Below are 57,671 nucleotides of genomic sequence, written 5' to 3' on the forward strand. Positions count from 1 at the left end.
TTATTATTCTTTTGAACTTGCAAGTTTTTCTCCCTTAACTCAAATTAATACTTTTTAAAAGCAATTCAGTAGCCTTTTCCAAAGGAAAAGACTCTTGTTCTTCTGACCCTAAATTTCTCACTGACACAGTTCTATTGATGATCTCATTTTTACCTATAACCCATAATATAGGTACCTTATTTGAACTATGCAAGCGTATCTTATAACTAATTTTTTCATTGGTCAAATCGGTCTTAATTCTAACACCTTGTTCTTTTAAAATATTGCTGATTTCAGTAGCATAACCATCAGCTTCATTTATAATGGTCAGAATAGCAAGTTGCGTTGGAGCAAGCCAAATTGGAAATTTTCCTGCATAATTTTCTATCAAAATCCCAATAAAACGTTCAAAAGTTCCAAGAATTGCTCTATGTAGCATAACAGGGTGGTGCTTTTGTCCGTCTGCTCCTATATAAAAAGCTCCAAGCCGCTCCGGTAAAATAAAATCAACTTGCAACGTTCCACATTGCCAATTTCTACCTATTGCATCTTTCAAAACAAACTCTAACTTTGGACCATAAAATGCACCTTCACCAGGATTAAGTTCATAACTAAGCCCTGCTTCTTTAACTGCTTCAAGCAGTGCTCTTTCAGCTCTATCCCACACTTCATCATTACCTGATCTAGTATCTGGACGGTCTGAAAATTTCACAGAAATTTCATTGAACCCAAGTTCTGAATATACTTCTTTTAAAAGGTCACAAAACTTTACAGTTTCAGAATTCACTTGTTTTTCCATACAAAAAATATGTGCATCGTCTTGCGTAAAACCACGCACTCGCATCATTCCATGCAATGAGCCTGAGCTTTCATTTCTATGGCATGTGCCAAACTCTGCCATACGTATCGGTAAATCACGATAGCTTCTGGTGTGAGAATTAAAAATCTGCACATGACAAGGGCAATTCATGGGTTTTATTGCTAGCTTTTTACTTTCAGATTCATCAATAATGAACATATTTTCACGAAACTTATCCCAATGTCCCGATTTTTCCCACAGCTCTTTGCTTACTAAAATAGGTGTTTTTACCTCAAAGTAGCCATTGTTCATTAACTTTTTTCTGATGTAAGACTCAAGAACATTATATAAAGTATATCCCTGTTCATGCCAAAAAATCTGCCCAACAGCTTCCTCTTGAATGTGAAATAAGTCCATATCCTTAGCAATTTTGCGGTGGTCGCGTTTTTCTGCTTCCTCCAGACGTTTAAGATAAGTATTTAATTCATCCTTATTTCTCCACGCGGTGCCATATATTCTTTGCAACATTGGGCCCTTAGAATCGCCACGCCAGTATGCACCTGCTACTTTCATAAGTTTAAACGCTTTAACTCTGCCAGTTGATGGTGAGTGCGGACCACGACATAGGTCTACAAAGTTGCCTTGTTTATAAACAGTTAGGTTTTCGTTTTCTGGTATTGATGAGACAATATCAACCTTGTATCTTTCACCTATATCACTAAAGAAATCAATTGCCTGCTTACGAGTCCAAACTTCTCGGACGAATCTGTGGTTACTTTTTATAATTTCCTTCATTTTTTTTTCTATTGCAGTAAGATCGTCCGTGGTAAAGGCACGATCTGTAGCAAAATCATAGTAGAAACCATCTTGAATTGTTGGCCCGATAGTAATCTGAGTATTAGGAAAGAGCTCTTTTACTGCCTGCGCCATTATATGAGCAGCATCATGCCTTATTATATCTAAACCCGCTTCGTCACTCAGTTGTATTACCTCTATCTCTGTATCAGATTCAATTTCACGTGAGAGATCATACAACTCACCATTTACCTTAAAGGCAATTGCTTCTCTCAAAGCATCCGGTTGTAATATATCAAAGCCAGTGACTCTACCACTGTATTCTTTTACTTTTTGTTCGGATAAAAAGGTAACTTTTATCATTCATTAGACCTTTTGTCATCCCAGTGCTTGACACTGGGATCCATGTTTCTTTCTTTTCTAGATTCCAGCGTCACGCGCTGGAATGACACCAAAAGGTGAGCTACTGATCTTTCAGTTAAATAACAGTTGTACAAGAGATCTATTACATACTTGCTGTAAGAAATTTTAATTGTTGACATACCTAGTTAATAATACGGCCTGTTCTTTTTTAACCTGAGTGCAATTGCTTCTTCCCAAACTTCACCATTACGCAATAGCTTTTCTTTATTGTACATTAGCTCCTCTCTTGTTTCAGTAGCAAATTCAAAGTTAGGACCCTCCACAATTGCGTCAACTGGACATGCTTCTTGGCAAAGTCCGCAATATATGCATTTTGTCATGTCAATATCATAGCGTGTGGTGCGGCGACTACCGTCTTCTCTTTCCTCTACTTCAATAACTATTGATTGAGCAGGGCAGATAACTTCGCATAACTTACAAGCTATGCATCGTTCTTCACCATTTGGATACCTACGCAACGCATGCTCACCACGAAACCTTGGACTTAAAGGGCCCTTCTCTATAGGATACCTCAAAGTAACCTTTGGCTTAAACATATATTTTAATGTAATAACAAACCCTTTAATTAACTCTACAAAAGACCAGTACCAAGCTAATTTCTTGAGCATAAAGTATTTAAAACTTGTGTCAGTCATTATAAATCATATTATCAGTTTTCAAAATAAATATTTTCACCTGGGTGACTTTTTAGGTATTTTGGTTTCTTAAGTGTAATATTGCTAAGTAGTTTATATCAATAATGACAAACACAAATGAAACTATTTTCGCTTTATCGACCGTATTTGGTAAGTCAGGAGTTGCAGTAGTCAGAATTTCAGGCAACTACGCGCTTAAAGCTTTAAATCATTTTCATATTAAGAAAGAAATTAAACCAAGATTTGCTACTTTAGTTGATCTATATGATGATTCCAATCAATTGATAGATAATGGAATAATCATCTATTTCCCTGCTCCAAACAGTTTTACTGGCGAGGATGTTATAGAGTTTCAAGTGCATGGAAGCAAGGCCGTCATAAAAATCATCTTGGAGGAATTATCAAAAATTTTCGTTATGGCCAGGCCTGGAGAATTCTCACTTAGGGCTTTTCTAAATGGTAAATTTGACTTAACGCAAATAGAAGGGATTGCAGACTTAATTGACGCTGAGACGAAAATGCAAGCTAAACAAGCGATTAAGCAGATATCAGGAGAATTGGAGAGACTATACAGCAATTGGAGGCAAAGATTAATAACGATACAATCCAAAATCGAAGCATATATAGACTTTCCAGAGAACATTTGGGCAGAAAAAAGTGAATTGGAAAAAATTAATAATGAAGTGCAATCTCTCGTGCAGTTGATACAAGAGCATTTAAATGATAATAGACGGGGCGAAAGGTTGCGTGAGGGTTTACATATTGTAATAACTGGTGAACCAAATGTCGGTAAATCAACTCTGTTTAATTTCTTAGCCAAGCGTGATATTGCTATTGTTTCTGAATATGCAGGCACAACAAGAGATATACTTGAAGCTCATATTGACATTGGTGGATACCCAATCATTCTCTCTGATACTGCTGGAATTCGTGAGAGTTCAGATCCAATAGAATCAGAAGGTATAAGTCGAGCGAAAAAAAGGTCTTTTGAAGCTGATTTAAGAATAGAACTATTTCCTTTTGAACAGCGTCATAATATCAATTGCAACGTTGTAAATAGCGATACTATTTATGTATTGAGCAAAGCTGACGATGTTATCAATAATCACAATATAAAAATTAATGGCATAGATCTTTTACCCATTTCTATTCTAAAGGGAATAGGTACAAACAAATTGATCTCTCTCATAAAAGAGAAGGCAAAGGAAAAATTTGGGCATGATAGAGACACTCCTGTGATTACTCGGCAAAGACATAGGAATCACATGCAGAAAGCACTGGAACATTTACAGCGTTTTAATATCTATAATCCAATTGAGTTGATATCTGAAGACTTGAGGCTTGCTGCATTTGAACTTGGTGCAGTAATTGGAATTATTAATGTTGAGGAAATATTGGATAGTGTGTTTAGTAGCTTTTGTGTAGGCAAGTAAGATTTTTATAGATTGCTTGAAATTAAATATTGTGGTAAAAAAGAGGTGGACGGATGGCCGAGCGGTTTAAGGCACCAGTCTTGAAAACTGACGTACGGAAACGTACCATGGGTTCGAATCCCATTCCGTCCGCACTTACTTCTCAGATTTAAAATGTTAGTTAATTTTTAGAGCTTATTTAGATGGTTCGTAACGCTGTAAATCTTATCTAATCTAGCCACATCTTTTAAAAATAAATCCCTTTGTAAATTGACCTTGTTAGCAAAGAAAGCTAATATCTATAAATAGATCACCATCTGAATATGGAAACCGATATCGTAATAATAGGTGCAGGGCCTGTTGGAATATTTACTGCTTTTCAAGCGGGAATGTTTGATATGAGATGTCATGTAATAGATGTTTTGGATCAAGCAGGAGGACAATGCACAGCTCTTTACTCAGAAAAGCCAATATATGATATACCTGGTTATCCTGTAATTACTGCCCAAAAATTAATTGAGCGACTAATGGAGCAAGCTTCACCGTTTGAGCCTGTTTACCATTTAAGTCAAAAAGTGGAAAAGATTTCAAATAACGAAGGTGAAAACTTTACTATCATAACGAACATAGGTACAGAGGTAAAATGCAAAGCCGTTATCATTGCTGCAGGTAACGGAATGTTTGAACCTAACCGTCCACCCTTAAGTGGTATATTAGAATATGAAAATAAATCTGTATTTTATAATGTAAATAAAATTTCTGATTTTCAGGACAAAACTATAGTCATTGCAGGGGGGGGGGATTCTGCGGCTGATTGGACTGTAGAACTTTCTAAAGTTGCAAAGAAAATTTATGTGATACATAGGAGAAAGGAATTTCGCTGCACTCCTGAAACTAGAAATAAATTAGAATCACTTGAAAATAATGGAAAGATAGAACTGGTAGTGCCATATCAATTACACGAACTAGCAGGAGGTAATGGGCAGTTGAGCGCAGTGATAGTAAAAAACATTGCCTCTAAGGAAGAAAAAGAAATATCCGCTGATTTTCTGCTGCCATTTTTTGGATTGTCAATGAATCTTGGGCCAATAAACAGTTGGGGTATAGAGTTAGAACATGGCCGCATAACTGTCGACCCAGCTACACTTAGAACCAGTAGAGATAGAATATATGCAATCGGAGATATAGCTGCTTATCCAGGCAAACTAAAATTGATACTAAATGGCTTTGCTGAGAGCGCCATGGCTTGTTATCACATATACGAAGTAATTCACAATTCTCCAGTTAATTTTCAATATTCAACTTCAAAGGGAATTCATCGAAATTAAAGAGTAAAGAGATCCATGAACCTGCATGCAGTTATCTCAAGCATAAGGGAATACAAATGAAAAAGATTACTTTACAAATTCCCCCAACTCCCTTGCCATGATAATAAGAGTATTTATCCTTATTTTTGACCTGCAGGCTCAATCAAAAAATCAGTAAAAAACTCAAATATTTATTGGCAAATTACATAAAAATTATAGCGGCTTTTTAAATTTTTTCTACATTAAGCCAAATCACGCTTGTTAGCACATTATCAATTTAAATTATTAAAACTCGTCACACGGGGATTCTTTTGCCTTTTTTCTTCGTTTTGTAAATTTCTTAATATTTGTAACTAAAGTAATTTTCGAGAGGTGTTATGTAAGTAGCTGACACACAGCTGTACGAGCATTCATTTTTGAAAGTAAATTGCGTAGCAAATGGTGTCATTCTAGCGCGTGACGCTGGAATCTAGACTTTAACTGATATGATTACAGAAAGAGAATTTATTAGGTAGTTATAGACAGTGAAAGTGGCCATTTTAGCCACTTTCAAGTGAAGGGAATCTCAACAAAGGTTTATGATATAATGTAAAAGTATCGCCCCTCTTAAGCACTATTTTTACTATCTGTCTCAAATCATCAACTACATTGTCCTGATGCATTACGTCTTTTGTTTCCAGCACATTTTGCAACACATGTACCATTGATCATTTCCTGATTACTAGGGCAACTTATGCAAGCTTCTGCTACACCTGGTGCTATCACGCTCACAATTTTAGGTGCACCAAAAAACACAGCAGTAAATGCACCGAGTGCAAAAAGTGCTGGCCATGGCATTCTGCCAAATATTGCAAGCAAGGCTGCACCAATTATCACTACTGTAATCATCGGTCCACCTATGCTGTGAGTATAGTCTACTATCTTACATATTACTGCTGATGTTTCATCAGCGCTTGCATCAAACGCAAAAGAGAGAATTAAAGCTACAAGTAGAAGAAAATTTTTCATTATGCCTCCGTATTTAACGCTGGATTATCTATCATTTTGATTAAATTTAAGTAAACGGTGAGGATTTTTTACTTAAAAGTATGCTTTATTTCATTTAGAATACTTTTCTTAGTTTATTTATATTACAAGTGCTACAGAAATTTTATAGTATCGTTTATTGCCTTTATCGTGCTTTAATTGACACAATTTATAATGATGGAGTGGAGCATGCAGGGTATCTATCATTTTTAATCCTGTTATCAATATTTCCTTTTCTTATTGTTTTAATAGCCATGGCATCAACGTTCGCAAATTTCTTAGATCAATACAATGTCGGCTGGGCATTTATTATTGATAACATGCCACAGGATATTTTATCATCTTTGATGCCACGTATTAGGGAGATAATATCAGGCCCTCCGCAAAGCTTATTAACCTTGGCAATTGTAGGCGCTGTTTGGACTGCCTCATCGACAATTGAAGGATTTAGAACGATATTGAATAAGGCCTATAAAGTTCCGGTTTCATCGCCTTATATATGGAGAAGGGTGCTCAGTATATTACAATTTTTAGTAATTACGCTTGTTACAACTCTGACTATAGTATTTTTTACATTAGTGCCAATGTTAATTGATTTTTCTTACCAAGGGCTAAGTTATACTAGATATTTACTTATTGAGTTTGTGCTTTTTACTATAGTATCTTGGCTATATTTTACATTGCCAAACATAAAGCAAAACTTATCAGACGTATTTCCCGGATCTTGTGTGGCTGTTATTCTTTGGACGATCTCTGCTTCAGCTTTCAAGCAATATTTAAAAGCTTCCTTTGATCAACTGAATTTGATATATGGAAGTTTAGGTGGTGTGGTAGTATCGTTACTATTTTTTTATGTGCTAAGTTTGATTTTTATATATGGAGCAAAATTTAATTTTCAGCTAAAATATTTCAATGGATCTTGCTAAGGAGAAAGAAATGGGTAAGTTAGAAGGTAAAGTAGCTTTAATTACCGGGGCTTCAGGTGGAATAGGCTCTGCTGTTGCAAAAAGGTTTGTAAGAGAAGGTGCATGTGTGATTCTGATTTCAAGGTTTATCGATCACCTCAAGCCACTGTATAATGAAATTGAAGAGCTTAAAGAAGGCTATGTGAAACTAATTCAGCTTGATCTTTTAGACTTTGAAAACGTAGAAAAACTGGCAAATATGATAGAAAGCCCAAAATTATCAGAATCTGGCACACTTGATATACTGATTACATGCACTGAAATTTTATGTAAGTTGAGCCCTGTTCACGATTGTGAGCTTGAAGATCTACAGAAGGTAATGAATACAAATTTTACTGCCAGTTGGTACTTGCTAAAAAATTTGGGTCCGATACTAAAAAAGTCTAATGCTGGAAGAGCGATATTCATGACCTCAAAGATAACACTTTCTCCTTCCTCTTATCCATATTGGATGCCATATGCTGCAAGTAAAGTTGCACTAGAAGCAATGGTGAAGATATATGCATCTGAGACAAAACATACGAATTTGTGCATAAATGCCGTGTATTCGGAAGAGCCTATCGATAGTGAAATGTATAAGCAAGCATTTCCGGGAAAAGATATATCTGAATTGGTGCCACCTGATAAACTGACAGACAAATTTGTGGAACTTGCTTCTGAAGATTGTAGCATATCAGGACAAATCTTACCACTTAGCAAATCTCCCGAGTAAATTACCATAGTATCTGCAAAGATACCGTTAAGCCCACAACTGTATGAACATTGTGATTTGAGTCCACTAGGAAGGATGTCATCCCAGTGCCTCTATGGTGTCATTCCAGTGTTTGACACTGGAATCTAGTCTTTATTGTGCGGCCACTTATTTAAAGTTAAGTTTTCTGGATCCCAGACTGGGATGACACCTCTGGGCACTGCCGTCATAAAGGAACCAGTGTCAGCTACTTGAATGACATCATTTGCTGTGCAATTTACCTTCAAAAATGAATGTTTGTACAGCTGTGTGTCAAGCACTGAAATCTGCCACGCAAATTGCAATGTTCGTACAGTTATGCGTCAAGCCTAAAAGTAGTTAGCTAATAGGTTTAATAAAAATTCACATATACAGGAAAGATTGGTAACATTACTTGAATAGAGATCGTTATTGTAATTATGCCAAAACGCACAGATATAGAATCTATATTAGTAATAGGAGCAGGCCCAATAGTTATAGGTCAGGCATGCGAGTTTGATTATTCTGGAACGCAAAGCTGTAAAGTATTAAAAAGTGAAGGTTATAAAGTCATTTTGGTTAACTCCAACCCCGCAACTATAATGACAGATCCTGAATTCTCTGATGCAACTTATATTGAGCCGGTACTACCTGAAATCATAGAAAAAATTATAATTAAGGAGAGGCCAGACGCAATATTACCAACAATGGGAGGGCAAACAGCACTTAATTGTGCAATAAAACTTGCAGATGATGGAGTGTTAGACAAATACAACGTAGAATTAATAGGGGTAAATAGAGAAGCAATAAAAAAAGCGGAAGATAGAGAATTATTTCGCCAATCCATGGATAAAATAGGGCTAAAATACCCCAAAAGTATCATTATAAAAAATCAAGAACAAATAAAAAAGGCTTTGGATTACATTGGATTACCAGCAATCATCCGTTCATCATTCACTCTTGGTGGCGCAGGTAGTGGCATAGCATACAATAAAGAGGAGTTTTTCAATATCACAGAAAGTGCTCTAAAAATTTCACCAATAAATGAAGTTCAGATAGATGAATCAATTATCGGCTGGAAGGAATATGAAATGGAAGTTATCCGTGACTGCAAGGATAACTGTATAATAGTGTGTTCAATAGAAAATGTTGATCCAATGGGAGTGCACACCGGAGATAGTATCACAGTTGCTCCTGCTTTGACTCTGCGTGATGCTGAATATCAACAAATGAGAAATGCATCTATAGCAGTGCTGAGGGAAATTGATGTTAGTGCCGGTGGTGCAAATGTTCAGTTTGCAGTGAATCCTAAAGAAGATGGAAGCCTCGTTGTAATTGAAATGAATCCAAGGGTTTCTCGCTCTTCTGCACTTGCCTCAAAAGCAACAGGCTATCCTATTGCAAAAGTTGTCACTAAACTTGCTATTGGCTATTCGCTCGATGAAATACGTAACGACTGTGCTCCAATAATACCAGCAGCATTCGAACCAGTGATTGATTATATCGTCACTAAAATTCCTCGATTTGAGTTTGAGAAATTTAAGGGGACAAATTGTGAATTATCAACCTCCATGAAATCAGTGGGAGAAGTGATGTCAATCGGCCGTACTTTTAATGAGTCACTGCAGAAAGCTTTTCGCTCACTTGAAACAGGGCTCACGGGACTTGATGAAGTGTTTTCTGAAGACACAGATATTAAATCTCAGTTAGCAAAATTGCTGCCAAACAGATTACTGATTGCTGCTGACGCAATGCGCCACGGAATTAGCATAGAAGAAATAAATTCGATTACAGGTTATGATTTATGGTTTTTGCAAAATATACAGCAAATTATATTAGCTGAACAAAAAATCAAGGAAAACGGCCTTCCTGAAACTGCATATGAAATATTAGAGCTGAAAAAAATGGGCTTCTCAGATGCAAGGCTCGCAAAGTTAAGTAATAGACCTACCTCTGTCATCCCAGCTGGGATCCAAGAAAAAAATAGGTGGATTCCAGTGTCACGCACTGGAATGACATCAGAGCAAATTGAAGCAATGAGGAAAAAATTTGGTGTTAATCCAGTTTATAAACGTGTAGATACCTGTGCAGCTGAATTTGAATCGAGCACTGCTTATATGTATGGATGTTATGAGGGAGACATTACAAACAGGACAGAATGCGAAGCGGACATTTCTGACCGAGAAAAGGTTGTCATTTTAGGAAGTGGTCCAAATCGCATTGGTCAAGGTATTGAGTTTGATTATGCATGCGTTCATGCAGTTTCTGCCACCAAAGAAATGGGATACGAAACAATAATGATTAACTGCAATCCCGAAACCGTTTCAACTGATTATGATACCGCTGATCGTTTATATTTTGCACCACTCATTGCAGAGGATGTGCTTGAAATACTAAGTAAAGAGCAAGAAAATGGCACACTAGTTGGTGTAATAGTTCAAATAGGTGGTCAAACGCCTTTAAAATTAGCCAAAGTGCTGAACGAAAGAGGTTTTAATATCTTGGGTACATCTTTTGATTCTATTGACCTTGCAGAAGATCGCATGAGATTTAAAAATCTTGCTTTGCAACTTAATTTAAAACAACCTGAAAATTCTATCTGTCATTCAGTGGAAGAAGCGTTAATCAACGCAGAAAAGGTGGGGTTTCCATTAGTAGTGAGGCCATCCTATGTCCTTGGTGGTCAGTCTATGTCAATTTTGCATGATATTGATAGCTTCAAAGAGTACGTCCTGAATCACACTAAAATCTTTGAGCATGGTTCGCTGCTTCTTGATAAATTTTTAGTCAATGCAGTTGAGGTTGACGTTGATGCTGTATGTGATAGGGAAAGAGTTTTCATTGCAGCGGTTATGGAGCATATTGAAGAAGCTGGTATCCACTCTGGCGATTCAACATGTTCAATACCGACAAATACATTGAGTGACGAAGTAATAAAAGAGATCGAGCTCCAAACTGAGAGAATAGCATTAGCATTAAAAGTGAAAGGTCTGATAAACATTCAGTTTGCTGTTCAAGAGAGTGATGTATACATACTTGAAGTGAATTTAAGGGCTAGCCGTACAGTTCCTTTTATTTCCAAAGTAATCAATATTCCTATTGCAAAGCTTGCCACTCAGGTTATTTTGGGTAAAAAATTGAATCAGGAAAACAAGCCTTTCAATCATTTTGCAGTTAAAGCTGCTGTTTTTCCATTTACGCGTTTTTCGGGAATTGACACTTTACTTGGTCCTGAAATGAAATCAACAGGAGAAGTGATGGGAATTGACTTATCTTTCGGAGCTGCACTTGCAAAAGTGCACATGGCTGCAGGATACAAGTTACCAACAGAAGGAACAGCTCTGGTTTCAGTAAAAGATGATGATAAAGAGTATATATTGCCTGTTGTACGAATGTTGAAAGAACTGAGTTTTGAAATATATGCCACCAAAGGCACAGCTTTGCATCTGAACAATAACGGCATTGCTGCAAAAGCTGTAAATAAAGTGAGAGAAGGCAGACCCCACATAGTTGATATGCTCAAAGATGGAAAAATAAATCTAGTAATCAATACTTCAAAAGGTGTGAAATCAGTCTCAGATAGCAAAGATATCAGGAGAACTGCTATTTTGCAAAATATAGCTTATAGCACCACAGCTTCTGGGAGTAAAGCGTTAGCGCTTGCAATTCAATATGTAAAGAATAGCAAATTGGAAGTGAAATCATTACAGCAGATACAAAATATTTAAATATCAAGACTATAATAAATTATTACTTATTTCAAAATGAGGATCGTGTAAGCTAAGGAGAGAGAAATTTAATTAAAGGATTTTTGTGTCAGTATCAATATATAACTGCCTTGAGCGTTTGTTGAAAGGCTTTGTACTAATTTTCTTGATTCAAACAATATGCTAGACTTTAACTTAAAAATCTTTGTAAGTGATCACGACTGAAAGGTGTTTTCATGCATTTTTTACCTGAGTGCAATAAGTGTAATTCATTGAGTTTCCAAAATTGATAATGAAGAAAAGCATTACTCGTCTAATAAAAGCAATTCAATACTCCTGTGAAGGAATAAAATCAGCTTTTGTATCAGAAGTTGCGTTCAGACAGGAGTTACTGCTTTTTATAATATGTGTTTCAACTTTGTTTGTTTTAGATGTAAGTAATTTAGAACGTGCAGTAATGGTAAGTAGCCTATTTTTGGTGTTAATTGTAGAAATTATTAACACTGCTTTTGAAACAATAATTGAGCGTATTTCCAGTGAACAACATATACTTTCAAAAAAAGTGAAAGATCTAGGTAGTGCAGCAGTTTTTCTCTCATTAATTAACTTCTTGATAACATGGATGATAATATTGATATGAATGTTGTTAAGATATATTTTCAAATTCACCGATTAAGACTTGCATGTCTTGTGGTAAATCAGAAACAAATTCTATATATTCTTTACTTTTTGGATGATATAAGCCTAGCGTGTGAGCATGTAGTGCCTGTCTATTGAAATTACGGATAAAGTCAGAGTTTTTAGCATGTTTTTCACTTTTACTACTATTTTTTCCGTAAACTTGATCACCAACTACAGAATGTCCTATGTGGCTCATGTGTACTCGAATTTGGTGTGTTCTGCCTGTCTCTAAAGTACATTTAACCAGGCTTGCTTGCCCTATAATTTTCTTCACTGAATAATGAGTGATTGCTAATTTACCTGCTGTTTTTGTGACACACATCATTTCTTTATTACTGCGTTTTGGAGCAATATGGGTTTTTACTGTTCCTTGCAGATTAGGTAATGCTCCCCAAATTACTGCTAAGTATTCCCGTTTTATTTTACGATTTGATAGCAGTTCAGACAAGAAGCTGTGGGATTGTTCATTTTTTGCAATTACCATGAGTCCACTAGTATCTTTATCAAGCCTGTGAACAATTCCTGGTCTTGTATTTATATATGGAATTTTGCCAAGGTGAGCGATCACTGCATTCAGGAGTGTATCATTGTTTGTTCCAGCACCTGGGTGTACTGTTAATCTACTTTGTTTACTCAGAACTATAATGTCCCCATCTTCGTAGATGATATCAAGCTTTATATTATAGTTAGGTCCAATTGATGTGGATATGTCAGGTTGAACGAGATGTACTATATACTCTTCACCTGGTTTTACTATGTGGTCATTATTAATTATCGGCGTGCCAAGTAATGTTACCCGCTCATCTTGTATCAATCTTTGTGCTTTACTGCGTGATATGTTACACTTTTTAGCTATGTAAGTATCTAGCCTTAATTTTTTTTCGTCACTATTAACATTTAAGGTTATATCTATGGTCACTACCCTGCGCAAGCTACTTTGAATGCTGCATGAACATCTGGATTCACAAAATCAACTTTTGTACTAGGTTGAATTTGAAGGCCGTCTTGTTTTTTAATATGGCAAATTGTTTGAGAGCCATCTTTCCAGTAAATTATTATTTTATTATCAAAATCCCGTAGCGTTAACTCCCTCTTTTCTTCTTTTTTATCTTTTTCTTCTAGCTTAATAGACTCTAATAAATAATATAGAAAGTCACTTGCTTTACCGTTAACTTTTTTTCTCCATTCATCCATTTTTTCTTGTTCAGATAATTCTTTTTCCAATTTTGCATTTTCTTGCTCCAGCTCTTTCATCCTTTTTTTTGATTTTAATAATCTATGTTTTTCTATTGCTTTTTTCTCTTCATCTCGCTGTTTTTCAAGAGAAGTAGCAGTAATACTGCCTTCACTGCTATTAGGTTCATTTGATTGAGTCTGTTTATTCTTTAATTCTGCTAGCTCATCTTTTACTTTTTTTAGTTCTTCTTCTAATTCGTTCTTTATCTTTTCCGCTTCTTCTTTTTGTTTTTCCAATGTATCTATGAACTCACGATCATCGCTAATTGTTCTTTCTCCAGATTGAAAAAAGCCAACTAATCTGCTTGGTTCAAATCGCTCAACCTTATCTTCAGCGATTTTAATAGTATTCTCTAAACTAGAAAAAATGCTTTCAATTTTTAGTGAATTTGTTCTTTTTGCCAGCTCTTTAGCTTCGCTTAAAATGACCATCATTTCCTTACGCAACTTATCTAAATCTTTTTTGATGTCTCCTCTAATTCCTTGTAGATGAACAAGTGTTTCTTGAATTTCATCATTTGCAGGTTTTAGAAGTTTGCTATCAAGTAGATCTTTAGCTTCATCTAAGCGCTTATCAAATGAGTCAACAATTTTATCTGTAAAATTAGTCAAGTGCTTATCTAGTAATTTTATTAATCGAGATATTGGATCATTTTCTTCCTCATCTTTTGTCTTTTTTTCCATTACCGATACAAAACCACCTCTTCTGCATGGAAAGAGAATATCTAAATTATTAAATTTTTTAACAATATTATGATTATTGTTTATCTCATTGGTTTTTAGCTTGCTGAATGTTATACATATTCCAACGATAGCAATGATACTAGCCAGTACAACTGGAACCCATTCCAAAGCCTGAATATTGGCAAAGCTCAATCTATTTTGTATTAACGCACCAACTATAATTACAGCACTAATTACATATGGTATGGTAAGAAAAATGGCCTTATTTTTATTCTCTTGTATTTGATTATCTAATATTTTTTTCTGATTTTCAGAAATTGGCAAAACTATTGAAAAGTTTGCTTTTTTGGAATCTATAAGACTTAAATTTGGTTTTATCTCTATTTTCAGAGCATTTTCAGCGATTTCACTCATCTCGTTGTCTTTGCCACCTCTAATTTTATTATTTATTAATTCCTCTATCAACTTTTCTCCTTCTTTTATCTCCTGCTTATGCATATATCTCATAGCAGAAGAGGCTACAAAAGTTGTTAAAAGAATAATAGAAACCAAAGTGTAAATTGGCATGAATGTTGGGTTAAAAATATCTGTAATAAACCTTAGATCATTATGGGTTATTATTATTGCAGCTACATAAGCCAAAGAAAATTGAAGCCAAATATTTACAATCGCTATGGGTAGAGTGTTACTTACAGAATATTTCTTTGTTGCACGCCATAACCTAGGAAAAAAACCAATAGCATCATCTATTTTGGCAAAATTATGATCTACTTTAACATTGAAAGGATTTGTTGTATCTAAAGGCATAAATTTCCTTGCATCCTAATTAAGTAATTATATATAAATGATACTTTAAAAACAAGTTTTTGGCTTATGCCAAGGACGATTAGAACGGACTTTGCTAACCTTTATGCCACTATTTGCTAGCCAAACAGAGTGTGTGCCATATGCCTCTAAGTCAGAGTATTTGATGATTTTAGTATTGCAAGCTGGATAGTTAAACTTGCTTAACTGAATTACTAGATCGACATTGTTACAATTTTCTAAAATATCTTCTCTTTTATGAGCTAGCAACACTGACTTATTATTTCCTTTATTATATGTACAGTCATAATCATTACATTTTAGCCTTTTGTTTGAATTACTGAATTTAGTATGATTCACAATTTGATTCTGCCCGTTTTGCTTTGCCCACGTTTTGACAACAAAATTTCTGTTTTTTCTAGTAAGGGAATATAGTAAATTGTCATCTTCTTTTACAGCAAGATTATCAGCACTGACTAGAATGTCAGGAGTTGTATACATAGCGCTAGAGAAAATACCTAGCACAATAAAGAAAATTCCAAAGAAACGCCAATTCCTTTCCCACAAGCATAACCATAATAGCCCAAGCGTTATTATAATAATTAATGAGGCAGGAAAAGTGCGAATAGGAATAACCAAATACTGAAGACTGGCAATTGCGTTTGTTATATATAAAACGCTGTCAATTGGGCGTTCCATGAGAGGCGTTATAATCCACTGAGTACCTAAAGGAATCAATAAAACATAGATTATTCCAAGTGGAATAATAATGAGTGTAACTATTGGTATAGCAATCAAATTTGTGATAATGCCACTGATTGAAAAATAGTTAAAATTGTATATTGTGTACGGAACAGTTGCTAAACTTGCTATTATTGAGCTGATCATTATCGACACAAAATATTTTATTATTTTTATTTTGAATAACTTATTAGCATTGATCTGATAGCTGGCAACTAGTGCCAAAACAGCAGAAAATGACATTTGAAAACCTGGCTTTAAGATTGCTTCTGGCTCCACTATGAGTATCACCGAAGCAGCAAACGCAATTGCTATTAATCCTCGATATTTCCTTTCTATGATTATTGCAACAAGTACCAAGATCACCATGATGTAGGCACGCTGAGCAGAAATTTGCATACCGGTAATCAACAAATAAAAGGTAGTTGGCAAGATAGTAAAGAATGCAGATATTTTTTTAGTGTTATATTTAAGAGTCAAAGTTTCAGATATTGCAAATAAATTACGGAATACTATAAAAAATAGACCAGCAACAAACGATAAATGTAAACCAGATATAGCGAATAAATGTGCTATACCTGAATCTCGTATCGCATTCATAGTTTTTTGATCTATCCCGTCTTTTTTGCCAATTAATAATGCAGAGATTATGTCCGCGTGTGGCTTTTTGGTATTTTGCTGTAGGTTTTCATAGATATATTGACGGAAAGATTCTATATACTCTTGAAATTTTCTTGCTTCAGCCTTTTTGTACAGGACTATTTTGCTTGTTGCAAAGCCTGTTGCACTTATTTTCTGATAATATGCTATTCTTGCAAAATCATATGCATATTCCGAAGGCGCAATTTTTGGAGGAAAGAGTTTTGCTGATAATTTTACTTGATCCCCTATTTTAATGCCTTCTTCCGCTTTGGTTTTAACTGATATTCTGATGTTATCCAGCTTGAACTTCGTGTTTTTTATTTCATAAAGCAAAAATTGTTTATATGAGCTCCTATCGTTAATATCCTTCACTGTAGCAACAATATCTTTCACATACCTTTCCTTATCAAGAATGTGAGTATTAACTGAATCTGTTCTGAATTTGCTGGCTGTAAATCCTATGAGCACTGCAATTAAAGAAATGCATAATATTGCGTATTTCCTGTATAATATTGCAATCAGAATTAGTATAGGTGAAAGCAAGAGAAAAATAGATATAGTGAAAGCACAGCTTGGTTCAAAATTTAATGAGAAATAGGTTAAAATTCCTGCACACTGAAAAACAGGGAACCACAATATCAAGTTATATTTTTCATTGCACAGATTGTTATGTATATAATTTACTATCATGTTAAGAAAGGTTAATAGATATATAAATATATGTAATAGTGTGATTTTATTCTTTTATTTATTATTATTACGCATATAATAATAAATAAGCAACGACGCGGGATGGAGCAGCTCGGTAGCTCGTCAGGCTCATAACCTGAAGGTCGTAGGTTCAAATCCTACTCCCGCAACCATCTTTCAATTGTACAAACATCGCGATTTCTCTTATTATAATAGCAATGGTATTTCTGACTCAAAGCTTGTTTTTGACCTGTAGGCTCAATCGCAACATTCAGTAAAAAACTTAAGGTATTTATTGGTGAATTACATTAAATTATAGTGGCTGCATGTCTTTTTTATTTTTTCTACATTTAGCCAAATCACGCTTGTTAGTACATTATCAATTTAAATTATTAAAACTCGCTATTCGGGACTTCTTTTGCCTTTTTTCTATTTGGTTGGATGATTTTATAAATTAATTAAAATATTCATAATGTTGATTTCTTATCACAACAATGCTATTATTAAGCTAATATTACTTTTAGTGAGGTATGAGCAATGGTTGATGTGGCTTTTATTGGCGTAAATACGGTTATTGATAACGGATACAGAAGAAAAATAAAACTCGTTATGTCAGGGTTATTTTTAGCTGTATCAGCAGCAACTGCTATCTGGTTTATCTTTCCTGGATCGCAAAATGTACTTGCTCCATTCTTGCTTCCAGCTATATTCCTTCTCTTGACTCTGTCTATGGGATATTATACGTTTCTTTTTGGTTGTGAGAAAAAATCTGTAATAGAAAATGTTCTAGGTATCTGCTGAGTCAGTTAAGAGAGTGCGTTGCCAAGACGAGATCGAATCTTTGCTAGCAAAAACAAGAGATATCACAAAAAATAAGTTTTGTAACATACTGATTAATCTTTGTTTTGAGGATCGTATCAAAGCGCACAAACTTGCTTTATATGTAAGAGAAATTGATAGCGTTGCATCCTCGATAAAAGACGAGGATCTGTTAAATCACTTTGATCAATTTTTTACCATAACTGAAGTAAGCAATAAGAATAGTAGAAATGAGCTAATTAATCGCGCAAGAATATATAGAACAATAAGTGAAAAACCTAAAAATGAAATACAAAGTTTTTTAGCTAATCAAAAAGAGAGTCTTTCGTATGAAATAACGTCACCTAAAATTGATAATTTTTTACCACAGGTTAATGCAGTAACTGTTTAGGTTAGCAAAAGTTCAATACGTATAGCTAAGTCTTTGCAATATCAATAATTTCATTGTGTACATGATTATCACTTTTTTTTTCAATTCCAGTAATAACATTACATCTATTAGATTCTTTTATAGCTATTTCTTGAAATCCTTTTCGAATTTTATGATAGAAATCAATGCTCATTTCTTCATACTTATTTTTATCCTTTGCTCTGCTGAGTCCAACTTGAACATCAATATCTAAAATAAATGTGATATCTGGATATTTAATTTCCACTAATTTGTGTAAGTCTCTTATTAGACTCAAGTCAACACCTAGTCCATACCCTTGATACGCAATAGTTGAATCGATAAATCGATCACAAATAACTGTCTTTCCCTCTTTAAGAGCTGGCAATATTAATTTTTTCATATGTTCGTGCCTCATCGAGATAAGCAGCAAGAGTTCAGAAATAGGATCAATATTATCCTTAAGTAGTAATCCTCTTATTTTTTCTGCAAAATCAGTACCACCTGGTTCTCTAGTCAATACGACATTATTTTCACCGTGAATTTGCTTGAAATAATTTGCAAGTAACTCAGACTGTGTTGTTTTACCAGAACCATCTATTCCTTCGAAGGTTATGAACATAAATTTTATAATTACAATGCTAAATGCAAGCAGTGTACATAGAAACCATTTGACATTTAAGCAATAAGATCATAAATTATGGTATACAATTCTCTATGAGCTATGGTTACGCTAGACACTCCTAAGATAGATTTAGACTTTACTGCAAAGAATTTCAATCTCCTGGGAGTGGATAACAAATATTATACATTAAGTGACTGCTATGGGGAAAATGGTCTCATTGTAATGTTTATATGCAATCACTGTCCTTACGTTCAATCAATTATTAGCAATCTAGTAAGCGATGTTAATTTGTTGAAAAAAGATTATCAGGTAAACACCGTTGCAATCATGCCAAATGATGTAAATGAGTACCCAGAAGACTCCTTTGAAAACATGATTAATTTTGCCAAGGAAAATCAGTTTACATTTCCATATTTGATTGACAATAACCAAGAAGTAGCTAAAGAGTATGGTGCTGTTTGTACCCCTGATTTTTTTGGCTTTAATTCCAAACTAGCCCTCTGCTATCGCGGGCGTTTTAACAACACAAAAAAAGAGAAAGTTCAAAATTACGAAGTAGGAAGTAGTGATTTATTTCAAGCCATGAAATTTATTGCAGAAACTAGCAATCCTCCAGTTGACCAAAAATCAAGCATTGGTTGTTCAATAAAATGGTCTAATTCTACAGGTTAAATATTATGCACAGCGGCTCTCAGCATTTGTTTGATATTATAATTTTACTCTCTGCTGCTGTGTTTATAGTCATAGCGTTTTGGAAAATGAATATTAGCCCAGTACTTGGTTACTTTGTTGCAGGTGCATTGATTGGTTCTCATGGATTTAATCTGATACATTCAGTTGAAGTAATGGATAACTTTGCAGAGTTTGGCGTAGTTTTCCTATTGTTCATTATAGGTCTTGAATTGACATTTGAACGCCTTATCGCTATGCGTAGGCATGTGTTTGGGTTTGGTTCCCTTCAAGTTATAGTTACCATGATAGCAATATGGTGCATTGCTCTTGCCTTTGGAGTAAATACAAACATGGCAGCAGTTATTGGTGGTGGACTTGCACTATCCTCAACAGCAATAGTGTTGCAGGTTCTGCAAGAAAAGGGTTCTCAAGCAAGCCAAGTTGGTAGATTGTCAATAGCAGTGCTACTAATGCAGGACTTTGCAGTGGTACCTCTAATAGTACTAGTGCCCCTGCTTACTGGCAATTCTGAACACAGCTTAATAAGCTCGTTGGCAGGCTCATTAGTGCAAGCAGCTATTGCATTGGTGTTGATATTTGTAACTGGTAGGTTATTACTGAGGCCATTGTTTTCGGTTATTGCCAAAATGGAGAGTAATGAAATCTTTATATCAACAACACTTCTGATAATATTAGGATCAGCATTTATTACTGAACAATTTCATTTATCAATGGCATTAGGCGCATTTGTTGCTGGGTTACTAGTTGCAGAAACAGAACACAGGAATTCGGTAGAACATGCAGTATTGCCATTTAAAGACTTATTTCTTGGTTTATTCTTTATGACTGTTGGCATGTCTATTGATATTGACCTTTTACTCAATAAGTTACCACTCGTTACTTTATTATCAATTATCCTTATCGTTTTAAAGACGTCCATTATATATACATTGTGTAGATTTTTTGGATTTAGAAGTGCACCTGCAATACAAGCTGGATTACTGCTTGCACAAGGCGGTGAATTTGCATTTATTTTATTCCGTTTAGCAGATGAATTAGATGTACTATCAAGTGAAATCGCTCAAGTGCTTATGATGGTAACTACAGTAACTATGGCTTTTACTCCTCTTTTATCGGGAATTGGAGACTGGATAGCAAATTCATTTAGCACTGAAAAAATAATACTAGACGATGAAGCAATCGGAACAGACACACAAGACCTTTATAATCACGTAATAGTTGCTGGATTTGGTAGAGTGGGATATATGGTAACAAAAATGCTTACTGCAGAGCATTTAAGTTATGTTATTGTAGATATTCAATCAAAAATAGTAAAAGAAGGAAAAAATGACAGTTTTCCTATATATCTTGGAGATGCTACAAGATATGAAATTTTAAAATCAGTAGGAATAGAAAGAGCTCAAGCTCTTGTGGTTTCGATAAAGAACGAAGTTACTATAAAGAAAATAGTTTCTCTAGTTGCAGCAAATTTTCCGCATGTAAATATTATAATACGTTTGCCAGATTTGAATAATGTGGAGGTTTATAAAGATCTAGGGGCTAGTAAAATTATTCCCGAAACATCTGAAATTGGATTGCAGCTAGGTGGAGCAGCATTAAGTTTAAGTGGAATTAGCGAAAGTGGAGTTACATCTTTAAAAGGTAAATTTAGAAAAGGCAACTACAGTATGTTAAAAGAACTTGGTAATGATAAAGATGAATAGCCCTATATCACTTTAATTAGTGACCAGAAAAAACACATTTAATTAAACAACTGTACTCTCTAGAAAGGTGAAAAATTGACCTTATTGTAACTATGAACAAAATAATCATAAAAAAATTTGGTGGGACTTCACTAACTGACTTAAATCGAGTTGCAAACCTGATAAAAAATGATATTGAGAAAGGTTGTAATGTAATCGCTGTTGTATCTGCTGCTGCAGGATTCACTGACCAAATGGCTTTTCAAGCTAGGCAAATTTCAAATTTAAATTGTAGACAAGAGTTATCAGAGTATGATGTTCTCCTTTCAGCAGGAGAACAGATCTCTTGCGCATTATTAGCTATCACTCTTCAATCTATCGGAGTTAATGCTAAATCATGGCTCGCCTGGCAGTTACCAATTGTAACGGATAATTTTTATTCTGAGTCTAAAATAAAAAAGATAAAAATTGACCATGTAAAAAGATCTTTTGCTGAGGGTTATACTGCTGCAATCATTGCTGGTTTTCAGGGTATACACGATGATAGAATCACTACTTTTGGTAGAGGAGGATCTGATATCTCAGCAATTGCCTTTGCTGTAGTCTTTGGTATTAGGACTTGTGAAATTTTTACTGATATTGACGGAATATATACAGCAGACCCAAAAATTGTTCCAAGGGCACGCAAGCTTAAATCTATCTCTTACAATGAAATATTGGAGATGTCGTCATCTGGTGCTAAAATATTGCATAATCGTTCAGTACAACTTGCAATGAAGCATAATATTAAGGTGCAGGTGTTATCCACTTTTGAGGAAGTAGAAGGCACTACAGTACTACACGAAAAAGATGTACTGGAAAGATACTTAATTACTGGAATAACTTATAGCACTCACGAAGCTCTTGTAACTTTTACTAACTTTGCAAATACTCTGGATACTTTAAGAGATATAGCAGGAGCAAACGTTAAAATTGACATGATACATGGGTCAAGCTTTTTGATTTCTAAATTTGATGTTGATTTAATGAAAAAGTTATTGAACAAAAATGAAAATTATGTCGTAAACAATAATATAGCTAAAATTTCAATAATTGGTATTGGTGTTATGTCTAACACTGAAGTGATGTACCGCACACTCAAGGTTTTAAGCGAAAAAAAGATAGAAATACTTGCTGTCACAATGTCCGAAATCAAGATCAGTATAGTTGTTCAAAAAAAACACGCTGAGGCTTTAATTAGAGATTTACATACCGAATATGAGCTTGATGTATGACAGCACGCTTGAAATTTATTTACTTGATAATTCAAAAAACTTGAAAGAGCAAAGATAGTTATTGAAATTATCTTGATTTACATCGGTTATCCAAGTTTGACATTGAATGCTTAACACCTCCTCCATTAACACCTTTCTGTAATCTTTATCCAGATGCGACATTATATCGTCAAGCAGAAGAAGAGGTGCTTTATTGTAATGAATACACCTTGCTTTTACACTAGATAAGATGATAGAAAGCAGTAATAGCTTTTGCTCTCCAGTAGAACAAAGATTTATTGGCATGTCCCCTTTTTGGCAAAAAACCCAAAAATTATCATTATGTACAGAAAAGGTTACTCTACCAGTTAATGAGTCTTTTTCTCTGTTTTCCTTTAGACGATTCTGAAAATATTCTGCAGTATCGTCCAAAGTTAGCTGGCTGCTGAATTTCAAACTTGCCTTCGGAAAAAGCTTACAGGAATGGTTATCAATTGTGTCTTGTAATATCTTTAAAACAGATGATCGCATACGTAAAATATCAATTGCATTGGTAGCCATGACGTTTTCAAGACTAGAGAGCCAACTTTCGTCCAAAATATTCTCTCTAAGCAATTTACTTCGCTCATGCTTAGCTTTTCTATATTTCATGTAGCAATAGGTGTAATTTTCTTCAAATAGTGAAACTATACGGTCTAAAAATTTTAACCTGTCACTTGGAGAATTAAGAAGAATATAGTCCATTTGTGGAATTAGCCATATTACATTAGATATTCTATACAAAGATGAGTAGCTTGACTGCGTTTTCCCATCAATTTGTATTAATTTCTTATTAAGATTCTTTCCTATACCAATTGAGTTAAGCTCTGCTCCATTGAAAAAATCATAATACACTACCCAACTTTCATTACTGCGCCTATTTTGCATCTCATTGATTTTTGCTTTTTTCATTCCGTTGCTTTTAGCAAGCAATGAGATTGCTTCAAGTATATTAGTTTTTCCAATACCATTTTTGCCAGTTACTACAACTGGTCTATCATCTAAATCCAGTTCAAAGTTTGAATGACTACGAAAGTTATATAATTTCAGTTTTTTTATATAGCAATGGGTAGTCATTCTTTAATTTATATTCTCCTTACTTCTTCTAGAACCTCATCAACATGTCCACTAACTTTTACGTTTTTCCAGATCTTCACTACTTTACCTTTTTTATCTATTAAAAAAGTAGTGCGCTCTATTCCCATATACTTTTTGCCAAACATGCTTTTTTCTACCCAAACACCATATTTTTCCAACATTTCAGCATTTTCATCAGAAACTAAAGAAAATGGCAAAGAATATTTTGCTTTGAAGTTAGCGTGGCACTTAACGCTATCTTTTGATACACCAATTATCACTGTGTCAAGAGAAGAGAAATTTTCTATTTTGTCTCTAAAGCCTTTTGCCTCCATTGTACAGCCCGGAGTATCGTCTTTAGGATAAAAATAAAGGACTACATTTTTTTTATCAAAAAATTCACTCAGCGATAAAATTTCGCCAGAATCTGTTGGCAAACTAAAATCAGGTGCATTATTTCCTACTGTTAATTCCATACTTTGCTCCATTATTAACACTTTTATGGTACTATAGTATATTGTAATAGGAAGGGAGGATAAATGAAAGTAGCTTTTCAAATGGATGAAAATATAAATTTTGAAACTGATACTACATTTGCATTAATAAAAGAAGCGCAGAGGAGAAAGCACGAAATTTTTGTCTATGTTCCTAATAATCTAGCACTCAAGTTAAATCAGTCAATTGCTCTTGCTCAGAAAGTCAGCGTTGATGATTTTGGTTTTACTTCTAAAGAAGATGTAACTATAGATTTGAATGAAATGGATATCATACTTATCAGGCAGGACCCACCTTTTGATATGCGGTACATTACAACAACCTATATCTTAGAAAAGACTACTGCGTTAGTAATAAATAATCCAACAGAAATAAGAAACTGTCCTGAAAAATTAATTACTTCACTATTTCCAGAGCTAATTCCTCCAACTTTGATCACTGAAAATATATCGATGATTAGAAATTTTTGTCACGACTATCAGGATATCATCTTGAAACCACTATATAGCTATGGAGGAAATGACGTAATAAGAATACAAGACCAAAATAGCATTCAAGTGGTAGTCGATCTCATGATTGCAAAATATGAATGTCCTGTAATTGCACAAGCATTTTGTAAAAAGATAAATACAGATAAAAGAATACTGCTACTGGATGGAAAGCCAATAGGAGTAATGAAGCGAGTTCCAAAGTCTAGCGGAGAAATCAGAACAAATATGAGGCTTGGAGCAAGTTTTGAATCTATTGAAATGAATGATAGAGACACTGAAATATGTAATAAAATCGGTCCTGAGCTAAAGAAAAGAGGGCTAATATTTGTTGGTATTGATATTATAGATGACTTCCTTCTTGAAATTAACACAACTTCGCCTACGGGAGTAGTTTATATCAATAAGTTGTATAGTAAATCACTAGAAAAAGAACTATGGGATGCATTTGAAGAAAAAGCAATTCGTCAACTAAGTTCTTGAGCTATTGCCTTAATAAATTCAGTAACTCCATTCCTTATTCTTGTTTTCTTAGTATTATTAGCCATATCACGCAATTTTTGACAATTTTGCAATAAATCAACTAGCAACTCTCCTAGATTCTTTTTCGCGTTACTATTTTGCTCAACCATTACAGCTGCTCCCGAATCTTCAATATGTTTTGCATTATAAAATTGATGGTTATCTTTTGAGTGAGGATAAGGAATATATACAGCAGGACGCTCAGCAAGAGTAATCTCTGCTATTGAAGTTGCCCCCGCTCTGCTAATTACCAAATGAGCATTGGCCAGTTTATTTTCCATATCATCGAAAAACTCACTTAACTCACAATCAATTCCTTCACTTTTGTATAGACTCTTGACCTTGTTTATATTTTTCTTTGTACATTGCTGCGTTACTCTAATCCTCTCTTTTACTTCAACAGGTAGATCACAAATTACACTGCTCACTACATCATCAAAAAAATTTGCACCCTGACTGCCTGCTATTATTAACACGTTTAAAACTGTTTCAGCTCTAGAATAGCCTTGTGCTTCTATATCGACAAAATTTCCTGTAAAAACGCATTTACTACCTTCTGCATACTTAGTCTCTGGAAAGCTAGTTGCAATTAATTTTGCACTCTTGAAAAAGAATCTATTTACTCTCCCTAAAACTGTGTTTTGTTCATGTAAAACTATAGGTATAGAAAGAATCTTTGCTGCAAGAAGAGTTGGAAAAGAAGCGTAGCTACCAAAACCAATGATTAGCTTTGGTTTTAATTTTCTCGTTTGATACAGTGCTAATACACAACTATACATTAACAAAAAGAGAAACTTCAATTTGTTGCCACTTGGCTTGCACAATGGTAAAATATAACTTTCTATATTGATGGTTTTTTGATCATTGAATAATATACAATTGTGCCCTTGTACCTTTAGTGCTTTTGCTAAGGTTATAGCTGGAAAAACATGCCCACCTGTACCGCCTGTTGCTAGAATAATAGTCATCTGTAAGTAGTAATTTGATAATAGATTGTTAATTATTTTTTAATACTTTGCATGTAAAATTTTATCAAGCTTTATGATAGTTGAGTTAAAAATGCCTAAAAATAGTGACAGTAAAAAAGAATCTAACGTAAAAAATAAGCCTCAAGAGCAAAGCAGAAGCGGAGGTTTATTAAAAAACATAATAAAAGCTCTTTTTAACTCAGTTGTTGATCTACCTCAGCAAGAACAACTCAATAAAAATATTGATAGACAACAAGGTTTAGACAGTAAAAGAAAAAGCCCAGAGGATCTTAATCAGGAAAAAAAGCTTGAAGTGAAAGAAGCAGCTGAAGGGTTAAAAGAAAAGTTAGAAAAATCTGATATTGGTAATCAATCTATTAGAATTGAATCGCCTAATCAGGATACTTGTAGCTCCAAAACGATAGAACGTTAGTTCAACTATTCAGCGATTCACCATCTGCAGCAAGTACTGACTCATGTATCATCTCTGAAATGGTTGGATGAGGAAAAATCGTAGATTTTATGTCGAAGTCTGTTCCTTCTAGTTGCTTTGCAAGAGCAAAATTGCTAATTAACTCTGTTACTTCCGCACCTATCATGTGGCTACCCAGAAGTTCGCCTGTTTTTTTGTCTATAATTGTTTTCACTAAACCTTCAGTTTCACTTAGTGCAATAGATTTACCATTAAAGTTGGAGTGAAATTTTCCTACTTTTATATCGTATCCACTTTTTATTGCCTGTTCCTCAGTAAGGCCAACGCTTGCTACTTGCGGATGAGAGTAAGTGCAATTTGGTATGCACTCTTTTTTTAACTTATGAGCATTTTTACCGGCAATTTTCTCAACACAGATTACAGCTTCATGACTTGCTTTATGCGCTAAACATGGGGGACCAGCTACATCACCTATTGCATACACACTTGATTCACTTGTTTCATACCACTCATTCGTTTCAATGAAACCAGAAGGACTCAACTTAATTTTTGTATTTTCTAAACCTATATTTTCAGTGTTTGCTTGCACGCCAACTGCAACAATCACCCTATCAAATTCTTTGCTCTCACCACTACTTAGTAACACTTGAGCAAAGTCTTTATTTTTAGTCAAAGCTTTTACGCTACTGTTTGTATATATTTTTATCCTTTGTTTTGTGAATATTTCTTGTGCTAAATTTGAAATATCTTTATCTTCCAGCGGCAAAATAGTGTCTTTTACTTCTATAATTGTTACATCAACTCCCAAAGTACTATAAAAACTTGCAAATTCTATTCCTATTGCACCAGAACCTATGATTAGTAGAGATTTTGGTAACTTCTTTGGAGTCATAGCGTGCTGCGCATTCCATATTAAATCTCCATCTACTTCGATTCCAGGAAGATTTCTTGCCCTTACACCTGTTGCTAAAATGATATGCTTAGAAGAAATTTCCTCCTCCTTCTTATCATTAAGAATTTTTACAACATAGTTACCTGCAAGTTTACCGAAGCCTTGATGGACTTTGATGTTATTTTTTTTCATCAAATACTCAACACCACTTGATAGCTTGCCAACAACGTTCCTTGAATATTTCACCATTGATTGTATATCAAAACTTGCATCCTTTACTTTTATGCCAAATTCTTCTGATCTTCTTATTAATCTATAAATTTCAGATGCTCTAAGTAGCGATTTTGTTGGTATACACCCCCAGTTTAAGCATATACCACCCAAATTTTCTTCCTTTTCAACAATTGCAGTTTTAAACCCAAGCTGCGCCGCTCTAATTGCTGCTATATAACCACCAGGACCGCTGCCTATAACTGTAATATCATACTCATTCATCAGTTTTCTTCGTATGCAAAAGACTATATATAACAGATGGAACCCGTATGATCAATGCTCAGGTGCATAGAAGCGGCTTGACAAACCTTCCCACTTTTCTTCTTATATCAATAAGAGTATTTATCCTTGTTTTTAATCTCTGCAGATTTAACAACAAAATTCAGTAAAAAACTCAGATATTTATTGGCAAATTACATAAAATTATAGCGGCTGCATGTTTTTTAAATTTTTTCTACTTCAGCCAAAACACGCTTGTTAGCACATTATCAATTTACATTATTAAAACTCACTACTGGGGGATTCTTTTGCCTTTTTTCTATTTGGTAAATTTCTTAATATTTGTAGCTAAAATTTCAGGATGTCATTCCAGCACTTCTTATTACCTGTTCTGGATCCCAGTATCTGGGCACTGGGATGACAAAAACATAAGATGACACCGAAGGGGCTACTCGCATCTTTTTAGCCCAAATCACAATGTTCGTACAGCTGTGACTAGTATGACACCTTCCTTATACAAAAAATTTTTTGATAAAAAAACTGGATTTCAATACTGAGATTACATCCTTTCTAGTGGAGATTGCTCTCAAATCACAATGTTCATACAAATATACTTTATGAATTGCGTTTATAATCTCTAAACACTTCATTAATAGTGTGCCAAGCTTCGACAGCGTTCGTGTTTGTGGTAATATCAGCAAGAGCCTTCCATAAAGCCCAGGCACGGCCACGAGTCCAAGTGCTAGCATCCAACGGAAGCATTGCACGGAAGATTTTTCGGCTTTCTCCTCTAAGCAGCGTCCAAGCAATCATTAGATCGCAAGCGGGATCGCCGATCCCCAATCCTCCAAAATCAATGACGGCACTCAATTTTCCTTCTTGCACCAATAGGTTGCCAGCGCTAACGTCACCATGGACCCACACTGGCAAACCTTTCCAAGCGCTTGCTAGCGCTGCTTCCCAGAGCTCGATTGCAGCATTGGCATCTATTCTATCTTTTAGAACGGCAATTGCTTGCTTTGTCTCAGCATTATAGGTTGTTAGTACCCCTCCACGATAGAAATTATGTGGTCCGGGAAGAGGCCCATCTGTAGTATCTATGCGTTGTAAAGCAGCGAGAAATTGAGCAAGGCTGGTTGCAAAGTCATTCAGATCTGCTATGTGCACAGATGCAGCGGTGTTGCCATCAATCCATTGGTAAATAGACCATTGCCATGGGTAACCCTCACACGACTCTCCCATTGCCAAAGGCTTTGGAATTGAAAGTGGCAGTAAAGGTGCCAACCTGGGTAACCACTTTTGTTCCTTTTCCACCTGCATTGCATACTTTGCAGCGCTTGGCATACGCACAAGCATGTGATCACCCAGACGAAATGTTCTATTGTCCCATCCACCGGGCACGATTTGGCAGATAGACAGATCTTTAAATTGCGGAAACTGGGTGACAACTAAGCGGTGTACAAATGCAGCATCTACTCTTGCTACTTTTTGCACCAATTGTGCCTTAAATTTCTTTCTTTACAATATATCCTACCTGATACAAACAGGGCTACTATAAGATAAATAAGATTCCATGTTGCTAATGAAACACCAAAAATATAATGAGGCCTGTCACAAGACGGAGAGTAGTTAGGGTTTAATAGATTATTTCTTAGCTCTTCTATGCTAACGTTACCACTTGCTTGCTCTGTACAGCCTAAAACATCATGAAATAAGTGGAGTTCAAGACCTACATGATAAAAAGATATTATTGCACCAATGAGATAGCTGCAAAACATCGCATAGATTAGGATTTTGTTGTCTTTGAACATGTACGCAACTGCAAGTAGCCCTGTAACATAGTAAACTACTCGCTCGTATATGCATAACTTGCATGGTAGCATATTGAAGAAATACTCTAGCACATATGCAAAAATCAGAGCAGCGGCACTTGACAGCAAAAAGATTGTAGAACTGTTATTTATATCTGACATAATTAACGAATTACCACAACAACCGAAAAAGTCAACTTTTGTTTAATAATGTTCTATATAATTATAAAGCGACACATATCACTCTATAACTTTTTTATCTAGCCTCTATGCATGTATTCACAGCTAGATACTGATTTAGTTTGCATACTAGTTACAACCCTAGTATCACTATCTATTCTTGCAATCTCTTCTTTAGTATACAATTCATCCTTGTTTTTCGTCCAGCTATTGTCATATTGAATATCAACTTCTCCTCCATTGGTTTTAAACCCAAATGTTTCTTGCATAAGCAATCTTGCTTCTTCCAAACGTCTATTGTAACGTTTGTTAGAATCTTGATAGCTAGATATAAGAAGAAGAACGTCATTAGAAAGAGTGAAATATACTATCTCTTCCATAATTTTGTAAATCTCATGTTCTGATAACTTAAACAAAGGATAATCTTTTTGAAACTTATTCTTTACTTCATTGTAAATTTCCATAATTTTTACTCTACCAGCATCGCTTAGAGCAATGATAGCATTTTCAATACTTGCTATACCATCATAGTCATAACCTTTTCTGTCATTTTCAGCAACCAAAAAGCCATGCACAGCCTGAATCTCACCAACTTTCTTATCTTCTTTAGGTAAGATATCAAAATCAAAATAGATCATAGGAGACTTCAGTGCTAACAACATAAATATACGCATACTGTCTATCTCAACACCAAAAGATAATCTTTTACTTTCTGGAATAGAGTATAGATCTTTGAAATATTGAGATACATTGTATAAAGGACATTTAGATAGTTCTGTTTTCTTATTTGGTTGTAAGTGAAAGCTGAATTCATACTCTCCTAAATCCAGCTCATTAAAATCTATAAGTTCTATATTTTTGTTTGGGTTAAATTTTCTGTTTGATATTTTATTCTCCAACTCTTTACGTTGCGTAGGAGTAAAACCAGATCCATTTATTACTAACTTCACTACACGCGTATCTTCTCTTTTTGCCCATTCGCTCAATCTCTCCAAATATTTTTCTGGAATCAGGTATCCATATTGCCTTGGAAGCCACTGAAATACTAAAGGTGTATCAACCGTGAAAGTATGTGGAGATCCAGGCCTTAAATCTTGTCCTTTATAATTCATAGCAAAAGTACTAAACAAGTTAATACTTTACTATATAATATTAATTTATCAACTACTTATTTAAGTAATATTATTTACTTATTAAGAATATTAATAAGATAAAAAACTATATTATTAATAAAACAAGATTACCTACTTTACATAGGGATTCTTATTCTTTTTCAAAAGCAATCTGACTGGTACGCCTTCAACAAAGAAGTTTTTTCTAAGACCATTAGTCAAATAACGTTTATAACTCTCATCAACACTTTCCGGGACGTTGCATACCAAAGAAAAAGCTGGAGGTTTGGTGCCAATTTGAGCAATATACTTCATTTTAATCTCTCTACCTTTTATAAGTGGGTGAGAATGTTTTTCCACAGCATCTATTAGCCAATTATTCAGTTTTGCAGTGCTGATCTTCTTGTTTAAGGATTCACTCACTTCAAGACACTTATCTATCACATCACCACAGCGCATACCTTTCAATGCAGAAATTGTTACAGTTGGCACTTCCAAAAATAACCGAGTCACTTCCTGTTGTTTGACAAATTTTATTAACTTACTTCTGTCATCCTTACCTATTAAATCCCACTTATTTAAAACAATGATAATTCCCTTCCCCCCTTTAATTGCAGCTTCAGCAATTGATAAATCCTGCTGCTCAACGCCAAGCAAGGAATCTAGCATTAAAATCACTACATGAGAGCGCTTTATTGACTCTATACTTTTTTCAACAAATCTTGATTCTAAGTTATCAACAACATTTGCCTTTCTGCGGATTCCCGCAGTATCGATGAGAGTGATTAATTTCCCATTATGGTCGTATGAAATATCCACAGAGTCACGCGTGGTACCAGGTTTTGAGCTTACTATTAGTCTATTTTCTGCAAGTAAACTGTTTAAAAAAGTTGATTTTCCAACGTTTGGGCGACCGATGATTGCAATCCTCAGTCTAATGGACTCACTTTCAGGCAGCTCAGTTTTTTTGTTAAAATCTTCAATAACACCAGCTAATACATCATAAAGATCAATCATACCAAGATTATGTTCGGCTGAGATATACACCGGACCTATGAAGTTGAAGAACTGCAAATAATCAACATTTTCCGATTTATGACTTTCGCATTTGTTTGCTATTAGTATTACAGGTTTGTTCGTTTTTCTCTTCAGCCACTTTGCAAACTCTTTGTTCTGCTCGTTTTGCACTTTTGCATCAACAAGAAAAAAAATTACATCTGCGCTTAATAAAGAAAACTCTATTTGTTCAATAACTTGTAGTGAAAAACTGGTTTGGTCATTCCATCCTCCTGTATCTATAACTTTAAACTCTAAATCACTAATTCTTCCAATTCCTTCACGCCTATCTCTCGTTACTCCTGGAATGTCACTAACTACCGCTGCTTTTCTTCTTACTAGCCTATTAAATAGAGTTGACTTGCCTGCATTTGGAAGGCCTATTATAGCTATTTTCAGCATAGTTTAAGAGCATGTTTTATACATAGTTGATTATAATCAAAATTTTTCACTTTAACTATTGACTTAATAGATTATGTGCTTATCCTAAGGTTAGTATGTTTTATATTAAATTTATTATGTAAAATGGGGGTAGTTATGCTAATACCAGAAAAAATATCAAGTGCAAATAAAGAGCAACATAAAGGGTCTTTGGAAGAGATAGGTTATCCAGAAGAAATAAGTGCTTTTATTGACGAACATGAGCGAAAAAATATTTTAGATATATCGCGAGAGTTTCATAATGCTCATAACATATATAATGATTCAGAAGACTTGCCTATTGATCAGGCTGTGGCAGAGATTGCAAATAGATTTCTAGAATCTATAAGAGATGCAAAAAAGAAAAAGGTTATACTGAGTGTTCCATTTGATCCCCAAAGAGGATCAGCAATACTAGATAGCTTGATATGTAGACTTAACCATCTCATACACAAGGATGACAATATTAAGGGGAATGACAAAGATAAATTAAAGCCTATTTGGGAAGAAGTGTGTGATCTCGTTTCAAAAGGTAATTATGTAAGTGAGAGAGTGTTAAAATTATTGCCAGAAGATGTAATTGAAAGATGTGAAGATTACTTATCAAACCTAGAGAAAATTGCAAGTGAAAGTATTGATAATGGTGAAATAAACAAAGTTGCAGTAAAAAGAGACAATCAATGCTATTTTATAAAGTATCCAGCAGGGTGTACTATCATTCCTACAAAGTTGCTGAACCATCTAGAACTTCAAGATTTAGACGGAGCGCTAAAAATCGGAGATGGTATAATTCGAATAAAAGATGGAAAATATCATGATATAAAAGGCAGCGTAATAATGACCTTTACCTTTTACGATGAAACAGTTGAAATGGTTTTATCCTCAAAAGATGCTTCAGGATTTGGTAAAATGATGGTCTATATGAACGACAAAAATTGTGAAATTTTCTCAAAGTACCTTAAAGAGCTAGAAGAAAAACCTCATATAAATGAGATTGTTGAAGCTGCCAAAAGCTTTGTGCAAACAAAAAGCAATACGCCTTCTTCTACTCTAGACAATACTAATCTATCTCAACGTTCTAAGGAAGTTCTAACAGTAAGCTGACAAATAAAGCATGTACACTGTTTAACAGTGTACATGCTTAGTGTTAAAAATGTTCAAATTCTAGACTATAAATCTGCTTGTGACAGTTACAGTGAATGCGTGCAGTTTCATCAATTTCGTTAGACCTTAAGAAAGTGTTTAGGTCAAAAATAGACACTTCAAAAAAGTAATGTATACTTAATTAATTGAAGAATTACTCCTCTTGATATGCAGGACTTTAAAATACTAGAAACTAAAACATTAGAAGCCGAAAAAGGAGGAGGTCCTGATAGAGTTAACAAGCAACATGAAAAAGGAAAGCTAACCGCTAGAGAAAGGCTGAGTATATTGCTCGATGAAAATTCATTTCAAGAGTATGATAAGTTTGTGAAGCATCACGCAACTGATTTTGGCATGCAAAATGCTGATTTTTTAGGTGATGGAGTTGTAATTGGCCATGGTACTATTTATGGCAGAAAAGTTTTTGTTTATTCTCAGGATTTCACTGTCTTTGGTGGATCACTTGGTGCATCACATGCAAAAAAAATATGCAAAATTATGGATATGGCAATTAATGCCAGAATTCCAATTATCGGACTAAACGATTCTGGTGGAGCCAGAATCCAAGAAGGAGTAAATTCCCTTGCTGGTTACGGAGAAATTTTTCAAAGGAATGTAAATGCATCAGGCGTTATACCACAAATCTCTCTAATCATGGGCCCATGTGCTGGCGGTGCAGTTTACTCTCCAGCGCTAACCGATTTTATTTTCATGGTAAAAAATAGCTCATACATGTTTATAACCGGACCAGATGTAGTGAAAAAAGTTACATACGAGAACGTAAGCCACGAAGATCTCGGTGGAGCAAAAATTCATACGAGCAAAACAGGAGTAGCAGATTTTGCATTCAATAATGAAGTTGAAATGCTACTAGAAATGCGAAAATTCTTCACCTTTTTGCCAGCAAATAATCAAGAGTTGCCAAAAACTGTACCAATCTGCGACTTAATTGATGATGTTGATGAATCTTTGAACACTCTAGTTCCTAGTAATCCTAATACTCCTTATGATATGTATGAACTCATTGAAAAGGTGTGTGATGAAAGGAAATTTTTTGAACTAAAACCCGATTTTGCTCGTAACATCATAATTGGCTTTGGCAGAATTGGAGGAAATACTATTGGTGTTGTTGCAAATCAACCTATGCACCTTGCAGGATGCTTGGATATTGACTCTTCAAGAAAAGCTGCAAGGTTTGTAAGATTTTGTGACGCATTTAACATTCCCATCATCACACTTATTGATGTTCCAGGGTTTTTACCTGGCACGAATCAAGAATACAATAATATAATACAACACGGAGCGAAACTGCTTTACGCTTACGCTGAAGCGACCGTGCCGAAAATTAGCCTTATCACTAGAAAAGCGTATGGTGGTGCATATATTGTTATGAACTCAAAGCATTTAAAAGGTGATATAAATTATGCTTGGCCAACCGCTGAGATAGCTGTAATGGGCCCTGAAAGTGCAGTTGAAATTATATTTAGGCATGAAAAAGAACAGCAAACGTTAATCAAAGAATATAAAGAGAAATTTGCTAATCCATTTTTTGCTGCATCACATGGATACATTGATGACATTATAGTGCCAAGTAAAACAAGGCATCACTTTCACAAAGCATTAGAGCTACTTAAAAACAAGAAAGTAGAAAGAATATGGAAGAAGCATGATAATCTTCCTTTGTAACTTTCCTCTCAGTCTTTATTGTAAGGTCTACAGTGCCGTTACACCAAGTTGGATTACCAATAACGCTAACTTTTGGGTTCCTTTTTTCTATAATATATTCTTATAGCTAAAAAATTACTTCCGCATATTCTAAATCTGATTATAATGACAATTAGAGATACTTTTAGAGCTCAAAAATTTATCTTTGTCTGCAGACTTTTTTTTATTAAACAATCAAACTCATAAAAAAATGTAGCGTATCCTCTTCAGCGTATGTGGGTGCATACACACATACTTAATTTCTGTCGTATGTGCACTGCATTTTTTTCTAATCTTTTTTTCACAGGGGGATTTTATGTTCAGAATTCCAGATACTTGACCTTTACTTTAGCTAATAAAAACCAACTGGTACCTGCGGTTTTTATAGCCTCAAAATTTCAATCAAGCTTCAACTATCATTCAAAGAAACTTATAGTTATTCTTAGTGTTATTACTATAGTAGCAATGCTTATATATGATGATAAGAATATGGATCCTTTATAATTTTTTTCTCAGCCTTTATTATAAGGTGTTCAATAATATGGGAAGAGTAAAGTTTTAAAGAGATAATTAAAATTATCCTTATCACCTACTTAGCAATAAATTATATTTGCTTAATCGTAATTACTTACACTTCTTCAATGTCCTGTTTTATTTATGGCAAACATTAAGCTTAAAAATGTACACAGTCTATTAAATTATATTATTTGTTTTTTCCTTATATACATTCAGTATATGCATTCTGCTATTGCTTTAGATAACTCTTCATCACATTTAAAAAACTTACCTGATTTTTTACCTTTTAGAAAACCTTTTGATAATATAGAAAAAATTATTAGAACTGACAATTTTAGAAGTTTTGATCTTGATAAAAGAAATAAGCTTTATACCAATGCTCATAATAGTATCAGTCTTGTAAATATTATTAATAAAATTATCTTAGCTCAAGATAACTTATTCATACTAGAAAGTAAGCCGTATAATATAGTACTTGTTGATAATCCCAATCTTAGTAGAACTACAGGTGCTGCAGGAAAGGACTATGTAATTATTGAGGGAAGCTTAAAAAAAATATCAAAGATTATACTAGAGTGATATCACATGAATTAATTCACAGATATATAGGACATATAATAGAGCAAGACAACGATAAGAAAAATGAAACAAAATATAAGTGGTTTTTTGAAGGATTTACGGAATTTTATGGAGTGAAAACCTTACTTGACACGAAACTTATTAATAAAGATGAATATTTAGAAATAATTAATACTATTTTAAAAGAATATTTTAACTACTTGGTACTTGATATTAATTTTGAAAAGGTAGGCAAAAAACATTTACTTGATCAAAACATAAGCATGTTGAGCTATAACAAAGGTTTTATTCTTGCAATGATAATTGATGAGAAATTAAATGAGGTTAGTAATGGAGAATATAACTTATTGAATGCTATAAATAGAATAATAAATGAAACGACTTCAAAGCAAGTTAATTTTAATGTTGACTTATTTGCAAGTCATTTAAAACATTACTTACCAGAGTACCTTATAAAAGACATCATAGCCTCTATAAGAGATTCTAGCATACTTCTCAAATTACTACCCAGCAGATTACTAAATAAAAATTTAACTTTCCAAGATACTGATAAGTATAGTGATATATGCTTTAACTTAACCAGAAGTCTAGAGCTACAAAAGATACGTGGGGTTAAATTAGGTGGTGATTGCCATAATATGGGACTCAAGGATGGTCAAGAACTAAAGTGTTATAGTATTGACTTTAATAGTGGTAATATTAAGTTAAAAGTCCTTGAAAACAAGATACCGAAAGTTATACATTTGAAAGCCAACAAAATAACGAGTAGCACTCCAATATATAAATAGCTCAAATAAATGCTTGACGAAAGCTATAGTAAAGCTAGACTTCGCTATTTTAAAGCAAAGTAATTATGGTAAACAATAAAGAAAAACAAGTGGATTTATTATTAGAGCGTCTTAGCGCTAATATCGGTCAAGTTAGTAGTAGTGTCATACTTAAAAGAATAGAAAAGCTTTCAGATAATTTTCATGGTAGAAATAATCACAATAGCCATTGTCAGTTTGATAGAGATGGTGGAGGGCATGGTAATATATGCTGGGCAGATAAGATAAAAGAAGACCTGACTGAGAACTATCATAAAAAGGATAGAGAAATTTCTATATAACTTTTCATTAGAGCTATTTTACGGTAATTATTCAAGAGTTGAAGGATTTGGCAAAAGAAGTCCTTTTGTATTACCGTTAATATGTGTTTCCAATAATGGTAATCTCGGCCCACTAGATGATTTGAGAACATGTGTCCCTCATAAGTTTGTTGAATATAACATCAGCAATACTAGTTGGGCTAAGTTCTTATCAGATAAATTTTTTAACAACTTTTTGAGTGATATGGAAAATAGGCCTGATGATTGTAAGCAGTGTTGTTATGAAAATATTTGTGGTGGGGGAAGTTATGGTAACAGGTTTAACCCTGCCAACGTAAGTTTTAATAATCCTTCAGTATATTGTGAGGGATTTTTGGCAAAGGATTATACAATTTCTTTTAATGCATGGATTTTCTAAAGAAAAATTACGGCAGGTATTATTGAATAGTGATACTGAAAAAGCAGCTTAATGGTAGTGTATAAAAGGTATTTACTAGACGTTTTTCTATAATCTAATTAGCATCTAGAGGATTGACTTTATGAATATCGTCCTCTAAACTGCCGTTACCAAGATTCGAACTTGGGACCTCGTCATTACCAATGACGTACTCTACCACCTGAGCTACAACGGCAAGTTCACGTATTATGATAATGAATAACATGAAAAAAAATAAGGAAAAAGAAGAAGAGAGAAAAAGATTGGCAAAAGCTTTAAAGCAAAATATTCTAAAAAGAAAAAAACAGCAACAGAGTAGACAAGATGCCAGAACTCCCAGAAGTGGAAGTCATCTCTAATTTCTTATTTGATAAAATCAAAAATAAGAAAATAAGCAATGTGACAGTCAATAATTGTAATTTGCGTGTACCAATAACGAAGAATATTGATGATTTGCTAAAGGGCAAAGTTATAAATGATATCAAGCGTAGAGGTAAATATATAATCTCGAATATAGATGCTAGTATGGCTGTCATCATACATCTTGGCATGAGCGGAAAGCTTATATATGCTGAAGACAATCAAGCACAGAACAAACATGATCATGTGATATTCTTATTTTCTGACAACACTTCACTAATCTTTAATGACCCAAGAAGGTTTGGATTAGTGATTGTTTTAAACAGAGAGCAAGAACTAAATTTTTTTAATAACCTAGGAATAGAACCCCTCACAGATGAATTTGACGGAAATTATTTACAGAAGTTGCTAAAGAACAGAAAAGCAAATATCAAATCAGTATTAATGAATAATAAGCTAATAGTTGGCGTAGGTAACATATATGCTTCTGAGAGCTTATTTAGAGCTCGCATATCACCACTTAGGCTAGCACAAGATTTAACATATATAGAGTGCGAAAAACTTGCTATCGAAATAAAAAATACTCTGAGTGATGCAATTGCTGCTGGTGGTTCAACACTGAAAGATTATGCACAACCATCTGGATCTGCTGGATACTTTCAAAATAACTTTTACGTATATGGTAAAGTGCAAAAACCTTGCAGAATCTGCAACAATATCATAACACTTATACGACAAAATGGTCGTAGCACTTATTTTTGCAATGCATGTCAGAATTAAATTTTATTTTTGCATATGACACTCTTACCTGAAAAAGATCCTTTTGATTTGTTCTCAAAGTGGTATCAAGAAGTACTTAATTTTCCGTGTAAAGAGTCAACTGCAATGACGCTAGCAACGTGTAGCAAAGACTGCATTCCATCTGCAAGAGTGGTATTACTAAAGGAATATAGTAAAGAAGGTTTTGTGTTCTTTACTAACGTAAACAGTAGAAAAGGAAAAGAATTGACTGAGAACCCCAAAGCTGCACTCGTATTTCATTGGACAGAATTTTCTAGACAAGTACGAATTGAAGGAGAAGTTAGGCTTCTAAGCGGCAAAAAGGCTGACGAATATTTCTCCTCTCGAGCACGTGATAGTCAAATTAGCGCGTGGTGCTCAAAACAATCAAGAGTTCTGAAAAATTGGCAAGATTTTGAGCAGGCTATAGAATTGAAAGAGAAAGAATTTCACAATATACAAGTTTCTCGTCCTGACTTTTGGGTGGGATTTTGCGTAATTCCAAAGGTAATTGAATTTTGGCAAGAAGGTGAATATAGGAGACACACTAGATTTAGATATACTCTTGTTGAGAAAAGCAATTGGAAAGTGGAACAATTATATCCCTAACGTTAGAGAAAGCTACTCTGCAGATCAAAAATAAGGATTTATTGTCATAACAAGGAAAGTAACTTTTTATGGTTAAAAACTTGTTGTATGTAACGTATTGTAATACTTACGCAAAATATTTTAGTGCATTCTCAAATATGAGCATTCCATCACCATATTTTGGCATAGCCACTCCTGAACGTTTACATTTTTCTTTTTCAAGAGGCCAGTTGTCCTGCTGAGTAAAAAATATTCCTCTCTCTGGGTGAGGCATTAAAGCTAAAACTCTACCACTTTTGTCTGACAAAGCTGCCAGGTCGTATATAGATCCGTTTGGATTGTAAGGAAATTGTAAATTTGCATAGTCACCATTTTCATCAACGTAACGCAGTGCAACGGAATTATTTTCAATCAATTGATTTAAAATATCTTGATCCATAAAAAACCTGCCTTCTCCATGAGCAACAGGAAGATATAGCTCACTCAGGCCCCGTAGCCAAACAGAACTACTCTGCGGATTAACTCTCACTCTAATCCAACGACATTGGTAATTACCTATATCATTAGAGGTTAAAGCTAGATTAGAGAATTCTGGAACTAATTTTACTAATATCTGGCAACCATTACATATCCCTATAATAAGCTTATCCTGAGATAAGAAATTTTGAAATTCGTCTAACAAGTTGTTTTTTATACGCAAAGCAAATGCATTACCAGCACCAGTATCATCACCATAGGAAAAACCTCCTGGAATTGCAAGTATATTGCTTAATTTCAGTTCACTTGGATTATCTATAATATCATTAATGTGAACGATTTTTACTTCAATATTATTAATACCAAGCTTTCTGCTGCATTCCATAAATGCAAATGCAGTTTCTTTTTCGCAATTTAAGCCATAACCAGATAGGATTGTAATTTTCATGAATCAAAAAACTCGAACTTTCTTTTTACAAAATTTGCTATTAAATTCAAAGCAAATAGCATTAACAATAAAGCTATAATTGCAATGGCAGCAAGCTCAATAAATGCAATTTCAGGACTACTTGACCATATGTATATTTGTACAGGTAAAACAGTTGCCGGATCGAATAAGGATGTAGGTGTATCAGCAATAAATGCTACCATGCCTATCATAAGTAAAGGGGAAGATTCGCCTAAAATCCTTGCAATTGCAAGCACTGCACCATGTATTATCCGTGGCAACGCAATCGGTAAAGAGTGATCCAATATCACCTTGATGTGAGGTGCACCTAGCGCAAACGCTGCATCTTTTATTGCAATAGGAACGTTTGTAAAGGCATTTTTTGTTGCAATAATAATATTAGGCAGCATCATAAATGAAAGAGTCATCCCGCCAACAAGCGGTGAAGAACGGGGTAAACCAAATATGCCCAAGTAGAGAGTCAGTCCTACCACACCAAATATTATCGAAGGCACTGCAGCAAGGTTATTCATGCTAATTTCTACAATACTGGTTATTAGCCTATTTCTAGGCATAAATTCATAAAGACAGATACCTGACATAATTCCTATTGGCAATGCCAACGCTAAGCATACTATAATTGTCATTAATGAACCGATAAATGCCCCTAAAATCCCTGCATTCTCAGGCTCACAAGAATCAGACTTAAGAAACAGAGACTTATTAAAAAATTTTCTTACTCTTCCCTTCTCTTTTAACCAATCAAGTAATTTAGCATAATGATCATTCAAACATTTATTTTTATATAGTGAATTGATCACACTCGATGCGGTAAACCAAATCTCATATTCACCACTATTTTTTACTCTCTTAAGAAAAAACCTCTCTAGCTCCTTGTAAGAGTTACGACTTAAAATTTCGTCACTGTCTTTAAAGTCAATTCCTTCAAACACTTTATGTAAAGAGTTATTGAGTAGTCTAATGGACTTATATCGTAAATCACCAGGATTATTAGTTAAAATAAGATCAGCATTTATTTCAACTGGCAATAAAATTTTCGTTACTGTTAAAGCACTGTAAGAGTTAACTAATATACTTAGTAATATACATATAGGACACCCAATTGAGACAATCAGTGCTGTAAAAGAGCAAAAGCATAAAATGCTGTTCTTTTTATTTTTTCTTTTTACACGAGCATGTACGCGCTTAGATTGAAGTAACTTAAGGAAGTTTTTCTTTATTATACCCATTTACTTTTCTTTACATGAGGATTTGAAAAGACTTTCCCCTTTTTCCAGTGCTTGACACTGAGATCTAACAGGCTTTGCCTGCAAATAATTTTTATATTTTCCATGAAAGCACAAACCAAAAGGAGAATCTGGATCCCAGTGTCAAACATTGGGATGACACCACAGCAGGAGGCAAAGTACAGTTGTGCGCCACACACTGGGATAATAAGAGAGAGTTTTGAGATGATACAATTGACATCACTCCCTATTGTATCTACTTAGATTTTTTTTTAACATAAGTAGTACGTTCTTTGATCCTTGCAGCTTTCCCAAATAGCTTGCACAGATAATATAATTTTGCTCTACGGACCTTTCCCTTTCTCATCACTTGTACTGAAATTAATGCAGGAGAGTAAACAAAAAATTGTGATACTATACTTTCTCCATGACTTACCTTTCTAACTGAAAAAGAAGAGTGTAATCCACGATTTCTTTTTGATATACATACGCCCTCAAATATCTGTATACGCTCACCCGTACTATCAACTACCTTAAAAGTGACCTTCAAATCATCGCCAGGACAAAAAGCTGGCATCTCTTTGGCTAACCTTTGTATTTGTTGTTCGTTAAATTTTTCAAGTAAGTTTGTCATTTATCATCTCCATTCAACAATTCAGGTCGACGTTCCTTTGTTCTAACATATGACTGTTCCCTTCTCCAATCACTTATTTTTCTGTGATTGCCAGACAACAGAACCTTAGGAACTTTGTACCTACTCCACTGCTCAGGCCTAGTATATTGAGGATATTCAAGCATACCACCACTATAACTAAAACTTTCTTCAGCAACGCTATCGAAATTATTTACTACACCTGGAAGAAGCCTAATACATGCATCAAGAACCACCATTGCAGCTGGCTCACCTCCCGAAAGTATATAATCTCCAATACTTAACTCATAAGGAGTATACACATCAATTACTCTTTGGTCAACACCTTCAAATCGACCACACAATATTGTTACATGAGGAATTTCTGTTAGCTCCTTTGCAATGCTCTGATTAAATTTTGTACCAGATGGAGTCATATAAATAAATCTAGTATTTTTATGAGCAGAAAGCACATTATCAACTGCATTACCAATCACATCTGGGCGCATAACCATCCCTGCTCCACCTCCATATGGAACATCATCTATAGTTGAATGTTTATCTTTAGCAAAAGAACGAATATTTACTATTTCAAGATTCCATATTTTTTTTTCCAACGCTCTTCCAGCAAGAGAATAGTTCAAAAATCCGGGGAACATTTCTGGAAATATGGTTAATATTGTAACATTGAACGCCATTAAGGTTTATTTTAAGTTATTTGGGGCTATACTCTAAGAACAGTAAATTGATATGATACATAGTTAAATTAAATATGTCACTGAATAAAACGATATACGAAGGTAAAGCCAAAGTCATTATTGAAACTGAAGACTCATCAACTGTTATACAGTACTTTAAAGATGATGTTACAGCGTTCAACAAGGAAAAATATGAAATTATTGAGGGCAAAGGAATAATTAATAATCATGTTAGTGCTTTTATCATGGAAAAGCTTGAAGAAGCAGGAATTAGCACGCACTTTATAAACACTCTAAACGAAAGAGAACAGCTAGTCAAAAAACTCAAGATAATACCTCTTGAGATAGTGGTTAGAAACATTGCAGCTGGCAGCTTTTGCAAACGTTTTAATATCAAAGAAGGTGAGACACTTACATCTCCTATAATCGAGTTTTTTTACAAAAATGATGACCTAGCCGACCCAATGGTGAATGAAAATCACATACTATATTTTGGTTGGTTATCCCATAAAGAAATGGAAGAAGTTAAAACTACAACTTTAAAGGTCAACAAAATCTTAGTCGACCTATTTTCAAATGCAAATATATATTTAGTTGATCTCAAGTTAGAATTTGGCAAATTGATAAACAACAGCACTAAAATCATTTTAGCCGATGAAATCAGCCCTGATAATTGTAGGCTATGGGATAAAAATACGCATAAAAAGCTAGACAAAGATGTTTTCCGTTTAAATCTAGGAAACTTAAAGGAAGCATACTCAGAAGTTGCAACAAGACTGTTAGTAAAGTTAGACTAACTAAATACTACTCTATCAAGTGGAGGGTTACATGCCTCATCAAGTTTTCCAATAATCTCAATTTTTTCTCCACGCTTTTGGAAATGGCTTTCCACATCCTTCATATTATCGGGATCTACAATCAGTACTATACCTATGCCGCAATTAAATGTTTTTAACATTTCTCTCTTTTCTATTTTGCCTTCTTCTTTCAGCCATAAAAATATATCTGGCCATTTCCAAGAATTAATATTTATGTCTACAAATAAATTTCCTGAGAGAATTCTTGGAATATTGTCTATTAACCCGCCACCTGTTATATGCGCAATGCCTTTTACCTTTGGCATAATAGGCAACAAAGAATCAACATATATCTTTGTTGGCTTAAGTAATATTTCACCCCAAGATCTATTATTCCATGGAGATATATCATTATAATTTATACCTAAGCTTTTAAAAATATGGCGCACCAAAGAAAATCCATTTGAGTGAATTCCATTTGATTCTAAACCAACTACGCAGTCACCTGCTTTCATTATACTACAATTTGGAAGAATTTGCTTTCGATCAACAACACCAACCACAAACCCTGCAAGGTCATAGTGATTGTTACCATACATTCCAGGCATTTCTGCAGTTTCTCCACCAACTAATGCTATTTTAGATTCCTTGCATCCTTCTGCAATGCCCTGGATTACAGACAATAAAACGTTTTTGTTTAAAACGCCTGTTGCAAAGTAATCAAGGAAAAATAAAGGTGTTGCTCCTTGTGCAAGTAAATCATTTACACACATTGCAACTAAGTCTATACCTATAGTATCATGCTTATTCACCTCTTGAGCTATTAATAGTTTTGTGCCCACTCCATCAGTTGAGGAAACAAGTACTGGATGGTCGTATTTCTTACTCAGCGAAGAAAAGTCAAACAATGCAGAAAATGATCCTACTTCACTAATTACTTCTTCTCCTTTAGTCTTTTCAATAATAGGTTTAACTTTTTTTATTAGTTCATTATATAGTTTAAGGTCTATTCCAGATTTAGCATAAGTATTCATAACGCCTTCATAAATCTTATAATTATTAATACTACATTAATGCTTTGACACAAAAAGCGCAACGAAACTTTCTCTTAAATTGACTACTACATGCCTACCAATATAGGGTTAACTTAAATCATTTATACTTTTATCCAATGAATAAAAACATAATGTTAATAACAGAGTGCCTATCAGGACGAATTCTTCATGATTTTGCTAGTTCTATGCAAGGAATAGTGGGTGGATTGGAAGAGCTTGAAGAAAACAACCCTAATATGCAAAACGAAGCATTGTCATTGCTTAAAGAAAGCTCCGATGATTTAATATATAAATATAAAGTTATGAAGCAAGCGTATTCTCATTCATCAGATAATTGCAGCTTTGTTAAGACTAAATCCAATATAGAAAATTATTTATTAAAAAAAAAGTAAAGCTTCAGTGGAGAGTAAGTGAATGTCCTACAGAAAACTTAATTGAAAAAATAAATAAGATAATTTCCAATATGGTGATAACTATAATCAGTGCAGTGGCACAAATTGAATTAGTGTCTATTTTACTGACTAAAACAGAAGATAAAACACTACTCACTATAAAAGTAGTAAATGAACATAAATCAATAAGTACATTATTAGTGAGCAAATTAACAAAAAAAAATGATATTCGTTTGGATACAAAAGACATTATTATCTATATGACTTCTTTACTGTTAGAACAGTATAACACTAAAATCAATTGCACTTGTGAAAGTAATTCACTGAATATAGGCTTAACTATAACTTGAGATGGCTTCATATTTCATAAAAAGGAATCGATACTATAAATTTGAATCTTGGATAAGGAAAGGAAAAATTTTGTGGAGTAACCTAGACATAAAATCTGTAGTTAATTTCTTTGCAGGGAGTGTTAAATAAACTGTGTCAAACCGAGAAGTAAAAATAAAATAGAAACAAAAAATGGAGGTTTGACACAGTTTATTTAACACTCCCCTTTTTCCTGCAGTAATGAATTATTATGAAGCTTGCATTTTCTGTCGCTTACTACTGGGATAGCTTAACAGTTGCAGTGCATGTCTATCAATGATAAAATGAAGATCAGTTTATTTTGATACTATGATTAGGGTACTCTTTGTTGCACTATTATTTTTTTGTGGTGGTTATGCACTTGCAAAACAGGAACCAAGACCAATAGCTGGTGATAACCACATAAAGGTAATGAATTATAATCCACAGGCTATACATAAGTACACGGGCTTTTATGGTTATCAATCCAGCATATTGTTTGAGCCAGGGGAGGTAATAGAGAGTCTTTCAATGGGTGATGCAACCGGTTGGCAACTCCTTCCTCAAGGTAATAGATTATTTATTAAGCCTATAGATGATATTGCCGATACTAATGCAACTATAATTACCAATAAAAGAGTTTATTATTTCGAATTTCATGCTGAAGAAGCAAACGGGCTAGATGATCCAAGGTTAGCATATGAAGTAAGGTTTCTTTATCCACTGTTCAACAGTGATGAAATTTATTCAACGAGTAACGGTGATATTCTAGAGCAAGCTAGTCATACCACTATCCCTGATATAAGTGATATTGAGGTTATAAAGAAAGGCTTGAATTTTAACTATTCCATCTCGCACGTTAAAGGCAGTCAATCAATAATACCAATTAAGGTTTTTGATGACGGAAAATTTACATATCTACAATTTAATAAAATAAACTCTGATTTCCCGGCAGTTTTTATGGTTGATTCTGCAGGATATGAATCCTTGATAAATTTTCGTACAGTTGATGACTACCTGATAATTGAAAGAGTAAGCTCGGTATTTACCTTAAGAAACGGATCAAGCACAGTCTGCCTGTTTAATGAAAACATACCTTTCAAAAAAGGTAAGTGATTAAAGGCTATAGTATTCTTATAGGTGCAAAATTCTTTCTATGGTGCTTCGTAATTCCATGAAGGCCAATAGCGCTGAGGTGTTCTTTTGTTCCATATCCCTTATTTTTATACCAATTATATTGAGGATGTTTATTATGCAATTCTTCCATAAGCCGATCTCTTGTAACTTTTGCAACGATTGAAGCAGCTGCGATTGATATACTTAAGCTATCACCATTCACTATAGATTTTACTTGCCATTTTACTTCAGGTGGTTGATTACCATCAACTAGCACATAATCTAGTTCTAGATTCAAGTTTGCCAACGCACGTTTCATTGAAAGCTTTGTTGCTTGCAAAATATTGTATGAGTTTATTTCTTCTACGCTTGCCATTCCTATACCAAATTTTGCAACAGACGTTATTTTTTCGTATAGAACTTGCCTACACTTAGGGGTTAGCTTTTTTGAGTCGTTTATTCCATCAATAACCGTATCTCTATCAGTAAATATTACAGCTGCAGATATCACTGGACCGGCAAGCGGACCTCTTCCAACTTCATCTACTCCTGCTATAATTCCTGATAATGTATTTTCTAATGAAAAGTCTGGATATTTCATAATTCCTATAATAAGAAAGTTAAAGCAAAAATCGAACAAGCAATAGAAATTATCCAAAATTTTATAACTATTGTATTTTCTGACCACCCTTTCTTTTCAAAGTGATGATGTATTGGTGTCATAAGGAAAATTCTTCTTCCTGCTCCATATCTAAATTTTGTATATTTAAAATATGATACCTGAATAATCACAGATAAAGTCTCTATTACAAAGATTATTCCAATAACGGCAAAAAGCATTTCTTTTTTAATTAGAACACTAGTGAGTCCTAAAGCTGCACCGATTGATAGGCTTCCAACATCACCCATAAATATTTTTGCTGGATGTGTGTTAAACCACAAGAAACTTAAAATAGCTCCTATAAATGCAATGCAGAATAAAGTAATGTTTACATCTGTCTGAGTGATGTATGCAATTAGCCCCAAAAAAGCAAAGGAAGTAATGGCTTGAGTTGCAGCAAGGCCATCTAGGCCATCTGTAAGATTCACAGCATTAGAAGAGCCGACAATTACAAATGCAGCAAACGGAAGATATAGATAGCCAAGGTCGATTGCTACTTCTCTAAATAGAGAAATTTTTGTAAAACCTTCAGCAGATTGTAGCTTAAGTATAAACATACAGACCAGAGTAACGACAAACTGAATAAGTATTTTGGTTTTTGCACTTAAACCTCGGTGGTGATTTGTCTTCAATTTTAAATAGTCATCAATAAATCCAAGTAGAGCAAAAAATAGAGTTATAAATACCAGCAATGAAATTTCTGGTGTTAATTGAGTCCAAAGCAGGATTGGTAATAAAGCAGAAGTTAGTATTATTATTCCACCCATAGGTGGTATATTCTTTTTTGTTATTAAATGACTTTCTGGTCCATATGATCTGATTGGTTGTCCATCTTTACTTATCTTTTTTAGAAGTTTTATAAAATAGGGAAAGAGAATAAACCCAAAAATAAATGAGATAAAAAACGTCTTTGTAGATGAGATCACCTGCCTATTCAAAATTAACTAGATATTATACCAAAAGCTTTACCTAATCTCAATTTATACCTTTTTATCAGCTTATTTTATTTGGAGTAAATTTAGTTATTGATTAGTTATAGCAAAGTTTGCATACTGATATTTAGTTAATGGTAAGAGGTAGCATATGTTAGATTATATTAAAAAGCTTTTTTGGGCTACTACAGTACCTGATAATGAGAGTAGAGTTAAAAGTTCTTACACGCATATAGTAGAGAAACCTTCTTTTGGTGATGCAGCTTCAAAGTTGAGTAAGGAAGAAAGGTCAGAAGAGCATCTTGTTCTTCTAAAAGGTAAAGGCAATAGTTCTGATACAACTGTAACAGAAGGATCGTCTAGTATTCAGAATGCAGTATCAGGCAAGAACAAGCGTGAATATATTAAATTAGACAGTGATGAAGAATGGGATAAATTCTTTAAGTTACAGAATGATCCAGACACTAATACTACAAACAAAGAACCTTTTTCTCCGAAGAAAGGAGAATCTCATACCAACTCCAGTTACAAAACAAACAAATAGACAATATGTGTGATGAAGTTATACTCAAGCAGGTATAATCATTGAGGTTAAGAATGGCACTAAGGTCAAAATTATTAGATGAAAAAGTTGTAAACTTGGCAAAAGAAATGTTAAAAAAGGTGAGAAATAACGCATATGTTTCAAAAAAATTACAGGCTGTAATTGCAGCGAAAAAATATAGTATATCAGAGGTAGCAAGGGTATGGTGTATCTCAAGAACTGCGCTGAAAGAATGGATAAAACATTTAAAATTTGGAAGGGTAGAAAGATTGTTTGTCCCACCTGAACGGCGAAAAAAAAGTATATTAAACCAGAGTCAACGCAAGCAAATCGAGATGTGGGTGGAGAAAAATCCAAACATTACTATCAAGGAAGTAAGGTTAAAAATCCAGAAAGAATTTGCTTTAAATATTAGTAAATCTACAGTACACAGTGAAGTACAAAAGATGAAGTTTTCTTACATCACGCCACGTCCAGTGCACCATAAACAAGACAAAAACAAGCAAGAAGAGTACAAAAAAAAATCTCAATAAAATTGTACAGAAGAACCCAAAAAAGGAGATATTTTTCTTCGATGAATCGCGATTTGGAACACACTCGAAAGTTGGGCACGGATGGTTTAAAAAGGGATCAAGAACACAAATTAAAGTAAAAATTGGTAGGGAAAATTTCTATCTTTACAGCGCAGTAAATTACAGGAGCGGAGAGGACTGTAGCTTACTTTTTCCATATGTAAATACCGACTGTATGAACATATTTTTAGAACAGATGTCGAAAAGCTTGGGAAACAAAGAGGCCTTTCTTATCATGGATTGTGCCAGTTGGCATAAGTCAAAAAGTCTAAAAATTCCAGAAAATATTACTATAATTTATTTACCTCCATACTCACCTGAACTGAACCCTCACTTTTACCCACAAATAAAAAAGTGAGTAAAATGGATACCAAATAAATTTGGGATTAAAATGAGTGAAGTAAGTACAAATGTGCAATATACTGATGGCTTAGGGGATAAATGGCTGGAAAGAGAGTTAAAACACGTTAATTTAGGAGATACAAGACTTAATAAGAGACTTATTAAAACAGGCTATTGTATAGAGGGTAAGGCGTCTGGATCAATTAATCAAAGCTGTAGTGGATGGAAAGAAGCTAAGGGTGCATACAGATTATTTAGCAATGAAAAGCTTAAGGATAAGGAAATTTATTCTTCCCATTACAAAGAAACTATGGAGAGAATGAAAGGAAATCAGTTTGTTTTTTCAGTTCAAGATACAAGTTATTTGGATTTTGACTCTCATATAAAAACTAAGAGGCTAGGTAGTATTTCTAAAGCTTATACGAAGCATAAAATGGGTTTACTGTTGCACAGTGCCTTAATAGTCAGCAAAGACGGATTGCCTTTAGGTCTATCTTCTCAACAATGTTGGGCACGTTCTATTAGGGAAAAAGAAACGTCACAAGAAAAAGCAAACAGGAAATACCGTACCTCCATAGAAGAAAAAGAAAGTTATAAGTGGATAACAGCTCTCAAAGAAAGCATAAACAACCTTCCTGCAAATGTACAACTTGTTACCCTTGGTGATAGAGAGGCAGATATCTTCAAATTTTTATGGATCACTGAGACATTAGGTAGTTTTTATGTAATCCGTAATCGAACTAATAGAAGATTTATCTGTACTGAAATTGGAAAAACAGATTTGCAAACACGCATCACTCAACTGCCAGTAAAGAAGAAAATTTCTCTAGAAGTTAATAAAGGTGGAAACCAAAGATCAAGGAAAGCTAATATTGAAGTTAAGTATATGAAAGGCTATATACCTATCAGATCTTCTTCAATTTATGGATCAAAAGACACAGTGCATAAAATAAGTGATAAAATCCCTGTATATGTGGTAAGTGCAAAAGAAACAAATCCTCCTGAAGGATTGGAAGCTATTGATTGGACTTTGCTGACTAATGTACCAGTTAATAGCACTTTAGATGCTATAGAAAGGATAAATTGGTATAAGCTAAGATGGAAAATTGAGGAGTATTTCAGGGTTTTAAAATCAGGATGTAAAATAGAAAGCTCTCGTTTAACTACAAAGGAAAGGCTACAGAAATTAATTGCTATAAAGAGCATTATTGCATTTAAAATTTTATATTTAACAAAAGTCGCTTTATCAAATCCCATGGAAACCTGTACTAAAATTTTAAGCAACGAAGAGTGGAAGGCCCTTTTCATACGTGAGCATAAAGTAGCTACATTGCCAGAAGAACCTCCAAACATAAAACAAGCTATTATTTGGTTAGGAAAATTAGGTGGATTTATGAATAGAAAAAGTGATAATTTACCAGGGGCTATGACTCTATGGCGGGGCTATGAAAATCTTAAGGAGAGCATAGTTATGCTTCACATCATGACCTCTCAAAATTGTGGGTAAAAGTGAGAACTGAACCCAGTAGAGAGGTTTTGGCAATATATAAAACAGAACATTTTACGCAACAAAATCTATGATACTATCGGTCTACTTGAAGATGTTTTATGTAATTTTATTGTTAGTCTTTCCCCTGCTACGGTTAAACAAGTTTGTAATATTCCTTATTTGTTCGTCTAGTAAGTGGAGTTGGTATCACTATCATGGTAAAGAGATTGTAGGCAAGATTGCTGACCAAATTAAGGCAGAGATATCGAAGGTATATACCATAGAGTCCATAATGATAAAAGAAGGCAAAAGGGAAGGTAATATTGTTTACCCCACCGTGAGAGTTGTGCTACATGCCAATAAAGAAGGAGTAGATATAGCTAAACTTCTAGGCGGTAGTATATGTAAAGAGTATGGTGTAAGAACAATTACATTTTGTCATCCTAATCAAGAAAAAAAGAGAGGGGCATGTTGCTATATTAATAATGATAGTGATAATGAGGAAAGAGTTTATGAAATAATTAGTGGGTTATATGAAATGACTTTAAAGTGGTATGTTGATGGAAGAGAATGCAAAATTAAAGTTAACATTGATGGTAATAATGGTGTAACTCTCCTTGAAGGCAACGGTGTTACTGCAGAGCAGTTGCGTGCAAATAAAGAAGTCAAAATAGGTAAGAGACGTGAACCAAAATCTTTATATGAAGCGTTAGTAACGCAATTGCAACAAAAGAGCTCTGAATCAGTCAAGGTTTTACAGCAGCCTTCAACAGATGTAACAAATGTGACAACAACACCAACTTCTACTTCTCAGAGATGCTCTTGACTAAATAAATAAGAAAAAGCAAAAATAGTATAACTTGCTTACAAATGTAAGTAACTTGTACTTCTATGATGAATAACACAATATTACCAAGAAATTTCTATGAACGGCCAACTTTAACCGTAGCTGGGGAGCTGCTAGGGAAGATTCTGAAATTTTCTAATTTTAGTGGAATAATAACTGAAGTTGAAGCGTATATAGGAATGGATGACCCAGCTTGTCATGCAGCAAGAGGCTATACTAATCGAACCTCAGTAATGTTTGGTACGCCAGGGTTTTCGTACGTATATTTTATATATGGAATGTACTATTGTCTAAATATTGTAACAGAAGCAGAAGGATTCCCAGCAGCAGTGTTAATACGAGGATTAAAGCTCACTGAGCCGCTTGAAGCAAATTTAGGCGGGCCAGGCATACTGTGCAAAAAATTAAACATTACAAAAGAACATAATAAACAAGACCTTACTATAAGTCATGAATTTTGTCTCTATGAATATCACCTCAAACCAGATTATGTGTGCACTCCAAGAATCGGAATTAGTAAAGGCAAGGAGAAATTTTGGCGATTTAAAAGTTGCGTTTTAGCAGAAATGCCTAAAATCACACTCAACAATAAATATAGACCTCCTGCATAAACTAGATAAAAAGGCAAATAGCCTTTTATGTTTACCAACAATAGACTTCTTGGATAACCTAAGGATATTTTTTGATCTTCTATGGGGGAGTTAAACATTCCCTTTTTATAAAACTTTTGCATACTCCTATTTAACTTTAATAGCTCTTTATCTTCCTGAAATCTGGATGTTTTATCAATGCATCTTCTATTCAGCCGTTAGCAAGAACTTTCACTTATTCCATAGCTTTGCACTATACGGAAATATGTACGGTATTTACACAAATATTCGAGTGCTATTAATAAATATATTTGGTTTTCCTCCTCTTGCCTTTTTCTTGGCCTCTTCCTCTATTAAAATTTCTATTATTTTTCCAATGTTTTTCTTTTTACTCCTCTTAGTCTTCGAAGCTTCTCTTCATCAAGTTTACTTACCTGCTCAAAATTTATACCTTCCCTAATATTGCTTCTACTACTTGTTTCTTAAGTTATCCAAGAAGTCTATTGTCTGTTCAGATACGAGGTAGCTGCTGCCATTTGAAATATTTTATTCACCTAAAATTACATTCTACCTATTTTAAAAGTAGTTTAAAAAAACTTTATAGACTGCATACAAAAGACCTAACATCTTTAGCAATGCCTTCATAAATCCTTACTAAATCCTCACTTAGTATTGAAGGATTTCCACAATCAGAAGCACTACATATTTGCGGATCTAGAGGAACTCTGCTCAAGAGTTTGACTCCCAGCTCTTCAGACATTTTTTTTGCACCACCTTTTCCAAATATGTGTATTTTTGAATTATCTTGAACAAAATAGCTCATATTTTCCACAATGCCGATAATTGGCACGCTGAGCTTTGTGAACATATCATAAATTTTTTGTGCATCGATTAAAGCAAGCTCCTGTGGAGTTGAAACTATTATTGCTCCAGTTAAACTAAAATTCTCCATCAGACTTAAATGTACATCGCCAGTGCCAGGCGGTGTATCAATGATTAAATATTCTATATCAGACCACCTTGTTCCCATTAGCAAATTGTAAAGTGCTTTTGTGATCATAGGTCCACGCCATATTACTGCGCGGTCCTTATCAATAAAATAGCCAATTGAAATAGTATAGAGACCATGTTTCTCTATAGGCATTGCTTTACCACTCTGTATTTCTGGTTTTAATTTCTCAGTGCCCAACATTTTAGGAATCGAAGGACCATATATATCTGCATCAACTAGCGCAACTTTATGTTTTAATTCTGCTAACGAAAGAGCTAGATTTAGTGCAACTGTCGACTTACCCACACCTCCCTTACCAGAAGCAACGACAATTATATTTTTCACTCCTTCGATATGAAGTTTAGCTTTTTGTTGCCTAGCTTGTTTTTGACCAGTAGCAACTACAGTAACCTTTCCTACTCCCGGTATCGCCTTAACAGCTTGCTCACAATTTTTTCTTAATTCTTCATTTGGCTCAGTAACTTCAAGAGCAAAAGCAACATCTTTACCTTTAATAATAATTGAGGATACTACACCAACATTCTTACCACTTTTCTTCTCTATAACCTTTTTTAGGCTCTCTCTTACGGTTTCCTCATTAACCTGTGTAAATTTTTTCCAGAACATATGATGAAATTTTTTCTATTGGTGTATACTAACATAGAATAATTAAACTGCACTGACTTTAAAACGAGGTTACAAGAATATGCTAAATGATAACAACTTAACACAAGCACAACGAAATTTGCATTTAAAGTTGAAAAAGGTAATATCAAATGGTGAGGAAATTGGTAATATCTTGAAAAGAGCCTCAGAGAATGATTTACTAAAAGTTCTTACAATAGGATATACTAAACGATTTCCAAGAGGTGGGGAACGCACTTTAACACTACTTAGCCTCGCCATATTCAAATATAATAACGAATGCGTTAATTCTATTTTAATACATTCTCAGAATAACGGTACACTGCAAGAGATTATTAATACTGAAAATATTATAAACTATCAAGATGGTCTGATGTACACCTTAACATCGCTTGGCTTTGCTATACATTACAATAAGCCAAGATATATTAATGATATTTTAACAAAAGCCCAGGACAGTGGAATACTACAAGATATTCTTGCTGCTAGAAATATTGTACAGTATTTCAATACTAAGGAGTATGCTTTAACACCACTCAGTTTCTCTATATATAAAGGTAATAAAGAATGTATCAGTTCTATTTTAGAAAAAGCTCAAAATAATGATATGCTGCAAGGCGTTTTTATTGCTGAAAATATTTTACAGTTTTCAGATGGTCTGACGCATATTTTAACACCAATTAGCTTTGCCATATATGAAAATAATAAGGAATGTTGTAACTACATTTCAACAATGATTCAAAATAATGTTGTATCGCAAGATATTCTGAATAATTGGACATACATTTTAACATTGCTTGGCCTTGCTATATATAGAAATAACAATGAATATGTTAATTCTATTTTAAGACAAGCTCAAAATAATGGTAAGCTGCAAGAAGTTCTTACTGCTAAAAATACTTTGTATTCTTCAGATGGTTGGAAGTACAACTTAACACCACTTGGCTTTGCTATATATGAAGGTAATCATGCACATATTAATTCGATTTTAACTCATGCTCAAAATAGTGGTATATTGCAAGAAGTTCTTACTGCTAAAAATACTTTGTATTCTTCAGATGGTTGGAAGTACAACTTAACACCACTTGGCTTTGCTATATATGAAGGTAATCATGCACATATTAATTCGATTTTAACTCATGCTCAAAATAGTGGTATATTGCAAGATATTCTTGCTAATCACAATGCTGTAATATCTCCAACTGGTCAGACGTACAGCTTAACGCCACTTGGCATCGCTATACATAAAGGTAATATTGAATGTATTAATTCTATTATAGTACGAATTAATGACATACCACAATATATCTATGCCACTTTTCAACCAACTGCAGCGATTAATGAAAGGAATACTAGGATTAGTAGTGCATTAGATAATGTATCTATTTCTTCTAGGTATGTTAGAGAAAATAGCAAAGTTAATTAATTTCTTAAGTAACTCTTTCTTGCAAGTACTACTTTTTTATGTATCTGTTCAGGCAATGACGTTAACTTAAGAGAATAAATTAGCAAGCTCTCCTAAAGACATTATGGCGTTTAGGCTTATCTACTTTATTGCGGCTATACAATCTTCACGTTAACTTTAGTGAGTATTTTAAAAAGGGCTTGAAAATTTTTTGGTTCCAACAAGCACCTGATAAAGTTTTTGTTTCATTATAGCAAATAAAACTGAAAAATTTAAACGATACTTAGCAATTTGATCTGGGTTCCAAGGCTCTTGTGCATCACACATATGAAGTATTGCACATGACCAAGTTTGCACAAAATTCTTATCTCTAAATTTATCTCAGAAAAATTCTCTAATTCTCCTTCTACTTTGAGTCTTTTATAGCACTCCTCTATGTGACACCTTAATAGATAAGCTTTACTGATATCTTCTTTATTGAAATAAAATAGAAACCAAAGGTCCTATTTTTCACAGTATTTTACTCCTTAACATCTTTCCTTAAGTTGACGCTATTGGGCTTTGTTGAATCGCTATCTACGATGAATAAAAGATAAAATGTAGAATATCAATAGCTTATTATTCTAGCATTTATAGTAAGGACAGTCAGTAAATATCTAAATTTAAGTAAAAGAAGTTTTACTATCATTCACTAATCTAGCTAGAATTCAAGAATTTCAATGCTTTAGCTATTTTAAGTAGAATTAAATTTACTAGTACAAACAATAAATTACTATTCTTAAATTTGATCAGATTGATTGCAAAAAATAAGATTTTCAATAAGCTGCTTGTATAGTTAGCCTTTCATAGATAGTGATGCAACAAAGCCCCGGTGGAGTAACTGCATTATTAGGTACTGCTATATCTATAGCACTTTTTACAGCCGGAGCAATTACAGCTGAGTTAATACCTATAGTTATAGCAGTAGTTGCAATTACAGCAACAGCACTAATAGTTGGCAATGCTATATATAAATTGTCAAAGCCTGATACTCAAGTTGATAAACCAATCTTAGCAAATCGACAGCAAGAAACTGCTAGCGATAGTAGGATTGCCTAGCGATTCTGCCACAGTGTCAGCTGCTTCAATGATATCCATTTGTTCCTATAATTATCTTTTCTTGGCTACCTTATTTTACCACTCTGCTGAACAGATACAAATTCACTTTCTTACTTCACTCACTAAAATTTTAATATGGCGTTTCTTTCCTGCAGATAATTTGATAAATGGCTGACCTTCAAAGCTTTCAGAGTTTATTGTATAGTTAACATCGTTTATAGTATTATCATTAACTTTACATCCATTTCCCTGTATTAAACGCTTTGCCGCACCTTTTGAAGGTTCAAAACCGGTGTCATGAAGCAAGTCTATCAGGAGTATGCCATTTGCAACTTGTTCTCTTGTGATAGTGTAACCAGAAAGCAATGAACTGTCTTCATTTTCAAAAGCAGAGATTGCAGCAGATCGTGCAAGTTTCGCTTCTTTACAACCGTGACATATTTTTGTCACTTCTGTTGCCAAGACCTTTTTTG

At 34.1% G+C, this 57,671-nt stretch carries 55 protein-coding genes, 3 tRNA genes and 4 pseudogenes (2 of these 62 cut by a window edge); 35 read left to right on the forward strand and 27 right to left on the reverse strand.

The window, feature by feature from the left end:
* From infC to nuoI, 3 genes are all read right to left on the reverse strand, one after another.
* Positions 1-23: the 5' end (the start) of a translation initiation factor IF-3 gene (infC, locus tag ACE38P_RS05940; protein ID WP_010404127.1), read on the reverse strand. 496 nt of this gene lie to the left of the window's left edge; the window shows 23 of its 519 coding nt (coding positions 1-23); its start codon is at positions 21-23; its stop codon lies off the left edge, out of view.
* A gap of 11 nt (positions 24-34) precedes the next feature.
* Positions 35-1,936 carry a threonine--tRNA ligase gene (thrS, locus tag ACE38P_RS05945; RefSeq protein WP_264704515.1) on the reverse strand — a complete coding sequence of 634 codons (1,902 nt, stop codon included), beginning with the start codon at positions 1,934-1,936 and terminating at the stop codon, positions 35-37.
* 185 nt (positions 1,937-2,121) lie between these two features.
* Positions 2,122-2,604 (reverse strand): NADH-quinone oxidoreductase subunit NuoI, encoded by a 483-nt coding sequence (gene nuoI / locus ACE38P_RS05950; protein ID WP_374699686.1) that lies wholly within the window; start codon positions 2,602-2,604, stop codon positions 2,122-2,124.
* 131 nt (positions 2,605-2,735) lie between these two features.
* Between nuoI and mnmE the strand changes: the two genes are divergently transcribed.
* The 3 genes from mnmE (at position 2,736) to ACE38P_RS05965 (ending at position 5,371) form a co-directional block, all read left to right on the forward strand.
* Entirely contained in the window at positions 2,736-4,064 is a 1,329-nt protein-coding gene (gene mnmE, locus ACE38P_RS05955; protein WP_374699687.1) for a tRNA uridine-5-carboxymethylaminomethyl(34) synthesis GTPase MnmE, read from the forward strand.
* Positions 4,065-4,111: 47 nt separating this feature from the next.
* A tRNA-Ser gene (locus ACE38P_RS05960) sits at positions 4,112-4,196 on the forward strand.
* Between the two features lie 170 nt (positions 4,197-4,366).
* The gene (locus ACE38P_RS05965; protein ID WP_374699688.1) at positions 4,367-5,371 is read left to right on the forward strand and encodes an NAD(P)/FAD-dependent oxidoreductase; all 1,005 of its coding nucleotides are present in this window, start codon (positions 4,367-4,369) and stop codon (positions 5,369-5,371) included.
* A 618-nt stretch (positions 5,372-5,989) separates the two neighbouring features.
* Here the strand turns inward: ACE38P_RS05965 and ACE38P_RS05970 are convergent.
* Positions 5,990-6,358 carry a TrbC/VirB2 family protein gene (locus tag ACE38P_RS05970; RefSeq protein WP_007302310.1) on the reverse strand — a complete coding sequence of 123 codons (369 nt, stop codon included), beginning with the start codon at positions 6,356-6,358 and terminating at the stop codon, positions 5,990-5,992.
* A gap of 128 nt (positions 6,359-6,486) precedes the next feature.
* Here ACE38P_RS05970 and ACE38P_RS05975 point away from each other — a divergent pair, with 128 nt between their 5' ends.
* The 4 genes from ACE38P_RS05975 (at position 6,487) to ACE38P_RS05990 (ending at position 12,397) form a co-directional block, all read left to right on the forward strand.
* Positions 6,487-7,302: a YihY/virulence factor BrkB family protein gene (locus tag ACE38P_RS05975; RefSeq protein WP_007302309.1), complete on the forward strand. Its 816-nt coding sequence runs from the start codon at positions 6,487-6,489 to the stop codon at positions 7,300-7,302.
* On the forward strand, positions 7,289-8,053 hold the full coding sequence (locus tag ACE38P_RS05980; RefSeq protein WP_007302308.1) for an SDR family oxidoreductase: 765 nt from the start codon (positions 7,289-7,291) through the stop codon (positions 8,051-8,053). The genes ACE38P_RS05975 and ACE38P_RS05980 overlap by 14 nt, the downstream gene beginning before the upstream one ends.
* A gap of 437 nt (positions 8,054-8,490) precedes the next feature.
* Complete coding sequence (gene carB / locus ACE38P_RS05985; RefSeq protein ID WP_374699689.1) at positions 8,491-11,778, forward strand: carbamoyl-phosphate synthase large subunit; 3,288 nt, start codon at positions 8,491-8,493, stop codon at positions 11,776-11,778.
* A gap of 271 nt (positions 11,779-12,049) precedes the next feature.
* Positions 12,050-12,397, forward strand: a complete 348-nt coding sequence (locus tag ACE38P_RS05990) for a diacylglycerol kinase (RefSeq protein WP_064085518.1) — start codon at positions 12,050-12,052, stop codon at positions 12,395-12,397.
* A gap of 6 nt (positions 12,398-12,403) precedes the next feature.
* Here the strand turns inward: ACE38P_RS05990 and ACE38P_RS05995 are convergent, their stop codons facing one another.
* The 3 genes from ACE38P_RS05995 to ACE38P_RS06005 are packed head-to-tail and all read right to left on the reverse strand — an operon-like array spanning position 12,404 to position 17,235.
* Positions 12,404-13,357, reverse strand: coding sequence for an RluA family pseudouridine synthase (locus tag ACE38P_RS05995; RefSeq protein ID WP_374699690.1), 954 nt, complete (start codon positions 13,355-13,357; stop codon positions 12,404-12,406).
* The gene (locus tag ACE38P_RS06000; RefSeq protein WP_264682486.1) at positions 13,357-15,165 is read right to left on the reverse strand and encodes a coiled-coil domain-containing protein; all 1,809 of its coding nucleotides are present in this window, start codon (positions 15,163-15,165) and stop codon (positions 13,357-13,359) included. The genes ACE38P_RS05995 and ACE38P_RS06000 overlap by 1 nt, the downstream gene beginning before the upstream one ends.
* 45 nt (positions 15,166-15,210) lie before the next feature.
* Entirely contained in the window at positions 15,211-17,235 is a 2,025-nt protein-coding gene (locus ACE38P_RS06005) for a ComEC/Rec2 family competence protein (protein ID WP_374699691.1), read from the reverse strand.
* Between the two features lie 96 nt (positions 17,236-17,331).
* On the opposite strand from ACE38P_RS06005, the gene ACE38P_RS06010 reads away from it, so the two are divergent.
* The 3 genes from ACE38P_RS06010 (at position 17,332) to ACE38P_RS06020 (ending at position 18,445) form a co-directional block, all read left to right on the forward strand.
* A tRNA-Met gene (locus tag ACE38P_RS06010) sits at positions 17,332-17,408 on the forward strand.
* 364 nt (positions 17,409-17,772) lie between these two features.
* Positions 17,773-18,036 carry a hypothetical protein gene (locus ACE38P_RS06015; RefSeq protein ID WP_374699692.1) on the forward strand — a complete coding sequence of 88 codons (264 nt, stop codon included), beginning with the start codon at positions 17,773-17,775 and terminating at the stop codon, positions 18,034-18,036.
* Positions 18,037-18,049: 13 nt separating this feature from the next.
* Positions 18,050-18,445: a hypothetical protein gene (locus ACE38P_RS06020; RefSeq protein ID WP_264686884.1), complete on the forward strand. Its 396-nt coding sequence runs from the start codon at positions 18,050-18,052 to the stop codon at positions 18,443-18,445.
* 25 nt (positions 18,446-18,470) lie between these two features.
* On the opposite strand, the gene tmk is transcribed toward ACE38P_RS06020, so the two are convergent.
* Complete coding sequence (gene tmk, locus ACE38P_RS06025) at positions 18,471-19,064, reverse strand: dTMP kinase (protein WP_010403811.1); 594 nt, start codon at positions 19,062-19,064, stop codon at positions 18,471-18,473.
* A 102-nt stretch (positions 19,065-19,166) separates the two neighbouring features.
* Between tmk and ACE38P_RS06030 the strand changes: the two genes are divergently transcribed.
* The 3 genes from ACE38P_RS06030 (at position 19,167) to ACE38P_RS06040 (ending at position 22,716) form a co-directional block, all read left to right on the forward strand.
* Positions 19,167-19,739, forward strand: a complete 573-nt coding sequence (locus ACE38P_RS06030) for a thioredoxin family protein (RefSeq protein ID WP_064085908.1) — start codon at positions 19,167-19,169, stop codon at positions 19,737-19,739.
* Between the two features lie 5 nt (positions 19,740-19,744).
* Complete coding sequence (locus tag ACE38P_RS06035; protein WP_374699693.1) at positions 19,745-21,463, forward strand: monovalent cation:proton antiporter-2 (CPA2) family protein; 1,719 nt, start codon at positions 19,745-19,747, stop codon at positions 21,461-21,463.
* Between the two features lie 92 nt (positions 21,464-21,555).
* Entirely contained in the window at positions 21,556-22,716 is a 1,161-nt protein-coding gene (locus ACE38P_RS06040; protein WP_374699694.1) for an aspartate kinase, read from the forward strand.
* A 15-nt stretch (positions 22,717-22,731) separates the two neighbouring features.
* Here the strand turns inward: ACE38P_RS06040 and recF are convergent, their stop codons facing one another.
* Both recF and bcp read right to left on the reverse strand, forming a co-directional pair.
* Positions 22,732-23,811 (reverse strand): DNA replication/repair protein RecF, encoded by a 1,080-nt coding sequence (gene recF, locus ACE38P_RS06045; RefSeq protein WP_264336463.1) that lies wholly within the window; start codon positions 23,809-23,811, stop codon positions 22,732-22,734.
* An 8-nt stretch (positions 23,812-23,819) separates the two neighbouring features.
* Positions 23,820-24,287 (reverse strand): thioredoxin-dependent thiol peroxidase, encoded by a 468-nt coding sequence (bcp, locus tag ACE38P_RS06050; protein ID WP_010403789.1) that lies wholly within the window; start codon positions 24,285-24,287, stop codon positions 23,820-23,822.
* 63 nt (positions 24,288-24,350) lie between these two features.
* Here bcp and gshB point away from each other — a divergent pair, with 63 nt between their 5' ends.
* Positions 24,351-25,277, forward strand: a complete 927-nt coding sequence (gene gshB / locus ACE38P_RS06055; protein WP_264686172.1) for a glutathione synthase — start codon at positions 24,351-24,353, stop codon at positions 25,275-25,277.
* On the opposite strand, the gene ACE38P_RS06060 is transcribed toward gshB, so the two are convergent.
* On the reverse strand, positions 25,262-26,284 hold the full coding sequence (locus tag ACE38P_RS06060; RefSeq protein WP_010403780.1) for a UDP-N-acetylglucosamine--N-acetylmuramyl-(pentapeptide) pyrophosphoryl-undecaprenol N-acetylglucosamine transferase: 1,023 nt from the start codon (positions 26,282-26,284) through the stop codon (positions 25,262-25,264). The two genes, gshB and ACE38P_RS06060, sit on opposite strands and share 16 nt — an antisense overlap.
* Positions 26,285-26,357: 73 nt before the next feature.
* Between ACE38P_RS06060 and ACE38P_RS06065 the strand changes: the two genes are divergently transcribed.
* Positions 26,358-26,717 (forward strand): hypothetical protein, encoded by a 360-nt coding sequence (locus ACE38P_RS06065; protein WP_064085903.1) that lies wholly within the window; start codon positions 26,358-26,360, stop codon positions 26,715-26,717.
* Position 26,718: 1 nt separating this feature from the next.
* Here ACE38P_RS06065 and lpdA read toward each other — a convergent pair whose 3' ends face one another.
* From lpdA to der, 5 genes are all read right to left on the reverse strand, one after another.
* Positions 26,719-28,104, reverse strand: a complete 1,386-nt coding sequence (gene lpdA / locus ACE38P_RS06070) for a dihydrolipoyl dehydrogenase (protein ID WP_374699695.1) — start codon at positions 28,102-28,104, stop codon at positions 26,719-26,721.
* A 612-nt stretch (positions 28,105-28,716) separates the two neighbouring features.
* Positions 28,717-29,595 carry an aminoglycoside phosphotransferase family protein gene (locus tag ACE38P_RS06075; RefSeq protein WP_264376007.1) on the reverse strand — a complete coding sequence of 293 codons (879 nt, stop codon included), beginning with the start codon at positions 29,593-29,595 and terminating at the stop codon, positions 28,717-28,719.
* Positions 29,583-30,074 carry a disulfide bond formation protein B gene (locus ACE38P_RS06080; RefSeq protein ID WP_012481943.1) on the reverse strand — a complete coding sequence of 164 codons (492 nt, stop codon included), beginning with the start codon at positions 30,072-30,074 and terminating at the stop codon, positions 29,583-29,585. The genes ACE38P_RS06075 and ACE38P_RS06080 overlap by 13 nt, the downstream gene beginning before the upstream one ends.
* A gap of 98 nt (positions 30,075-30,172) precedes the next feature.
* Positions 30,173-31,222: a hypothetical protein gene (locus tag ACE38P_RS06085; protein WP_374699696.1), complete on the reverse strand. Its 1,050-nt coding sequence runs from the start codon at positions 31,220-31,222 to the stop codon at positions 30,173-30,175.
* Between the two features lie 114 nt (positions 31,223-31,336).
* Entirely contained in the window at positions 31,337-32,662 is a 1,326-nt protein-coding gene (gene der / locus ACE38P_RS06090) for a ribosome biogenesis GTPase Der (protein ID WP_374699697.1), read from the reverse strand.
* Positions 32,663-32,797: 135 nt separating this feature from the next.
* Between der and ACE38P_RS06095 the strand changes: the two genes are divergently transcribed.
* From ACE38P_RS06095 to ACE38P_RS06115, 5 genes are all read left to right on the forward strand, one after another.
* Positions 32,798-33,784 carry a hypothetical protein gene (locus tag ACE38P_RS06095; RefSeq protein WP_374699698.1) on the forward strand — a complete coding sequence of 329 codons (987 nt, stop codon included), beginning with the start codon at positions 32,798-32,800 and terminating at the stop codon, positions 33,782-33,784.
* A 207-nt stretch (positions 33,785-33,991) separates the two neighbouring features.
* Positions 33,992-35,509: an acyl-CoA carboxylase subunit beta gene (locus ACE38P_RS06100; protein ID WP_374699699.1), complete on the forward strand. Its 1,518-nt coding sequence runs from the start codon at positions 33,992-33,994 to the stop codon at positions 35,507-35,509.
* 675 nt (positions 35,510-36,184) lie between these two features.
* Positions 36,185-36,622, forward strand: coding sequence for a hypothetical protein (locus ACE38P_RS06105; protein ID WP_374699700.1), 438 nt, complete (start codon positions 36,185-36,187; stop codon positions 36,620-36,622).
* The gene (locus tag ACE38P_RS06110; protein ID WP_374699701.1) at positions 36,619-37,410 is read left to right on the forward strand and encodes a peptidase M61; all 792 of its coding nucleotides are present in this window, start codon (positions 36,619-36,621) and stop codon (positions 37,408-37,410) included. Before ACE38P_RS06105 ends, ACE38P_RS06110 begins: the two co-directional genes overlap by 4 nt.
* A gap of 65 nt (positions 37,411-37,475) precedes the next feature.
* Entirely contained in the window at positions 37,476-37,730 is a 255-nt protein-coding gene (locus ACE38P_RS06115) for a hypothetical protein (protein ID WP_374699702.1), read from the forward strand.
* A 538-nt stretch (positions 37,731-38,268) separates the two neighbouring features.
* On the opposite strand, the gene ACE38P_RS06120 is transcribed toward ACE38P_RS06115, so the two are convergent.
* A tRNA-Thr gene (locus ACE38P_RS06120) sits at positions 38,269-38,341 on the reverse strand.
* Between the two features lie 19 nt (positions 38,342-38,360).
* Here ACE38P_RS06120 and ACE38P_RS06125 point away from each other — a divergent pair.
* Genes ACE38P_RS06125 through pdxH form a run of 3 tightly spaced genes read left to right on the forward strand, consistent with a single transcriptional unit; the run spans position 38,361 to position 39,894 of the window.
* Positions 38,361-38,504: a hypothetical protein gene (locus tag ACE38P_RS06125; RefSeq protein WP_264685792.1), complete on the forward strand. Its 144-nt coding sequence runs from the start codon at positions 38,361-38,363 to the stop codon at positions 38,502-38,504.
* A complete protein-coding gene (gene mutM, locus ACE38P_RS06130) occupies positions 38,470-39,285 on the forward strand; it encodes a bifunctional DNA-formamidopyrimidine glycosylase/DNA-(apurinic or apyrimidinic site) lyase (RefSeq protein ID WP_374699703.1) in 816 nt (271 codons plus the stop codon). Before ACE38P_RS06125 ends, mutM begins: the two co-directional genes overlap by 35 nt.
* A 15-nt stretch (positions 39,286-39,300) precedes the next feature.
* The gene (pdxH, locus tag ACE38P_RS06135) at positions 39,301-39,894 is read left to right on the forward strand and encodes a pyridoxamine 5'-phosphate oxidase (protein WP_264375999.1); all 594 of its coding nucleotides are present in this window, start codon (positions 39,301-39,303) and stop codon (positions 39,892-39,894) included.
* A gap of 106 nt (positions 39,895-40,000) precedes the next feature.
* Here pdxH and ACE38P_RS06140 read toward each other — a convergent pair whose 3' ends face one another.
* The 4 genes from ACE38P_RS06140 to trmD form a co-directional block, all read right to left on the reverse strand.
* Positions 40,001-40,798 (reverse strand): phosphoribosylformylglycinamidine synthase subunit PurQ, encoded by a 798-nt coding sequence (locus ACE38P_RS06140; RefSeq protein ID WP_064085770.1) that lies wholly within the window; start codon positions 40,796-40,798, stop codon positions 40,001-40,003.
* A complete protein-coding gene (locus ACE38P_RS06145; protein WP_374699704.1) occupies positions 40,795-42,048 on the reverse strand; it encodes a PstA family ABC transporter permease in 1,254 nt (417 codons plus the stop codon). Before ACE38P_RS06145 ends, ACE38P_RS06140 begins: the two co-directional genes overlap by 4 nt.
* Before the next feature lie 253 nt (positions 42,049-42,301).
* Positions 42,302-42,679, reverse strand: a complete 378-nt coding sequence (rplS, locus tag ACE38P_RS06150; RefSeq protein WP_007302278.1) for a 50S ribosomal protein L19 — start codon at positions 42,677-42,679, stop codon at positions 42,302-42,304.
* Positions 42,676-43,374, reverse strand: coding sequence for a tRNA (guanosine(37)-N1)-methyltransferase TrmD (gene trmD / locus ACE38P_RS06155; protein ID WP_010403659.1), 699 nt, complete (start codon positions 43,372-43,374; stop codon positions 42,676-42,678). The genes rplS and trmD overlap by 4 nt, the downstream gene beginning before the upstream one ends.
* 74 nt (positions 43,375-43,448) lie before the next feature.
* On the opposite strand from trmD, the gene purC reads away from it, so the two are divergent.
* Positions 43,449-44,171 (forward strand): phosphoribosylaminoimidazolesuccinocarboxamide synthase, encoded by a 723-nt coding sequence (purC, locus tag ACE38P_RS06160; RefSeq protein WP_374699705.1) that lies wholly within the window; start codon positions 43,449-43,451, stop codon positions 44,169-44,171.
* Here purC and purM read toward each other — a convergent pair.
* Positions 44,168-45,205: a phosphoribosylformylglycinamidine cyclo-ligase gene (purM, locus tag ACE38P_RS06165; RefSeq protein WP_374699706.1), complete on the reverse strand. Its 1,038-nt coding sequence runs from the start codon at positions 45,203-45,205 to the stop codon at positions 44,168-44,170. The genes purC and purM overlap by 4 nt on opposite strands.
* Positions 45,206-45,342: 137 nt before the next feature.
* On the opposite strand from purM, the gene ACE38P_RS06170 reads away from it, so the two are divergent.
* The 3 genes from ACE38P_RS06170 to virB9 all read left to right on the forward strand — a co-directional run bounded on the left by ACE38P_RS06170 (position 45,343) and on the right by virB9 (position 47,082).
* On the forward strand, positions 45,343-45,618 hold the full coding sequence (locus ACE38P_RS06170; protein WP_012481935.1) for a hypothetical protein: 276 nt from the start codon (positions 45,343-45,345) through the stop codon (positions 45,616-45,618).
* A complete protein-coding gene (locus ACE38P_RS06175; RefSeq protein WP_125855783.1) occupies positions 45,603-45,968 on the forward strand; it encodes a histidine phosphotransferase family protein in 366 nt (121 codons plus the stop codon). Before ACE38P_RS06170 ends, ACE38P_RS06175 begins: the two co-directional genes overlap by 16 nt.
* 328 nt (positions 45,969-46,296) lie before the next feature.
* Positions 46,297-47,082 carry a P-type conjugative transfer protein VirB9 gene (gene virB9 / locus ACE38P_RS06180; RefSeq protein WP_007302273.1) on the forward strand — a complete coding sequence of 262 codons (786 nt, stop codon included), beginning with the start codon at positions 46,297-46,299 and terminating at the stop codon, positions 47,080-47,082.
* A 7-nt stretch (positions 47,083-47,089) separates the two neighbouring features.
* On the opposite strand, the gene ACE38P_RS06185 is transcribed toward virB9, so the two are convergent.
* Positions 47,090-47,683 carry a ribonuclease HII gene (locus ACE38P_RS06185; RefSeq protein WP_007302272.1) on the reverse strand — a complete coding sequence of 198 codons (594 nt, stop codon included), beginning with the start codon at positions 47,681-47,683 and terminating at the stop codon, positions 47,090-47,092.
* A 5-nt stretch (positions 47,684-47,688) separates the two neighbouring features.
* Complete coding sequence (gene mraY, locus ACE38P_RS06190; protein WP_264375220.1) at positions 47,689-48,669, reverse strand: phospho-N-acetylmuramoyl-pentapeptide-transferase; 981 nt, start codon at positions 48,667-48,669, stop codon at positions 47,689-47,691.
* Positions 48,670-48,826: 157 nt separating this feature from the next.
* Here mraY and ACE38P_RS06195 point away from each other — a divergent pair, with 157 nt between their 5' ends.
* The 6 genes and pseudogenes from ACE38P_RS06195 to ACE38P_RS06220 all read left to right on the forward strand — a co-directional run bounded on the left by ACE38P_RS06195 (position 48,827) and on the right by ACE38P_RS06220 (position 53,080).
* Positions 48,827-49,219, forward strand: coding sequence for a hypothetical protein (locus ACE38P_RS06195; protein WP_374699707.1), 393 nt, complete (start codon positions 48,827-48,829; stop codon positions 49,217-49,219).
* Between the two features lie 53 nt (positions 49,220-49,272).
* Positions 49,273-50,122 (forward strand): annotated as a pseudogene (locus ACE38P_RS06200) (IS630 family transposase); the annotation flags it as partial.
* Positions 50,123-50,182: 60 nt separating this feature from the next.
* Positions 50,183-51,640, forward strand: coding sequence for an IS4 family transposase (locus ACE38P_RS06205; RefSeq protein ID WP_374699293.1), 1,458 nt, complete (start codon positions 50,183-50,185; stop codon positions 51,638-51,640).
* A gap of 6 nt (positions 51,641-51,646) precedes the next feature.
* A pseudogene (locus ACE38P_RS06210) lies at positions 51,647-51,814 on the forward strand (IS630 family transposase); the annotation flags it as partial.
* A 100-nt stretch (positions 51,815-51,914) separates the two neighbouring features.
* A complete protein-coding gene (locus ACE38P_RS06215) occupies positions 51,915-52,448 on the forward strand; it encodes a hypothetical protein (RefSeq protein ID WP_374699708.1) in 534 nt (177 codons plus the stop codon).
* 68 nt (positions 52,449-52,516) lie between these two features.
* On the forward strand, positions 52,517-53,080 hold the full coding sequence (locus ACE38P_RS06220; RefSeq protein ID WP_010403621.1) for a DNA-3-methyladenine glycosylase: 564 nt from the start codon (positions 52,517-52,519) through the stop codon (positions 53,078-53,080).
* 577 nt (positions 53,081-53,657) lie between these two features.
* On the opposite strand, the gene ACE38P_RS06225 is transcribed toward ACE38P_RS06220, so the two are convergent.
* Positions 53,658-54,677: an Mrp/NBP35 family ATP-binding protein gene (locus ACE38P_RS06225; RefSeq protein ID WP_264686898.1), complete on the reverse strand. Its 1,020-nt coding sequence runs from the start codon at positions 54,675-54,677 to the stop codon at positions 53,658-53,660.
* Positions 54,678-54,756: 79 nt separating this feature from the next.
* On the opposite strand from ACE38P_RS06225, the gene ACE38P_RS06230 reads away from it, so the two are divergent.
* The gene (locus ACE38P_RS06230; protein WP_374699709.1) at positions 54,757-56,121 is read left to right on the forward strand and encodes a hypothetical protein; all 1,365 of its coding nucleotides are present in this window, start codon (positions 54,757-54,759) and stop codon (positions 56,119-56,121) included.
* A gap of 79 nt (positions 56,122-56,200) precedes the next feature.
* Here the strand turns inward: ACE38P_RS06230 and ACE38P_RS06235 are convergent.
* Positions 56,201-56,582 (reverse strand): annotated as a pseudogene (locus ACE38P_RS06235) (IS4 family transposase); the annotation flags it as partial.
* A gap of 388 nt (positions 56,583-56,970) precedes the next feature.
* On the opposite strand from ACE38P_RS06235, the pseudogene ACE38P_RS06240 reads away from it, so the two are divergent.
* Positions 56,971-57,198: pseudogene (locus ACE38P_RS06240) on the forward strand (ankyrin repeat domain-containing protein); the annotation flags it as partial.
* A gap of 102 nt (positions 57,199-57,300) precedes the next feature.
* Here the strand turns inward: ACE38P_RS06240 and tyrS are convergent.
* Positions 57,301-57,671: the 3' portion of a tyrosine--tRNA ligase gene (gene tyrS / locus ACE38P_RS06245; RefSeq protein WP_264730063.1), read on the reverse strand. 892 nt of this gene lie beyond the right edge of the window; only the last 371 of its 1,263 coding nucleotides appear in the window; its start codon lies off the right edge, out of view; its stop codon occupies positions 57,301-57,303.

It is taken from the genome of Wolbachia endosymbiont (group A) of Limnophora tigrina, from assembly GCF_964263225.1.
GTDB lineage: Bacteria > Pseudomonadota > Alphaproteobacteria > Rickettsiales > Anaplasmataceae > Wolbachia.

What these genes read in the sequence shown, in the direction of transcription:
- ACE38P_RS06060 (WP_010403780.1), bottom strand. Translation starts at nt 26,284, where the DNA reads ATGACTATTATTCTAGCAACAGGCGGTACAGGTGGGCATGTTTTTCCA.
- der (WP_374699697.1), bottom strand. Translation starts at nt 32,662, where the DNA reads ATGCTGAAAATAGCTATAATAGGCCTTCCAAATGCAGGCAAGTCAACT.
- ACE38P_RS06140 (WP_064085770.1), bottom strand. Translation starts at nt 40,798, where the DNA reads ATGAAAATTACAATCCTATCTGGTTATGGCTTAAATTGCGAAAAAGAA.
- ACE38P_RS06170 (WP_012481935.1), top strand. Translation starts at nt 45,343, where the DNA reads ATGAATAAAAACATAATGTTAATAACAGAGTGCCTATCAGGACGAATT.
- purM (WP_374699706.1), bottom strand. Translation starts at nt 45,205, where the DNA reads ATGAATACTTATGCTAAATCTGGAATAGACCTTAAACTATATAATGAA.
- purC (WP_374699705.1), top strand. Translation starts at nt 43,449, where the DNA reads ATGTCACTGAATAAAACGATATACGAAGGTAAAGCCAAAGTCATTATT.
- mnmE (WP_374699687.1), top strand. Translation starts at nt 2,736, where the DNA reads ATGACAAACACAAATGAAACTATTTTCGCTTTATCGACCGTATTTGGT.
- bcp (WP_010403789.1), bottom strand. Translation starts at nt 24,287, where the DNA reads ATGGAATTAACAGTAGGAAATAATGCACCTGATTTTAGTTTGCCAACA.
- ACE38P_RS06125 (WP_264685792.1), top strand. Translation starts at nt 38,361, where the DNA reads ATGAATAACATGAAAAAAAATAAGGAAAAAGAAGAAGAGAGAAAAAGA.
- ACE38P_RS06195 (WP_374699707.1), top strand. Translation starts at nt 48,827, where the DNA reads ATGTTAGATTATATTAAAAAGCTTTTTTGGGCTACTACAGTACCTGAT.
- ACE38P_RS06145 (WP_374699704.1), bottom strand. Translation starts at nt 42,048, where the DNA reads ATGGGTATAATAAAGAAAAACTTCCTTAAGTTACTTCAATCTAAGCGC.
- ACE38P_RS06095 (WP_374699698.1), top strand. Translation starts at nt 32,798, where the DNA reads ATGCTAATACCAGAAAAAATATCAAGTGCAAATAAAGAGCAACATAAA.
- ACE38P_RS06100 (WP_374699699.1), top strand. Translation starts at nt 33,992, where the DNA reads ATGCAGGACTTTAAAATACTAGAAACTAAAACATTAGAAGCCGAAAAA.
- ACE38P_RS06000 (WP_264682486.1), bottom strand. Translation starts at nt 15,165, where the DNA reads ATGCCTTTAGATACAACAAATCCTTTCAATGTTAAAGTAGATCATAAT.
- rplS (WP_007302278.1), bottom strand. Translation starts at nt 42,679, where the DNA reads ATGACAAACTTACTTGAAAAATTTAACGAACAACAAATACAAAGGTTA.
- ACE38P_RS06030 (WP_064085908.1), top strand. Translation starts at nt 19,167, where the DNA reads ATGGTTACGCTAGACACTCCTAAGATAGATTTAGACTTTACTGCAAAG.
- ACE38P_RS06065 (WP_064085903.1), top strand. Translation starts at nt 26,358, where the DNA reads ATGATAGTTGAGTTAAAAATGCCTAAAAATAGTGACAGTAAAAAAGAA.
- pdxH (WP_264375999.1), top strand. Translation starts at nt 39,301, where the DNA reads ATGACACTCTTACCTGAAAAAGATCCTTTTGATTTGTTCTCAAAGTGG.
- thrS (WP_264704515.1), bottom strand. Translation starts at nt 1,936, where the DNA reads ATGATAAAAGTTACCTTTTTATCCGAACAAAAAGTAAAAGAATACAGT.
- ACE38P_RS06005 (WP_374699691.1), bottom strand. Translation starts at nt 17,235, where the DNA reads ATGATAGTAAATTATATACATAACAATCTGTGCAATGAAAAATATAAC.
- ACE38P_RS06185 (WP_007302272.1), bottom strand. Translation starts at nt 47,683, where the DNA reads ATGAAATATCCAGACTTTTCATTAGAAAATACATTATCAGGAATTATA.
- ACE38P_RS05970 (WP_007302310.1), bottom strand. Translation starts at nt 6,358, where the DNA reads ATGAAAAATTTTCTTCTACTTGTAGCTTTAATTCTCTCTTTTGCGTTT.
- trmD (WP_010403659.1), bottom strand. Translation starts at nt 43,374, where the DNA reads ATGGCGTTCAATGTTACAATATTAACCATATTTCCAGAAATGTTCCCC.
- recF (WP_264336463.1), bottom strand. Translation starts at nt 23,811, where the DNA reads ATGACTACCCATTGCTATATAAAAAAACTGAAATTATATAACTTTCGT.
- ACE38P_RS06220 (WP_010403621.1), top strand. Translation starts at nt 52,517, where the DNA reads ATGAATAACACAATATTACCAAGAAATTTCTATGAACGGCCAACTTTA.
- ACE38P_RS06080 (WP_012481943.1), bottom strand. Translation starts at nt 30,074, where the DNA reads ATGTCAGATATAAATAACAGTTCTACAATCTTTTTGCTGTCAAGTGCC.
- ACE38P_RS06225 (WP_264686898.1), bottom strand. Translation starts at nt 54,677, where the DNA reads ATGTTCTGGAAAAAATTTACACAGGTTAATGAGGAAACCGTAAGAGAG.
- mutM (WP_374699703.1), top strand. Translation starts at nt 38,470, where the DNA reads ATGCCAGAACTCCCAGAAGTGGAAGTCATCTCTAATTTCTTATTTGAT.
- ACE38P_RS06230 (WP_374699709.1), top strand. Translation starts at nt 54,757, where the DNA reads ATGCTAAATGATAACAACTTAACACAAGCACAACGAAATTTGCATTTA.
- ACE38P_RS06115 (WP_374699702.1), top strand. Translation starts at nt 37,476, where the DNA reads ATGGTAAACAATAAAGAAAAACAAGTGGATTTATTATTAGAGCGTCTT.
- ACE38P_RS06015 (WP_374699692.1), top strand. Translation starts at nt 17,773, where the DNA reads ATGGTTGATGTGGCTTTTATTGGCGTAAATACGGTTATTGATAACGGA.
- ACE38P_RS05965 (WP_374699688.1), top strand. Translation starts at nt 4,367, where the DNA reads ATGGAAACCGATATCGTAATAATAGGTGCAGGGCCTGTTGGAATATTT.
- virB9 (WP_007302273.1), top strand. Translation starts at nt 46,297, where the DNA reads ATGATTAGGGTACTCTTTGTTGCACTATTATTTTTTTGTGGTGGTTAT.
- ACE38P_RS06215 (WP_374699708.1), top strand. Translation starts at nt 51,915, where the DNA reads ATGATAAAAGAAGGCAAAAGGGAAGGTAATATTGTTTACCCCACCGTG.
- tmk (WP_010403811.1), bottom strand. Translation starts at nt 19,064, where the DNA reads ATGTTCATAACCTTCGAAGGAATAGATGGTTCTGGTAAAACAACACAG.
- carB (WP_374699689.1), top strand. Translation starts at nt 8,491, where the DNA reads ATGCCAAAACGCACAGATATAGAATCTATATTAGTAATAGGAGCAGGC.
- ACE38P_RS06105 (WP_374699700.1), top strand. Translation starts at nt 36,185, where the DNA reads ATGGCAAACATTAAGCTTAAAAATGTACACAGTCTATTAAATTATATT.
- ACE38P_RS05990 (WP_064085518.1), top strand. Translation starts at nt 12,050, where the DNA reads ATGAAGAAAAGCATTACTCGTCTAATAAAAGCAATTCAATACTCCTGT.
- ACE38P_RS06035 (WP_374699693.1), top strand. Translation starts at nt 19,745, where the DNA reads ATGCACAGCGGCTCTCAGCATTTGTTTGATATTATAATTTTACTCTCT.
- lpdA (WP_374699695.1), bottom strand. Translation starts at nt 28,104, where the DNA reads ATGAATGAGTATGATATTACAGTTATAGGCAGCGGTCCTGGTGGTTAT.
- ACE38P_RS06040 (WP_374699694.1), top strand. Translation starts at nt 21,556, where the DNA reads ATGAACAAAATAATCATAAAAAAATTTGGTGGGACTTCACTAACTGAC.
- ACE38P_RS05980 (WP_007302308.1), top strand. Translation starts at nt 7,289, where the DNA reads ATGGATCTTGCTAAGGAGAAAGAAATGGGTAAGTTAGAAGGTAAAGTA.
- nuoI (WP_374699686.1), bottom strand. Translation starts at nt 2,604, where the DNA reads ATGCTCAAGAAATTAGCTTGGTACTGGTCTTTTGTAGAGTTAATTAAA.
- gshB (WP_264686172.1), top strand. Translation starts at nt 24,351, where the DNA reads ATGAAAGTAGCTTTTCAAATGGATGAAAATATAAATTTTGAAACTGAT.
- ACE38P_RS06205 (WP_374699293.1), top strand. Translation starts at nt 50,183, where the DNA reads ATGAGTGAAGTAAGTACAAATGTGCAATATACTGATGGCTTAGGGGAT.